General features: G+C 58.0%; 58 protein-coding genes, 2 tRNA genes and 1 riboswitch (2 of these 61 running past the window's edge). Of the genes, 19 read left to right on the top strand and 41 right to left on the bottom strand.

All coding sequences use genetic code 11. The annotated features are described in order from the left end of the window. Both carB and B5G37_RS02220 read right to left on the bottom strand, forming a co-directional pair. Positions 1-1,056: the start of a carbamoyl-phosphate synthase large subunit gene (carB, locus tag B5G37_RS02225; RefSeq protein WP_087253329.1), read on the bottom strand. The gene continues 2,154 nt to the left of window position 1, outside the view; the window shows 1,056 of its 3,210 coding nt (coding positions 1-1,056); it begins with the start codon at positions 1,054-1,056; the stop codon falls past the left edge of the window. Continuing rightward, on the bottom strand, positions 1,056-2,141 hold the full coding sequence (locus B5G37_RS02220; protein ID WP_087253328.1) for a carbamoyl phosphate synthase small subunit: 1,086 nt from the start codon (positions 2,139-2,141) through the stop codon (positions 1,056-1,058). Before B5G37_RS02220 ends, carB begins: the two co-directional genes overlap by 1 nt. Before the next feature lie 179 nt (positions 2,142-2,320). Here B5G37_RS02220 and B5G37_RS02215 point away from each other — a divergent pair, with 179 nt between their 5' ends. Next, positions 2,321-3,001, top strand: a complete 681-nt coding sequence (locus tag B5G37_RS02215; RefSeq protein ID WP_087253326.1) for a DUF421 domain-containing protein — start codon at positions 2,321-2,323, stop codon at positions 2,999-3,001. After that, a complete protein-coding gene (locus tag B5G37_RS02210; RefSeq protein WP_087253324.1) occupies positions 2,998-3,381 on the top strand; it encodes a DUF4363 family protein in 384 nt (127 codons plus the stop codon). The genes B5G37_RS02215 and B5G37_RS02210 overlap by 4 nt, the downstream gene beginning before the upstream one ends. Before the next feature lie 93 nt (positions 3,382-3,474). Here the strand turns inward: B5G37_RS02210 and B5G37_RS15150 are convergent, their stop codons facing one another. Next, positions 3,475-3,621, bottom strand: a complete 147-nt coding sequence (locus B5G37_RS15150) for a hypothetical protein (protein ID WP_158099328.1) — start codon at positions 3,619-3,621, stop codon at positions 3,475-3,477. A gap of 155 nt (positions 3,622-3,776) precedes the next feature. Here B5G37_RS15150 and nrdR point away from each other — a divergent pair, with 155 nt between their 5' ends. Continuing rightward, on the top strand, positions 3,777-4,232 hold the full coding sequence (nrdR, locus tag B5G37_RS02205; protein WP_087253322.1) for a transcriptional regulator NrdR: 456 nt from the start codon (positions 3,777-3,779) through the stop codon (positions 4,230-4,232). A 48-nt stretch (positions 4,233-4,280) separates the two neighbouring features. Here the strand turns inward: nrdR and upp are convergent, their stop codons facing one another. The 3 genes from upp to tsaE are packed head-to-tail and all read right to left on the bottom strand — an operon-like array spanning position 4,281 to position 6,070. Then, positions 4,281-4,910 (bottom strand): uracil phosphoribosyltransferase, encoded by a 630-nt coding sequence (upp, locus tag B5G37_RS02200; RefSeq protein WP_087253382.1) that lies wholly within the window; start codon positions 4,908-4,910, stop codon positions 4,281-4,283. A gap of 27 nt (positions 4,911-4,937) precedes the next feature. Further along, positions 4,938-5,648 carry a tRNA (adenosine(37)-N6)-threonylcarbamoyltransferase complex dimerization subunit type 1 TsaB gene (tsaB, locus tag B5G37_RS02195; RefSeq protein WP_087253321.1) on the bottom strand — a complete coding sequence of 237 codons (711 nt, stop codon included), beginning with the start codon at positions 5,646-5,648 and terminating at the stop codon, positions 4,938-4,940. Beyond that, positions 5,645-6,070: a tRNA (adenosine(37)-N6)-threonylcarbamoyltransferase complex ATPase subunit type 1 TsaE gene (gene tsaE, locus B5G37_RS02190; RefSeq protein WP_087253319.1), complete on the bottom strand. Its 426-nt coding sequence runs from the start codon at positions 6,068-6,070 to the stop codon at positions 5,645-5,647. The genes tsaB and tsaE overlap by 4 nt, the downstream gene beginning before the upstream one ends. Positions 6,071-6,186: 116 nt before the next feature. Here tsaE and B5G37_RS02185 point away from each other — a divergent pair, with 116 nt between their 5' ends. Both B5G37_RS02185 and B5G37_RS02180 read left to right on the top strand, forming a co-directional pair. After that, complete coding sequence (locus B5G37_RS02185) at positions 6,187-7,356, top strand: FtsW/RodA/SpoVE family cell cycle protein (protein ID WP_087253317.1); 1,170 nt, start codon at positions 6,187-6,189, stop codon at positions 7,354-7,356. A 66-nt stretch (positions 7,357-7,422) separates the two neighbouring features. Further along, positions 7,423-8,382, top strand: coding sequence for an Ig-like domain-containing protein (locus tag B5G37_RS02180; protein WP_087253315.1), 960 nt, complete (start codon positions 7,423-7,425; stop codon positions 8,380-8,382). A 46-nt stretch (positions 8,383-8,428) separates the two neighbouring features. Here B5G37_RS02180 and B5G37_RS02175 read toward each other — a convergent pair whose 3' ends face one another. Together B5G37_RS02175 and B5G37_RS02170 are read right to left on the bottom strand one after the other, a co-directional pair. After that, a complete protein-coding gene (locus tag B5G37_RS02175) occupies positions 8,429-11,080 on the bottom strand; it encodes a DNA translocase FtsK (RefSeq protein WP_087253313.1) in 2,652 nt (883 codons plus the stop codon). A gap of 15 nt (positions 11,081-11,095) precedes the next feature. Then, entirely contained in the window at positions 11,096-11,938 is an 843-nt protein-coding gene (locus tag B5G37_RS02170) for an undecaprenyl-diphosphate phosphatase (protein WP_204217834.1), read from the bottom strand. 225 nt (positions 11,939-12,163) lie between these two features. Between B5G37_RS02170 and B5G37_RS02165 the strand changes: the two genes are divergently transcribed. Further along, positions 12,164-12,670: a DUF3592 domain-containing protein gene (locus B5G37_RS02165; protein WP_087253312.1), complete on the top strand. Its 507-nt coding sequence runs from the start codon at positions 12,164-12,166 to the stop codon at positions 12,668-12,670. 35 nt (positions 12,671-12,705) lie between these two features. On the opposite strand, the gene B5G37_RS02160 is transcribed toward B5G37_RS02165, so the two are convergent. The 10 genes from B5G37_RS02160 to B5G37_RS02115 form a co-directional block, all read right to left on the bottom strand. Beyond that, on the bottom strand, positions 12,706-13,401 hold the full coding sequence (locus B5G37_RS02160; protein ID WP_242962735.1) for an ATP-dependent Clp protease proteolytic subunit: 696 nt from the start codon (positions 13,399-13,401) through the stop codon (positions 12,706-12,708). A gap of 239 nt (positions 13,402-13,640) precedes the next feature. Then, entirely contained in the window at positions 13,641-15,044 is a 1,404-nt protein-coding gene (locus B5G37_RS02155) for an aminopeptidase (RefSeq protein WP_087253308.1), read from the bottom strand. Between the two features lie 18 nt (positions 15,045-15,062). Beyond that, the gene (coaE, locus tag B5G37_RS02150; protein WP_087253306.1) at positions 15,063-15,668 is read right to left on the bottom strand and encodes a dephospho-CoA kinase; all 606 of its coding nucleotides are present in this window, start codon (positions 15,666-15,668) and stop codon (positions 15,063-15,065) included. Beyond that, positions 15,665-16,942 carry an L-threonylcarbamoyladenylate synthase gene (locus B5G37_RS15145; RefSeq protein WP_158099327.1) on the bottom strand — a complete coding sequence of 426 codons (1,278 nt, stop codon included), beginning with the start codon at positions 16,940-16,942 and terminating at the stop codon, positions 15,665-15,667. The genes coaE and B5G37_RS15145 overlap by 4 nt, the downstream gene beginning before the upstream one ends. A gap of 4 nt (positions 16,943-16,946) precedes the next feature. Further along, on the bottom strand, positions 16,947-18,008 hold the full coding sequence (gene prfA, locus B5G37_RS02140) for a peptide chain release factor 1 (protein WP_087253305.1): 1,062 nt from the start codon (positions 18,006-18,008) through the stop codon (positions 16,947-16,949). Between the two features lie 12 nt (positions 18,009-18,020). Further along, entirely contained in the window at positions 18,021-19,928 is a 1,908-nt protein-coding gene (gene abc-f, locus B5G37_RS02135) for a ribosomal protection-like ABC-F family protein (protein WP_087253303.1), read from the bottom strand. A 37-nt stretch (positions 19,929-19,965) separates the two neighbouring features. After that, on the bottom strand, positions 19,966-21,360 hold the full coding sequence (gene murF, locus B5G37_RS02130) for a UDP-N-acetylmuramoyl-tripeptide--D-alanyl-D-alanine ligase (protein ID WP_087253302.1): 1,395 nt from the start codon (positions 21,358-21,360) through the stop codon (positions 19,966-19,968). A 24-nt stretch (positions 21,361-21,384) separates the two neighbouring features. Then, on the bottom strand, positions 21,385-22,431 hold the full coding sequence (locus tag B5G37_RS02125) for a D-alanine--D-alanine ligase (RefSeq protein WP_087253300.1): 1,047 nt from the start codon (positions 22,429-22,431) through the stop codon (positions 21,385-21,387). Positions 22,432-22,643: 212 nt separating this feature from the next. Then, positions 22,644-22,717 (bottom strand) — tRNA-Gln (locus B5G37_RS02120). 133 nt (positions 22,718-22,850) lie between these two features. Beyond that, positions 22,851-23,789, bottom strand: a complete 939-nt coding sequence (locus B5G37_RS02115) for a cell wall hydrolase (RefSeq protein WP_087253298.1) — start codon at positions 23,787-23,789, stop codon at positions 22,851-22,853. Positions 23,790-23,878: 89 nt separating this feature from the next. Here B5G37_RS02115 and B5G37_RS14905 point away from each other — a divergent pair, with 89 nt between their 5' ends. Beyond that, on the top strand, positions 23,879-24,163 hold the full coding sequence (locus B5G37_RS14905) for a hypothetical protein (protein WP_143482855.1): 285 nt from the start codon (positions 23,879-23,881) through the stop codon (positions 24,161-24,163). Here the strand turns inward: B5G37_RS14905 and B5G37_RS02110 are convergent. From B5G37_RS02110 to hprK, 6 genes are all read right to left on the bottom strand, one after another. After that, positions 24,123-24,214: transfer RNA gene (locus B5G37_RS02110), tRNA-Ser, on the bottom strand. The genes B5G37_RS14905 and B5G37_RS02110 overlap by 41 nt on opposite strands. A 77-nt stretch (positions 24,215-24,291) precedes the next feature. After that, on the bottom strand, positions 24,292-25,662 hold the full coding sequence (locus B5G37_RS02105) for an alanine/glycine:cation symporter family protein (RefSeq protein WP_087253295.1): 1,371 nt from the start codon (positions 25,660-25,662) through the stop codon (positions 24,292-24,294). Between the two features lie 61 nt (positions 25,663-25,723). Next, the gene (locus B5G37_RS02100) at positions 25,724-26,248 is read right to left on the bottom strand and encodes a folate family ECF transporter S component (RefSeq protein ID WP_087253292.1); all 525 of its coding nucleotides are present in this window, start codon (positions 26,246-26,248) and stop codon (positions 25,724-25,726) included. Positions 26,249-26,250: 2 nt separating this feature from the next. After that, positions 26,251-27,543 (bottom strand): folylpolyglutamate synthase/dihydrofolate synthase family protein, encoded by a 1,293-nt coding sequence (locus B5G37_RS02095; protein ID WP_087253290.1) that lies wholly within the window; start codon positions 27,541-27,543, stop codon positions 26,251-26,253. Positions 27,544-27,617: 74 nt separating this feature from the next. Then, a riboswitch (THF riboswitch) is annotated at positions 27,618-27,752 on the bottom strand. 56 nt (positions 27,753-27,808) lie between these two features. Then, complete coding sequence (glmS, locus tag B5G37_RS02090) at positions 27,809-29,638, bottom strand: glutamine--fructose-6-phosphate transaminase (isomerizing) (protein ID WP_087253288.1); 1,830 nt, start codon at positions 29,636-29,638, stop codon at positions 27,809-27,811. Between the two features lie 76 nt (positions 29,639-29,714). Then, positions 29,715-30,659: an HPr(Ser) kinase/phosphatase gene (gene hprK / locus B5G37_RS02085; protein WP_087253286.1), complete on the bottom strand. Its 945-nt coding sequence runs from the start codon at positions 30,657-30,659 to the stop codon at positions 29,715-29,717. Between the two features lie 167 nt (positions 30,660-30,826). Between hprK and rpmB the strand changes: the two genes are divergently transcribed. After that, a complete protein-coding gene (gene rpmB / locus B5G37_RS02080; protein WP_087253283.1) occupies positions 30,827-31,015 on the top strand; it encodes a 50S ribosomal protein L28 in 189 nt (62 codons plus the stop codon). Positions 31,016-31,085: 70 nt separating this feature from the next. Here rpmB and B5G37_RS02075 read toward each other — a convergent pair whose 3' ends face one another. The 13 genes from B5G37_RS02075 to B5G37_RS02015 form a co-directional block, all read right to left on the bottom strand. Next, complete coding sequence (locus tag B5G37_RS02075) at positions 31,086-31,781, bottom strand: hypothetical protein (RefSeq protein WP_087253280.1); 696 nt, start codon at positions 31,779-31,781, stop codon at positions 31,086-31,088. Continuing rightward, positions 31,778-32,419 (bottom strand): ABC transporter ATP-binding protein, encoded by a 642-nt coding sequence (locus B5G37_RS02070; RefSeq protein ID WP_087253278.1) that lies wholly within the window; start codon positions 32,417-32,419, stop codon positions 31,778-31,780. The genes B5G37_RS02075 and B5G37_RS02070 overlap by 4 nt, the downstream gene beginning before the upstream one ends. A 1-nt stretch (position 32,420) precedes the next feature. Next, positions 32,421-33,248, bottom strand: a complete 828-nt coding sequence (locus tag B5G37_RS02065) for a hypothetical protein (RefSeq protein WP_087253275.1) — start codon at positions 33,246-33,248, stop codon at positions 32,421-32,423. After that, a complete protein-coding gene (locus B5G37_RS02060) occupies positions 33,245-33,952 on the bottom strand; it encodes a hypothetical protein (protein ID WP_143482854.1) in 708 nt (235 codons plus the stop codon). The genes B5G37_RS02065 and B5G37_RS02060 overlap by 4 nt, the downstream gene beginning before the upstream one ends. Before the next feature lie 28 nt (positions 33,953-33,980). After that, on the bottom strand, positions 33,981-34,127 hold the full coding sequence (locus tag B5G37_RS15140; RefSeq protein WP_158099326.1) for a hypothetical protein: 147 nt from the start codon (positions 34,125-34,127) through the stop codon (positions 33,981-33,983). 863 nt (positions 34,128-34,990) lie between these two features. Then, a complete protein-coding gene (locus tag B5G37_RS02050) occupies positions 34,991-35,419 on the bottom strand; it encodes a hypothetical protein (protein ID WP_087253268.1) in 429 nt (142 codons plus the stop codon). 1 nt (position 35,420) lies between these two features. Further along, positions 35,421-36,287 (bottom strand): DUF4367 domain-containing protein, encoded by an 867-nt coding sequence (locus B5G37_RS02045; RefSeq protein ID WP_087253266.1) that lies wholly within the window; start codon positions 36,285-36,287, stop codon positions 35,421-35,423. Between the two features lie 59 nt (positions 36,288-36,346). After that, the gene (locus B5G37_RS02040; RefSeq protein WP_158099325.1) at positions 36,347-36,874 is read right to left on the bottom strand and encodes a sigma-70 family RNA polymerase sigma factor; all 528 of its coding nucleotides are present in this window, start codon (positions 36,872-36,874) and stop codon (positions 36,347-36,349) included. Between the two features lie 141 nt (positions 36,875-37,015). Beyond that, positions 37,016-38,023: an NAD(P)H-dependent glycerol-3-phosphate dehydrogenase gene (locus B5G37_RS02035; RefSeq protein ID WP_087253263.1), complete on the bottom strand. Its 1,008-nt coding sequence runs from the start codon at positions 38,021-38,023 to the stop codon at positions 37,016-37,018. Beyond that, positions 38,020-38,958, bottom strand: coding sequence for a glycerol-3-phosphate acyltransferase (locus B5G37_RS02030; protein WP_087253261.1), 939 nt, complete (start codon positions 38,956-38,958; stop codon positions 38,020-38,022). Before B5G37_RS02030 ends, B5G37_RS02035 begins: the two co-directional genes overlap by 4 nt. 3 nt (positions 38,959-38,961) lie before the next feature. Beyond that, positions 38,962-40,290: a ribosome biogenesis GTPase Der gene (gene der, locus B5G37_RS02025; RefSeq protein ID WP_087253259.1), complete on the bottom strand. Its 1,329-nt coding sequence runs from the start codon at positions 40,288-40,290 to the stop codon at positions 38,962-38,964. Positions 40,291-40,454: 164 nt separating this feature from the next. Then, positions 40,455-40,634, bottom strand: a complete 180-nt coding sequence (gene rpmF / locus B5G37_RS02020; protein ID WP_087228973.1) for a 50S ribosomal protein L32 — start codon at positions 40,632-40,634, stop codon at positions 40,455-40,457. Positions 40,635-40,683: 49 nt separating this feature from the next. Next, positions 40,684-41,187 carry a DUF177 domain-containing protein gene (locus B5G37_RS02015; protein WP_087253257.1) on the bottom strand — a complete coding sequence of 168 codons (504 nt, stop codon included), beginning with the start codon at positions 41,185-41,187 and terminating at the stop codon, positions 40,684-40,686. A gap of 150 nt (positions 41,188-41,337) precedes the next feature. Between B5G37_RS02015 and B5G37_RS02010 the strand changes: the two genes are divergently transcribed. The 9 genes from B5G37_RS02010 (at position 41,338) to B5G37_RS01970 (ending at position 50,898) form a co-directional block, all read left to right on the top strand. Beyond that, positions 41,338-42,324: an RluA family pseudouridine synthase gene (locus B5G37_RS02010; protein WP_087253254.1), complete on the top strand. Its 987-nt coding sequence runs from the start codon at positions 41,338-41,340 to the stop codon at positions 42,322-42,324. Positions 42,325-42,554: 230 nt separating this feature from the next. Next, a complete protein-coding gene (locus tag B5G37_RS02005; protein ID WP_087253252.1) occupies positions 42,555-43,745 on the top strand; it encodes an ABC transporter ATP-binding protein in 1,191 nt (396 codons plus the stop codon). Further along, on the top strand, positions 43,735-44,589 hold the full coding sequence (locus B5G37_RS02000) for an ABC transporter permease (protein WP_087253251.1): 855 nt from the start codon (positions 43,735-43,737) through the stop codon (positions 44,587-44,589). The genes B5G37_RS02005 and B5G37_RS02000 overlap by 11 nt, the downstream gene beginning before the upstream one ends. After that, on the top strand, positions 44,586-45,473 hold the full coding sequence (locus B5G37_RS01995; protein ID WP_343229677.1) for an ABC transporter permease: 888 nt from the start codon (positions 44,586-44,588) through the stop codon (positions 45,471-45,473). The genes B5G37_RS02000 and B5G37_RS01995 overlap by 4 nt, the downstream gene beginning before the upstream one ends. Before the next feature lie 59 nt (positions 45,474-45,532). Beyond that, positions 45,533-46,654 (top strand): ABC transporter substrate-binding protein, encoded by a 1,122-nt coding sequence (locus B5G37_RS01990; protein ID WP_087253249.1) that lies wholly within the window; start codon positions 45,533-45,535, stop codon positions 46,652-46,654. A 105-nt stretch (positions 46,655-46,759) separates the two neighbouring features. Beyond that, positions 46,760-47,152: a thioesterase family protein gene (locus tag B5G37_RS01985; RefSeq protein ID WP_087253247.1), complete on the top strand. Its 393-nt coding sequence runs from the start codon at positions 46,760-46,762 to the stop codon at positions 47,150-47,152. Between the two features lie 128 nt (positions 47,153-47,280). Next, the gene (locus B5G37_RS01980; protein WP_087229000.1) at positions 47,281-47,541 is read left to right on the top strand and encodes a metal-sensing transcriptional repressor; all 261 of its coding nucleotides are present in this window, start codon (positions 47,281-47,283) and stop codon (positions 47,539-47,541) included. A gap of 13 nt (positions 47,542-47,554) precedes the next feature. Beyond that, positions 47,555-50,065 (top strand): heavy metal translocating P-type ATPase, encoded by a 2,511-nt coding sequence (locus B5G37_RS01975; protein WP_087253245.1) that lies wholly within the window; start codon positions 47,555-47,557, stop codon positions 50,063-50,065. 149 nt (positions 50,066-50,214) lie between these two features. Then, on the top strand, positions 50,215-50,898 hold the full coding sequence (locus B5G37_RS01970; protein ID WP_242962734.1) for a VTT domain-containing protein: 684 nt from the start codon (positions 50,215-50,217) through the stop codon (positions 50,896-50,898). Between the two features lie 38 nt (positions 50,899-50,936). Here B5G37_RS01970 and B5G37_RS01965 read toward each other — a convergent pair whose 3' ends face one another. The 4 genes from B5G37_RS01965 to B5G37_RS01950 form a co-directional block, all read right to left on the bottom strand. Further along, entirely contained in the window at positions 50,937-52,193 is a 1,257-nt protein-coding gene (locus tag B5G37_RS01965; protein WP_087253243.1) for a diaminopimelate decarboxylase, read from the bottom strand. A gap of 112 nt (positions 52,194-52,305) precedes the next feature. Then, complete coding sequence (locus tag B5G37_RS01960; protein ID WP_087253241.1) at positions 52,306-53,211, bottom strand: zf-HC2 domain-containing protein; 906 nt, start codon at positions 53,209-53,211, stop codon at positions 52,306-52,308. Beyond that, positions 53,208-53,705, bottom strand: coding sequence for a sigma-70 family RNA polymerase sigma factor (locus B5G37_RS01955; RefSeq protein ID WP_087253239.1), 498 nt, complete (start codon positions 53,703-53,705; stop codon positions 53,208-53,210). Before B5G37_RS01955 ends, B5G37_RS01960 begins: the two co-directional genes overlap by 4 nt. 140 nt (positions 53,706-53,845) lie before the next feature. Beyond that, on the bottom strand, positions 53,846-55,165 hold the full coding sequence (locus B5G37_RS01950; protein WP_087253374.1) for a uracil-xanthine permease family protein: 1,320 nt from the start codon (positions 55,163-55,165) through the stop codon (positions 53,846-53,848). A gap of 324 nt (positions 55,166-55,489) precedes the next feature. Between B5G37_RS01950 and B5G37_RS01945 the strand changes: the two genes are divergently transcribed. Next, positions 55,490-55,810 (top strand): PadR family transcriptional regulator, encoded by a 321-nt coding sequence (locus B5G37_RS01945; RefSeq protein ID WP_087253238.1) that lies wholly within the window; start codon positions 55,490-55,492, stop codon positions 55,808-55,810. After that, positions 55,803-56,170, top strand: the 5' portion of a protein-coding gene (locus B5G37_RS01940) for a DUF1700 domain-containing protein (protein ID WP_087253235.1). 235 nt of this gene lie beyond the right edge of the window; only the first 368 of its 603 coding nucleotides appear in the window; its start codon is at positions 55,803-55,805; its stop codon lies off the right edge, out of view. The genes B5G37_RS01945 and B5G37_RS01940 overlap by 8 nt, the downstream gene beginning before the upstream one ends.

Raw genomic sequence — 56,170 nt, 5'->3', positions numbered from 1 at the left:
GTAGTCCAGCGTGGGCTCGAAGCAAGCCGTGGTCTTGCCGGTGACGGCGTTGGGAATTTCGTCCAGAGTGTAGCCCAGAGCCACCTTGGCTGCCACCTTGGCGATGGGATAGCCAGTGGCCTTGGAGGCCAGAGCAGAGGAACGGGACACACGGGGGTTAACCTCGATGACGGCATACTCGAAGCTGTCGGGGTTCAGGGCGAACTGGCAGTTACAGCCGCCCTCAATCTTCAAAGCGGAGATGATATCCAGAGCGGCGGTACGCAGCATCTGGAACTCCTCATTGGCCAGAGTCTGGGTGGGAGCCACCACGATGGAGTCGCCAGTGTGCACGCCCACGGGGTCGATGTTCTCCATGGAACACACGGTGATGACGTTGCCGGCGGAGTCACGCAGCACCTCGAACTCCACTTCCTTCCAACCGGCAATGCAGCGCTCAATCAGAACCTGGTTGACGCGGCTGAGGTTGATGCCGCGGTCGGCGATCTCCCGCAGGGACATCTCGTCGTAGGCAATGCCGCCGCCGGTGCCGCCCAGGGTGTAAGCGGGACGGACGATGACAGGATAGCCAATGGTGTTGGCGAAGGACACGGCGTCCTCCACGCTCTCCACCACTTCGGAGGTGACGCAGGGCTGACCGATCTCCTCCATGCAGTCCTTAAAGCCCTGGCGATCCTCGGCCTTACGGATGGACTCGGGAGAGGTGCCCAGCAGCTTCACGCCGTACTTGGCCAGAGTACCATTCTCGTGCAGGGCCATAGCCAGGTTCAGGCCGGTCTGTCCGCCCAGGGTGGGCAGAATGGAGTCGGGCCGCTCCTTCTCAATGACCTGGGTCACGGTGGGGATGTTCAAAGGCTCGATGTAAACATGATCGGCAATGTCCTTGTCGGTCATAATGGTGGCGGGGTTGGAGTTGACCAGTACCACCTCCAGGCCCTCTTCCTTCAGGGCTCGGCAAGCCTGGGTACCGGCGTAGTCAAACTCAGCGGCCTGGCCGATGACGATGGGGCCAGAGCCCAGCACCAGTACCTTCTTGATTTCAGGATTCTTAGGCATTACTTGTCACCTCCCATGGATGCGATGAAGCGGTCGAACAGATACTCGGTATCCCGGGGACCGGCGTTGGCCTCGGGGTGGAACTGGGTGGTAAAGCAGTTGGGGCGCTTGTAGCGCAGGCCTTCCACCGTGTTGTCGTTGACGTTGATGTGGCTGATCTCGGCCACCTCGGGGTGGACGGAGTCGGCCAGCACCATGTAACCGTGGTTCTGGCTGGTGATGAACACCCGGCCCTCGGCAATATCCCGCACGGGGTGGTTGCCGCCACGGTGGCCGTAGTCCAGACGGCCCGTGGAAGCGCCGGTGGCCAGAGCCAGCATCTGATGGCCCAAACACACGCCGAACATGGGAATGTCGCTGTCATAAAGCTTCTTGAGCTGGGCAATGCACTCCACGTTCTCGGCGGGATCGCCAGGGCCGTTGGAGAGCATCACGCCGTCAAAGCCGCCCTCCAGCACCGTCTCAGCGGCGGTGGAAGCGGGGAACACGGTGACTTCGCAGCCACGGCGGCACAGACAGTCGATCATGTTCTGCTTCACGCCGTAGTCCATCATGGCCACCCGGTACTTCTGCTCACCCACAGCGGGAAACACTTCCTGCTCCTTGCGGGTGACGCGCTCCACGGTGCCCTCCACCTTGTAGGAACGCAGACGCTCCAGGATCTCCGCCACATTAAAATGCTCCGCACAGGTAATCATGCCATTCATGCTTCCCTGATTGCGGAGGATCTTAGTCAGGGCACGGGTGTCGACCCCTTCGATACCTGTAATATTGTGTTCTTTCAAAAAGTCGTTCAGCTCGCCCTCACAGCGGAAGTTGCTGCCCCGAGGGGACAGATGGCGAACCACAAATGCCTCCACCCAGGGGCGGGAGGACTCATTATCCCAATGATTCACTCCATAGTTGCCGATGAGGGGATAGGACATGACCACGCCCTGTCCGGCGTAGGAGGGGTCGGTCAAAATCTCCTGATACCCGGTCATGGAGGTGTTAAACACCATCTCACACACCCGATCTGCGGTGGCTCCGATGGACTTGCCTTGGAACATAGCACCATTGGCCAGAATCAAAGTTGCCTTCAACATATATCCCACCTTTACATATACTCGGTCTATTTTATCGCAAAAGCCACCAAAATACAAGAAATTCTCACAGGCTTTTTTACATGGTTTTGAAAATCGGAATTATGGCCAAAGGGCAGGCATATCCCTGGGAGTTCACGGGCAAAATGTTCAATAAGCCACATTTTACCGGAGGTGTTTTCATGTTTGTGGTACTGGTTCGCACGGTGGTGCTCTATGGGTTGTTGGTGGTGGGCATCCGCATGCTGGGCAAGCGACAACTGGGAGAGTTGGAGCCCTCGGAGTTGACCCTGGCACTCATCATCGCCGACCTGGCCAGCGTGCCCATGCAGGACAACGGCATCCCTTTACTGGCCGGAGTTATCCCTATTGTGGTATTGCTCTCCATCGCGTCCATCCTATCCGTACTCTCCACCAAGTCCATCCGCTTTCGCACCCTTTTGGGCGGTCGGCCCAGCGTGGTGGTGCGGCAAGGCCAGGTGGTGGAACAAGCCCTGCGGGAAAACCGCCTGACCTTGGACGAACTGATGGAGGAGTTGCGCATTTTAGGGTACCCCTATCTAGAGGATATCCATACTGCCGTGTTGGAGGCTAACGGCCAGTTGTCCGTCCTCCCCTTCGCCGCCCAGCAGCCCGCCACCGCCCAGCAGGTGGGGCAGACACCCCAGGATCGGGGCTTGCCTCTGGTGGTCATCAGCGACGGACGGCTGCTGTCCCAGGACCTCCGGGGACGGGGCTACTCGGACCAGTGGCTGGCCCAGCAGCTCCAGGCCCGGGGGCTACATTCCCACAAGCAGGTGTTTCTCCTCACCGTAGACAACCTGGGCAACACCTATTGCATTCCCAAGGAGGGAAAAACATGAGACGGTTGATTGCATCCATTCTGCTTGTGGCTGCTCTGGCCGGAGGGGCTACCGCCCACGTGTGGTATCTCTCCCAGCAAACCCAAGCCATTTCCCAGCAACTCCAGCAGGCCCACGAAAAGGTGGAACAGGGTGACTGGAACGGAGCCTATACCCTGACCCAACAGGCCTGGGAGCAGTGGGAGGGGCAAATGCTCTATCTCCACACCACCCTCCATCACGAGGACATCGACCAGGTCAGCACCGCCTTTCGCGAGACCTTGGCCATTTTGAAGCAGCAAGAGCAACCTGGGGAATATGTGGCGGCCAACGCCCGCATTCTCTACCAGTTGGAACTGCTGGTGGAGGCGGAATTGCCATCTTTGAAGAACATTTTATAAAGCTGCCACAAGGGCAGCTTTATAAAATGGAAAGGACGCGTGCACAAAGCCACCAGGCCTCATGCACACGCCCTTTTCCATCAGGTAGACGGCTTAGTAGCCCTTACCCATGGGGTTCTTGTTATCCATGCCAGACTTCTTGCAATTCTCGGGAGACTGCTTCTTGCGGTTCTCAGTGCCCTGGCGCTTGCAGTTTTCAGGGCTGGACTTGCTGGGGGTACGGCTGTAGTTCTTATCCATGATTATCACCTCACTAAACAGCAGTATGCCCCTTCTCTTTTTCTTTATACGAAACGAAAAAATTTTTATTTCAACGCTACACACCCGCTCACTTTTATGTTATAATTTCAACAATCTTATCATCACATTACCACACAGGAAAGGATGATCCACCCGTGAAATGCCCCTTTTGTGCGCACCCTGAGAGCAAGGTGGTAGACTCCCGCCCCGCTGACGAGGGCAGTAGCATCCGCCGCCGCCGGGAGTGTCTGGCCTGCCACAAGCGTTTTACCACCTACGAGACCATGGAGAGCCTTCCCCTGGTGGTCATCAAGCGGGATGGTCGTCGCCAGGCTTTTGACAAAAACAAGCTCATGGGCAGCATGCTCAAAGCCTGCGAAAAGCGTTCGGTGCCTACCAACACCCTGGAGCGCATCGCCGATGAGATCGAGCAGACCCTGCAAAACGAGCTGATGCGGGAGATTCCCTCCACCCAGATCGGCGAACTGGTGATGGAGAAGCTGCGGGACGTAGATGAGGTGTCCTATGTGCGCTTTGCCTCGGTGTACCGCCAGTTCAAGGACATCAACACCTTCATGGAAGAGCTGGACAAGCTGTTGAAAGACCGATAAAAAAACACCCTGGATTTTCTGAGAAAATCCAGGGTGTTTTTTGGTTTCTTATTTAGTGCCGAAGATACGGTCGCCGGCGTCGCCCAGACCGGGCACAATGTAGCCGTGCTCGTTGAGCTTCTCATCCAGGCCCGCCACGTAGATGTCCACGTCGGGGTGCTCTTTCTGGATGCAGGCAATGCCCTCGGGGGCGGCCAGCACGTTCATCAGCTTGATGTGCTTGCAGCCATAGCCCTTGAGGAAGGTGATGGCAGCAGCAGCGGAGCCGCCGGTGGCCAGCATGGGATCCAGCACGATGACATCCCGCTCGGCAATGTCGCTGGGCATCTTGCAGTAGTACTCCACGGGAGCCAGAGTCTCAGGGTCCCGGTACAGACCGATGTGGCCCACCTTGGCGGAGGGGATCAGGTTCAGAATGCCATCCACCATGCCCAGACCGGCGCGGAGAATGGGCACCACAGCCAGCTTCTTACCAGCCAGCATCTTGAAGGTGCCGGTAGATACAGGGGTCTCAATGGTCACGTCCTCCAGGGGCAGATCCCGGGTGGCTTCATAGCACATCAAACCGGCAATCTCGGAGACGATGTCGCGGAAGTCCTTCACACCGGTGTTCTTGTCCCGGAGAATGGACAGCTTGTGCTGCAGGAGAGGATGATCCAAAACGTGTACTTTTTCCATCATCAAAAACCTCTTTTCTTGTGTGGGTTATTGGGTCAAAGATTTGCCTTGGGCCAGGCGTTCCCGCTCGGCCTGGCTCAGGCGGTGATACTGGGGCGCCATGGCTGCCCCGGATACCAACTGATGGTTGCGGGCCATCTCCAGCCCAGCCCGTGCCACGCCCCAGGCGGTTTGATAGACCAGGTGGGGAGGCATCATGGCGGCGGATATTCCCCGCTCTCTCAGGAAATTATAACACAAAGCTGCGCCATCTCCAACGAGAAATTTCCGATTGGAGGATTTTTCAAGTTCTTGGGCCAGCTGGTCCATGCCAATGGCGGCATCCTCGCTCAGCCGGGTAAGGGTGCCATCCTGGGCCAGAAAGCGGGCGGCGTACACCTGGTTGCGCCGGGCGTCCATCACCGCGCAGATCTCCCCGTCCATATGGGCGCACTGCCAGGCCATGGACTCCAGGGTGGAACAGGGGGCGCAGGGCTTTCCATCGGGCCAAGCCAGACCCTTGGCCGCCGCCACGCCAATGCGAACCCCAGTAAAGGAGCCGGGACCAGCAGCCACTGCCACCACATCCACGTCCTGCATGGTCAATCCCACATTGTCCAGCAGCTGGGTGACCATGGGCATCAGGGTCACGGAATGGGTCAAACCGCTGTTTTGAAAGCTCTGTCCCAGCAGTTTCTCATCCTCGCAAATGGCCACCGAAGCAGTGACGGCAGAGGTCTCCAGAGCCAAAATTTTCATAGCTGCACCCCCTCCATGGTAATCACACGGGTGTTGTCGTCCTCGCCCCGGGAGATGTCCACCCGTATGGTGTCCCCGTCCAGGGCTTCTTCCACATTTTCGCTCCACTCCACGGCACACACACCGTCCCGGGCCAGGTAGTCCTCCCAGCCGATGTGGAACAGCTCGTCGGCGCTGCCCAGACGGTACATGTCAAAGTGGAACAGGGGCAGCCGTCCTCCCTCGTACTCATTGACGATGGTAAAGGTGGGGCTGGTCACCCGCTCCTCAACGCCCAATCCTTGGGCCATGCCGGAGACAAAAGCGGTCTTTCCCGCCCCCAGATCTCCGGTGAAAGCCACAACGGCGCCGCCCTTCAGGGCCTGTGCCAATTTGCAGCCCAACGCCCGGGTCTCCTCCGGGCTGTGGGTGATGTATTGCATCGCGGTTCACCTCAACTTGTAAACTCTTTCGAAATAGTATAGCACATACTAGCCAGGTATGCTATACTATTCTTTACCCTTTCCGTCATTTACCATTTCATGAAAGGAGGCTTCCCATGTCCCCCTCGGAAGGTCTTCGTGATTTTTTCAAAAAGGGCGATGTGCTGCTTCTGGCCCTGTGCGTGTGCGCCAACCTGTTTGGTTTGGTGCTGGTGTACAGCGCCACCCGCTACGACCCTGCTCTACACAGTTATCCCCTCAAGCAGGCCATTTTTCTCTGCTTGGGTATAGTCATTTATATGGTGGTCAGTTTTGTGGACCTGGAGTTTTTGCTGGAGAAGTGGTGGAAGGTCATTTTGGTGCTGGGCCTTGCCATCATCCTGTTGCTGATTCCCTTTGGTCGGGACGACGGCACCGGTAACCGCAGCTGGGTGTTTCTCCCCGGCTTGTCCACCGGTTTTCAGCCCGGTGAGATGGCCAAGCTGGCCTACATCTGCGTCATGGCCTGGCTCATTCAGCGCCAGCGCTCCTTTGGCGTGAGCCGCTTCACCTCTCTTTTAAAATACGCCGGCCTGACCATGCTCTTTGCAGGCGCGCTGGCGGTCCTCTCCGGCGACTACGGCATGGTGTTGGTGTACCTGTTCATCTTTGTCATTATGGCCTGGGTGGGCGGGGTACAAAAACGGTGGTTTTTGGGGGTTGGCATTCCTCTGGTGGCTGGAGTGGTGGCGTTGTGGAATTTTGTTCTACCCCACACCAAGTTCTGGACCGACTACCGGATTATGCGCTTCCGGGTGGTATTTGACCACGACCTGGATCCCCTGGGACGGGGCTGGCAGCAGAGCCGCTCCCTGTTGGCCATCGGCTCGGGGCAGATCACCGGTATGGGCTATCTCAATGGCAAACAGACCCAATCCGCCCTGTCCCAAAACCTGCCCGCCCGCCACACGGACTTCATTTTCGCCGTGTGCGGCGAGGAGTTGGGACTGCTGGGCTGCTGTGCGGTGCTCATTCTCCTCTTTGCCATCATTCTGCGCTGTGTGTGGGTGTCTCGGCAGGCCAAAAGCCACATGTCCGCCTACATCGCCATGGGCATTGCCGCCATGCTCATGATTCAAACCATTCTCAACGTGGGCATGTGCCTGTATGTGGCCCCGGTCATCGGCCTGACCCTGCCCTTTTTCAGCTACGGTGGCTCCTCCACCCTCACCCTCTTTGTGGCCATGGGCATGGTGTCCGGCATCAAAATGCGCCCCTTGCCCAGCTGGCTGAAGGATCGAGGTTAGGGGTATACTTTGTCTGCGTTCGGTGCATGCTAGGGGTATCAACTCAGAGCAAGGAGGCACCCTCTTGTGAAATATCGACTTTCCCTTCTCTCCCTGCTGCTGATGGGTGCTTTGACCATGCCGGTGTCCGCCGCTGTGGTCACCACCGTCAGCACCAGCGGGAACAACGCCGCCCCCGTGGCCCAAAACCTCACCCTTTCCACCTACCAGGGCATTGCCATCACCAGCACCTTCTCCGCCGTGGACCCGGAGGGGGACCTGCTCACCTTCCAGGTGGTGGACCCACCCGCCCGCGGCCAGGTGACCATGAGCGAGAACGACACCTCCACCTTCTGGTACACCCCCTATGAGAACAAAAAGGGCTCCGATGTCTTCTCCTATGTGGCAGTGGACAGCATGGGCAACACCTCCGAACCGGCCACCGTGGAGGTGACCATTTCCGTGCCCACCTGTGGGGTGAGCTATGCCGACCTGTCCGGCAATCCCGCCCACTATGCCGCCATGCGTCTGGCGGAAGAGGGGATTTACGTGGGCCGTCAAATGGCCGGGACCGCCTACTTTGACCCTGACCAGCCCTTTACCCGGGAGGAATTCTTGGTACTGGCCATGGACGTGACCCAGACTCAGCCCCTGGATGGGGTCTCCACCACCGGCTTTTATGACGACGGGTCCATTTCTACCTGGGCCAAAGGGTACGTCTCTGCGGCTGTGATGCAGGGGACCAGCCTGGGAGAGCAAAACGAGGACGGCCAAGTTGTGTTCTCCCCCACTGACTCCATCACTCAGCTGGAGGCAGCGGTAATGCTGGAGGGGCTGTTGTGCTCCACCGACATTCCCATTCACACCACCTCGGTGAGCCAGGAAATCCCCGCCTGGGCCAGCCAGTCGGTGGCCAACCTGGAGGCCCTGGACGTGGTGGCCCCCGGCGCCACCTTGTCAGACACCCTTACCCGAGGGGAAGCGGCTGAGATGCTTTCCGCCGCTCTGGACGTGATGGACAGCCGGGAATCCAGTTGGTTCCAATGATAAAAAGCAGGACAGAACGTGACGTTCTGTCCTGCTTTTTGATTGCTTAGAAGGGAGGCAAATCCCGGCTCTGCTCCACAGCGTCCCCTTCAAAGGGGAACTCCTCGGACACCGGTTCCGAAGGCTCAGGAACCGTATCCACCATGTTCTGGCGGTACTGCATCTCCTGCCACTGCTCCTTGGTGATGAGGAGCTGGCGGGGCTTGGAGCCCTCAAAGGGGCCCACCACGCCCTTCTCCTCCATCTGGTCCACCAGACGGGCGGCGCGGCCGTAGCCCAGTTTCAAGCGGCGTTGGAGCATGGACACGGAAGCCTGTCCCACCTCCAGCACCACGTCGATGGCGGCGGGGAGCAACTCGTCATAGTCTCCGCTCTGGTTGGGGTCTGACCCGCCCACACCCTTGGCGCCTTTTTCCTTCTCCTCGGCGTGCTTTTCAATCTCGTGCATCACCGATTCGTCATAGCGGGCGGTGCTGCCCTGCTTGATGAATTCCACCACCTGAGCCACCTCCTCCTCGGAGATGAAGCAGCCCTGGACACGCTGGGGCTTGCCCTGGCCCAAGGGCGCATAGAGCATGTCGCCCTTGCCCACCAGCTTTTCGGCGCCAGTGGTATCCAGAATGATGCGGGACTCCAAACTGGAGGCCACCGCAAAGGCAATGCGGCTGGGGATGTTGGCCTTCATAAGGCCCGTAATCACGTCCGCAGACGGACGCTGGGTAGCAATCACCAGGTGCATGCCCGAGGCACGGCCCATCTGGGCCACGCGGCAGATGGACTCTTCCACCTCTTTGGCGGCCACCAGCATCAAGTCTGCCAACTCGTCGATGACCACCACGATCTGGGGCATGGTGTCCCGTCCGCTCTTGCGGGCGTGGTTGTTGTAGGAGGCCAAGTCCTTGGCCCCCACTTCCGAAAAGGCCTTGTATCGCTTCATCATCTCGCACACCGCCCATTGCAGCGCGCCGGCGGCCTTCTTGGGGTCGGTGACCACAGGGATGAGCAGATGGGGAATGCCGTTGTACACCCCCAACTCCACCATCTTGGGGTCCACCATGATAAGGCGTACCTCATCGGGGGTAGCCTTGTACAGCAGGGAGATGATGAGCGAGTTGGTACACACCGACTTACCGGAACCGGTGGTCCCGGCAATGAGCATATGAGGCAACTTGGCGATGTTGCCCACCACGCAGTTGCCCCCGATGTCCTTACCCACAGCAAAGGACACCTTGGAGGGGCTGTCGGTAAAGGCCCGGTCGCTGATGACGTCCCGGATGGCCACGGGGCTCACCTGCCGGTTGGGCACCTCAATGCCCACGGTGGAAATCTTGTCCGGGATGGGAGCCACACGCACGGCGGAGGCACCCAGAGCCAGGGCAATGTCGTCGGACAGATTGGTGATCTTGTTCAGCTTCACTCCCTGCTCCAGCTCCAGCTCGTACCGGGTCACCGAGGGGCCTCGGGTGACGTTGACGATGTGGGCATCCACACCGAAGGACACCAGAGCGTCTTGCAGCCGCTGCTGGTTGGTCTGGAGCTCTCCGGCGGCAGCAGCGGCCATGCCGCTGCCCTCGGTCAACAGGGACACGGGAGGATAGCGGTACACACCTGTCTCCTGACCCATGCCCGCCTCGATCTCCTGGGCCACCTGGGCCTGGGCCTGTTGGGCCTCCTGGTGGGTGACCTTTTCCATGGTGGGCTGAGCCTTGGCCACCGCCGGAGGCTCCACCTCCGGGACGGCCACCGGCTTCTCCTCCACCGGCTCCGCCATGGGGAAGATCTCGGGCATATCCTCGTATTCCGGCTTTTCCTCCTCCAAAATGGGGGTCACGGTATCCGTGAGCACCTGGTCAGGGGTAGGCACCTTGGAGACTTTGTCAAAGAGCTTCTTTTTCCGCACGGTGGTCACCGGGCTGGTGGGCTCCTTCTCGGTCAATGGATCATCCACCGGAATGTCAATGGCAGTTTTCTTTCTCTTTCTCTGGGGGGCGGGAGGCTCCGGCTCCACATACGCCTCCTCCTGGTACTCCTCTTCCTCCTGCCACCGCTCCTCTCGGGCCTCTTCCCGTTCCTCCATCCAACCCCGGATATCCAGGTACAGCTCCATGGGAGTGCGGTTGAAGGCATAGAGCAAGATGGGAATCAGGGCCACGATGAGCACCATCATGGCTCCCACCTGGCTGAAGGCATAGCGGAAGGACACGGCTAAAAGACCGCCCAGCACACCGCCCGAGGCGTTGCGCAGTCCGGACATCCACAACTGCTCCACCAGAGACATCCCAAAGGTAAAACGGTTTCCGCTGAGAATCAGGTGGAAGATGCCTCCCACCAGCACCGGCACCAGCAACGCGCAGGTCAGGCGCAGCCGCACGGGGCGACGGCGATGAAAAATCAGGATGTAGGCGCACAGCACCAGCACCGGGGGTACCAGATAGTATCCGTATCCGCACAGCCCCCGCAGCAGGTCACAAAACAGATCAATGAAGGCGGCCCGGACACCAAAGTAGCCAAACGATCCAAAAAAGGCCAGCACCAGGCACACCAATCCCCCGATTTCCCGATGATAGGACGGGGTCTTGGGGGCAGGCTTCTTTCCACGCCCCCGGGCGGAGGCAGTGGATTTGCTCTGGGTTCGTTTTCCGCTGCTCTTTCCGCCACTTTTGGTGGTTTTGGTAGTTTTCTTTTGTGTCGAAGCCATAGCTTCCTCCTAATCTTAGAGTACGATAAAGCCAGCGATCAGAGACACCACGCCCATAATCCAGCAGTAGTAGGCGAAGTTACCGAACTTCCCCTTGTTGGCCAGCAGACGCACCAGCTGGATGGAGAAGTAACCCACCACACCGGCCACGATCATACCAGCGATGTACTTGGGCAGCAAGCTGGCGTCAATGCCCTGATCTCCAAAGGCCTTGACCACCTTGAGCAGGGTAGCGCCCAGCACGGCAGGCAGGGAGAGCAGGAAGGAGTAGTGCACAGCAAACTCCCGGTTAAAGCCAAGCATCAGGCCGGCAGAAATGGTGCTGCCGGAACGGGAAATGCCGGGGATGGTGGCAACGCCCTGGGCAATGCCCACCAACAGAGCATCCTTGACGGTGGCGGTGCGAGCAGTCTTGCGTCCGCCGCCCAGACGGTCAGAGAAGAACAAAATGCAGCCGGTCACCAGCAGCATCACAGACACAACGGCGGGATAATTGCCCAGACCCTCCACCACGCCCTCCAAGGGTAGGACCACAAAGAGGGGCAGGGTACCCACAATAATCATCATCACCAGGCGGCGAGCCTCCGGGGGCCGGGACTCACGGCTGCCGTGGCCACCCACCAGGGAACCGATCCCCTTGAAGAACTCCACGATCATTTCCACAATGTCCTTCCAATACACCACGCACACCGCAATCAAGGTGGCAAAGTGCAGCAGGATGTTAAACAGGTTATCCACCTCTTCCATGTGGAAGAAATGCTGGAGCAGGGTCAGGTGTCCCGAACTGGAGATGGGGAGGAACTCTGCCACACCCTGGACAAAGCCCATAAAAATCGCCTCTAAAAAGGACAAGGTCATCACCTCATTTTTATTTTTGCCCAGAACAAGAATCCGGTGCATTATAGTATATTACCACACTCCCAGATCAAATGCCAGTTTTTCTTTTCCCTCCGGCGAGTTTCTACCCCCTTCCGGGCCTGTCATGATCTCCCATATACAAGAAGATTGACACAAAACCTCCTGTCAGGTATGATATTGAAAAAGACAGGGCTACCCCCTGTCATCTTTTTGGGGTGAATCAACATGAGCAAGCACAAGAACAAACAGCAATATGTACAGACTGAGCCGAAAAAAGCGGGCCGGGGTTTCCTCTCCAAGGTGATCATTTTTGTGGGCTTTATCTCCGCCATCAACGCCATCATTTCCCTGGTGGCCGGATACGGCACCTTCCAGACCCAGTGGGCGCAGACCGAGTGGCCCGCCACCACCGCCCAGGTAGTGGAAGTATCTCAGGGCCATGACGTAAACCAGAACCCCACCCCCGCGGAGATCCGCTATGAGTACCAGGTGGACGGCACCACCTACCAAGGCACTTACCAGGAGGATTCCACCAACGTTGCAGTGGGCCTGAGTATGCCGGTCCGGTACGACCCGGATCACCCGGAAGTCTCCACCACCAACATGCAGATGGATCTGGGTTTTCTCATTCAGACCTCTCTGTTTGGCGTGCTGGCCATCGTCTGTCTCTACGGCCCTGCCGTGTACAGCAAGCGGAAGGATCGCATGCAGCACCGCCTCCCTGTCCGTTAAAAAAAGCGCTCTGGAATTTCATCCAGAGCGCTTTTTCACTTCTTTTTGTACTTCTTCATTCGTTTGCGCAGGCAGGCCATGGCATCGGACAGGCCACCCAGGTGGTCAATGAGGCCCAGTTCCACCGCCTCCTGACCGTAGACGATGCTGCCCATGTCAGCAGCCATCTCCTGGGTGTTGAGCATCAGCTGCTCCAACTTCTCCCGGGAAATGGAGCTGTTGTGGGTGACAAAGTCCAAAATTCGCTCCTGTACCCGCTGGAAGTAGTGGAAGGTCTGGCTGACCCCAATGACCATGCCGTTGAGACGCACCGGATGGATGGTCATGGCCCCGGAAGGCACAATGAAAGACTCCTTGGCGGAGACCGCCAACGGCACCCCGATGGAATGCCCGCCCCCCAGCACCAGGGACACGGTTGGCTTGGACATGCCCGCGATCATCTCCGCAATGGCCAGCCCCGCCTCGATGTCGCCCCCCATGGTGTTGAGCAAAATGAGCAGCCCATCCACCTCGTCGCTCTCCTCCACCGCCGTGAGCAGGGGCAACACGTGCTCATACTTGGTGGTTTTGGCCCCCTCCGGGGCCTCCTGGTGGCCCTCAATTTGCCCGATGATGGTGAGGGTCTGAATGGTGCCCACCCCAGTCTTGACCGTGGAGCTTCCCAGCTCGGTGAGTTGCTGCTGCTGTTCTTCCACAGGCTGAGTCTGGCCAGCCCCGTCCTCTTTTTTCACGCAAATACCCCCTTCCCGGCTAGTATCTCCGGGAAGGGGGTACTTTATTCTTCAAAAAAGCCTCGCAGAGTTCGCACCCGCAGGTGCGAAACATCATAATCCGTTTTTCCCGGGGACATGCGCATCGGGAAAAACACCGCTCTGCCTGCAAGTGTGAGTTTTGCCCGCCCCTGGTGGGCAAAATCTTGCGCGCAGCAGGCTGCAATCTTTCTCCAAAAAGGCCCGCCTTTTTGGAGGCTTTAGCCTTCATAGACCGCGCGGCAGGCTGCGTAGGTCATGTAGCAGTCCAGCTTGGACACAGTCTCGAAGGGAGAGTGCATGGACAGCACGGGCACACCGGCATCCAGGGTGTCGATGTTGCGGTTGGCCATGTAGCAGGCCACAGTGCCGCCGCCGCCCTGGTCGGTCTTACCCAGCTCGGCCATCTGCCACAGCACGTTGCGGTCGTCCAGCAGGCGGCGGATATAGCCCACAGCCTCGGCGCCAGCATCGGAGCAGCCGCCCTTACCACGTGCACCGGTGTACTTGCTCAGACCCACGCCGTAGTTGATGAAGGCGGAGTTGTTGCGCTCATAGACCTCAGCAAAGTTGGGGTCGAAGGCGGCGGTGACGTCAGAGGACAGGCAGAAGGACTTCTCATAGCAGGCCCGCAGAGGCACGTTCTGGCTCTCGCACAGGTCCTCCACGAAGGTGTCAAAGAAGGCGGACTGCATGCCGGACACGCCCTCGGAGCCGATCTCCTCCTTGTCGGCCAGTACGCACACGGCGGTACGGCAGGGGGTGCCCTCCAGGTCCAGCATAGCCTTCAGACCAGCGTAAGCGCACACACGGTCGTCGTGGCCGTAAGCGCCCAACAGGGTGCGGTCAAAGCCGATGTCAGTGGCATTGAAGGCGGGGACAGCCTCGATCTCGGCGGAGATGAAGTCGGCCTCGGTGATGCCGTACTTCTCGTTGAGAATCTGCATGACGGCCAACTTCACACGGCCGTCGCCCTCGTCGTCCTTCAGGGGGCGGCTACCCACCACCAGGTTCAGGCTCTCGGCGGGAATGGCCTCGCCCAGGGGCTTCTTGGACTGGTCTGCGCCCAGGTGGGGCAGCAAGTCATTGATGGTGAACTGGGGATCGCCGGGGTTGCCGCCCACGGACACATTCACCACAGAACCGTCCTTAAGCACCACCACGCCCCGCAGCTCCAGGGGGATGGTCACCCACTGATACTTACGGATGCCGCCGTAGTAGTGGGTCTTGAGGAAGGCGATCTCGCTGTCCTCATAGAGAGGGGTGGGCTTCAGGTCCAGACGGGGAGCGTCGATGTGAGCGGCCACGATGGACACACCCTGATCCAGGGGGGCAGAGCCGATGACGGCCAGGTTGATGCCACGGCCCCGGTTGACCCGGTACACCTTCATGCCGGGACGCAGCTCCATGCCACGCTCCAGGGGCACAAATCCGGCAGCCTCAATGAGCTCCAAGGTGTAGTCCACACAGGTGCGCTCGGTCTTGCCTCGATCCAGGTACACCTTGTAGCCCTCGCAGTAGTCAAAAATAGCCCGCTCGGTGGCCTCGTCCACCTTGTCCCAGCCGTTCTTCTTCTGGTTGAGCAGCTGCTCGCGCAGCAGCTTTCCCTTGGTCTTTTCTTCCATGGGTATTACCTCCTTATGTTATCTGTGCAATATGTGGTCAAACAACGCCGTGGCCTGCTCTCTGAGCTGGTCCGGGTCATCTCCATCGTTATGTAAGGTATATTGGCACCGCTCCTCAAAAAAGGACACCGGCTTTTGGGCCTCCACCCGCTTGCGGGCATAGGCCTCGTCGATGCCGTCCCGGGCCATGATGCGGCCAATCCGGGTCTCCGGCTGGGCCACCACCGCCACGGTGATCTGGCACATCGCCGCCAAGCCGCTCTCGATGAGGGCAATGGCATCCACCACCGCCATCTCTTTCCCCTCTTGCCGGGCCTGGTCCAGGCGGTGCTGAATCTCCAGGTGGATGTAGCGGTGGGTGATGGTGTTCAGGTCCTCCAACGCCTGGGGGTCGCCAAAGACCTTCTCCCCCAGCTTCTTGCGCAGAAGCCCCCCCTGGGCATCGTAGATATCCGAACCGAACCGCCCTTGCAGCTCTTCCCGCATGGGCTGGCTGGACACGGTCAAGTCATGGTAAATGGCGTCGCAGTCCAGTACCGCCGCCCCCATCCCCTCCAGGACGTGGAGTACGGTGGTCTTGCCCGCCCCCGTGGGACCGGTGAGGCCAATGATGGTAAAGCTCATCCCTCCACCTCGCACCCCAGGGCCTGCTCAATGGCCTCTCGGCTCAGGCCGCCCTGGCGGAGGATGCGGAAGGGTTTCACGGTGAGGTTCATAATGGTGGACTCCACCCCCACCGAGCAAGGCCCGCCGTCCAGCACTGCCCCAATGCGGCCGTCCAACTGCTCCAGCACCTGCCCTGCGTTTTTGGGGCTGGGGTGGCCGGAGATGTTGGCGGAAGGACAGGCCAGAGGATGACCCAGGGCACGAATGACCCCCAGAGTGTCCGGATGGTCAGGGCAGCGCACCCCCTGGGTGGCGCCTCCAGCGGGGACAATGGCGGGCAAGGTGCCCTTGCCCCACAAAATCATGGTCAGAGGTCCCGGCCAGAAAGCTTTAGCCAGGGTGTAGGCCTCTTCCGGGATGTCCCGGCACACCCCCTCCACCATCTCCATGCCGTCCACCAGCACGTTCAGAGGCTTCTCCTCCGGGCGGCCCTTGGCCTCGTAGTTGGCCCGCACCGATTCCTCGATGTAAGCGTCCGAGGCCAGGCCGTACACCGTCTCAGTGGGTACCGCCACCAGCTGGCCCTCCCGGAGCAACTGTGCAGCCTTGTCCACCTCATGGGGGGGCAAGGTCTGGGTCTCAGGACGGCCCAGCACCAGGGACAGCAGCTGTCCGGGCCGCTCCACCAGGTGATGGGCTCCCTCCTGCTCCAGCTCTTCCCGGCTGCGGAAGCCCCACAGCACCCCGCAGGTGTCCAGCTTGCCGTTCTTTCCGGTGCGGATGTCCACATTGCTGTCCCCCACAAAGAGGGTGGTCTCGGGTACAGCTCCCATCTGCTCCATAAGGGCATAGAGCAAGGTGGGGTCGGGCTTGGTGGGCTTGTCCGGCAGGGCCCCCTGGACGTGGGTGAACACCCCAGGGTAGTACCGCTCCATCACCGCGCCAGCCAGAGCGTGGGCCTTGTTGGTGAGCACACCAACGCCCACCCCAGCCTGCTTCAAGGCGTCCAGCACCTGGGCCATTCCCCAGTAAGGGGCGGTCAAGTCCTCTTTGTGCTGGCCGTAGTACTCCATAAACTGGGCCAGAGCTTCCTCCAGCTCCTGGTGGGACGTACCCTGGGGAGCAAACCGCTCCACCAGCTTGGGGATGCCGTTGCCCACCTTGATTTTATACGCCTCCACCGGGTGGGTGGGCCACCCCCGCTGGGTGCACACCCAGTTGCCGGCGTTGGCCAGGTCGTCAATGGTGTTGAGGAGGGTTCCGTCTAAGTCAAAAATCACATGGGTATACATCTCTCTAGCCCTCTCCTTCTTTCAGCCGCTGGGCCCGGTCGGCAGTGATGAGCCCGTCGATGATCTCGTCCAGGTCTCCGTCCATCACGGCGTCCAGCTTGTAAATGGTCAACCCGATGCGGTGCTCGGTGAGCCGCCCCTGGGGGAAGTTGTAGGTACGGATGCGCTCGTTGCGCATGCCCGAGCCCACCTGGCTGCGCCGCTGGTCCCCGTACTCCTCCGAAATGCGCTGCTGCTCCTGGTCGTAGAGCATGGAGGCCAGAATCCGCATGGCCTTCTCCCGGTTTTGGAACTGGCTGCGCTCCTGCTGGCACTCCACCACAATTCCCGTGGGCTTGTGGATAAGGCGCACCGCCGAAGACGTTTTATTGACGTGCTGGCCACCGGCCCCCGAGGCCCGGTAGACCTGCATTTCCACATCGGCGGGGTTTAACTGCACGTCCACCTGCTCCATCTCGGGCAGTACCGCCACCGTGGCCGTGGAGGTGTGCACCCGTCCGCCGGATTCCGTCTCCGGAACCCGCTGCACCCGGTGTACGCCGCTTTCAAATTTCAGCCGGGAGTAGGCCCCATCTCCGGAGATGGTCAGGGAGATGTCTTTCACGCCCCCCAACTCCGTCTCGCTGACGCTGTTGACCTCCACGCGCCACCCCCGCTTTTCCGCATACATGGTGTACATACGGGTGAGGGAGTGGGCAAACAGGGCGGATTCCTCCCCGCCCACACCGGCTCGAATCTCCACAATGACATTTTTGTCGTCGTTGGGGTCCCGGGGCAGCAGCAGTTCTCGGATGAGCTGTTCCAAACGCTCCAGCTCCTCTTTGGCCGCTGCCATCTCCTCCTGAGCCAGGTCCTTGAACTCCGGGTCGGAGAGCAGTTCCTCTGCTCCCGCCAGGTCGTCCTTGGCCTTGCACCAGCTGCGGTAGGCGGTGACCAGGGGCTCCAGCTCCCGCTGCTCTTTGTTCAGCCGGGACACCAGATCCGGGTCGTTATAGGTCTCATTGGCCGCCAGACGGGCTTCGATCTCCCCGTAACGCAGCTCAATGCCTTTGAGTTTGTCGGTCATAGTGCCTCCTTGTCAGCCCTTGGCCTCTTCCAACTGGGCGGCCAGAGTTTCCCACTGGGTATACAGGTGGGCCAGCTCGTCCTCCAGGCGGCTGCGTTCCTCGTACAGCTCCTGGGCCTTGAGGTAGTCGCTGGCGGCAGCCTCCAGCTCGCCGGTAAGCTCGTCTAAGCGGATTTCCGCCTTTTCCACCGCCCGTTCGGCGGCTCGCACCTGCTTTTCCAGCTCCTTGGTGCCGCCGGAACGCTTGGGTTTCTCCTCCGCCTTGGGCTTCTCCGGGGGAACTTGGGCCTTGGCCGCGTTTTTCAGCTGAGCCTGTCGCTCCCGGAAGGCCCGGAATTCCCCGTAGGTGCCCCGGAAGTCCAAAATGCCCCCGTCCTCCAGCATCCAGATGCGGGTGGCAAATTTCTCGATAAAATAGCGGTCGTGGGAGACAAAGAGCAGGTTGCCCCCGTACTCCGACACCGCTTCCTCCATCCACTCTCTGGAGTCGATGTCCAGGTGGTTGGTGGGCTCGTCCAGCACCAGTAAGTTGATTTTGCTGTCCATGAGCATACACAGCCGCAGCCGGGACTGCTCACCGCCGGACAGGGCGGATACCGGCTTGAACACGTCATCCCCTCGGAACCGGAAGGAGGCCAGACGGTCCCGGGCTTCCTGGGTGGTACAGTTCTGAGCGTAGAGCATGGTATCCACCAGGTTTCGCTCGGGGTGGTCAAAGCGGACGATCTGGGGCAGGTATCCCACCCGGATGGAGGGGCCCAAGTAAATACTGCCCTGGTCGGGGTGCTCCTCTTCCATGAGGATTTTCAGAAAGGTGGATTTTCCCGTGCCGTTGTCTCCCAGCAGGGCGATGCGCTCGCCCCCTGCCACCTCCAAATTCAGGTTGGAAAAGAGGGTACGGTCCCCGAAGCTTTTGGTCAGCCCCGTAACCACCATGGCCTCGTCTCCGTGGAACTCCCGCTCCCCAAACCGGGTGGTCATCTTCTTCTCCCGGGTGGGTTTGGCGGTGGTGTTCATGCGCTCGATGCGCCGCTCCATGTTGATGGCCCGCTTGTATTGCTTATCATTGCCCTGGAAGGCCCACAGGCGCATCTGCTGGGCAGCCTGCTCCAGCTGGGCGATCTTGGCCTGTTCTTTCTCATACTGGCGCAGCCGCTCCTGGTACCGCCGCTCCTTCTCCTCCACGTAGAAGGAGTAGTTGCCGGAGTACAGCTCCGCCTTGCCCTCCTGCACCTCCGCCACCCGGCGCACCACCTTGTCCAAAAACCAACGGTCGTGGGAAATGGCCAGCACGGTGCCGGAAAAGTGCTCCAGGTACTCCTCCAGCCACTCGGTGGCGTTGAGATCCAAGTGGTTGGTGGGCTCGTCCAACAGGAGGATGTCGGTATCCTCCAAAATGAGACGGGCCAGGTTGATGCGGGTCTTTTCACCACCGGACAGAGCGGAAAAGAGCCGTGCTCGCATGTCCTGGTCGATGGACAGGCCGTTGCACACCTTGTTGAGCTGGGTTTTGGTGTGGTAGCCGCCCCCCGCCTCAAAGGCGGCGGTGAGCTTGTCGTAGCGCTCCATCACCGCCTGGGTGGGGTGGTCCCCCATCTGCATGCTCAGCTCGCCCAGCTCCCGCTCGATGTTGTGCAGCCGCTCAAAGGCGGTGTCCAACACGTCCTCCACCGTATACCCTTCCGGGTAGACGGGAATCTGGGAGATGAGGCCCACCCGCTTGCCGGGGGCGATGGTGACCGTGCCCTCATCCGCCTCCACCTCACCGGTGATGATGCGGAAGATGGTGGTCTTTCCGGCGCCGTTGCGGCCCAGAAGGCCCACCCGCTCCCCGGTATCCACCTGGAGGGAAAACCCGTCCAGGATTTTCTTGCCCACTTCAAATTCCTTGACCAGGCCGCTTAACTGTATGTCAATCATGCCGTTCTCCTCATGCTCCGGCCAAGACCTCTGAAGCTCACTTCTGGGTCTGGGCCGTCAGGTAGTCTACAATCTTTTCAAAGGCCATGGAACGGGAGGCCTTGACCAGAATGGTCACACCCGCCCGAATTTCCCGGCTCAGCGCCTCCTTGGCCTCCTCCAGGTCGTGGAAGTAGGAGACATGCTCCTGGCTCATGCCAGCTTGCACCGCGCCCTGGGCCATATGCTTGGCCAGATCGCCAATGGCGATAAGCCGCTCCACGCCCGCCTGGGCAAAGTAACCGCCCACCGCCTGGTGGAACATGGCGCTGCTGGGCCCCAATTCCTTCATATCTCCCACCACGGCCACACGGCGGCGGTCCTTGGCATCACCCAGCACCGCGGCAGCGGCCCGCATGGACTGGGGATTGGCGTTGTAGGCGTCATTCAAAATCACCACGTCCCCGGGACAGGTGACCACATTCATGCGCATCTTGGTGGGGAGGAAGGCCCGGATGCCCCGGGTGATCTCGTCGGCCTCCATGCCATAGAGTTCGCCCACCGCCGCAGCCATGAGGGTGGGGTAGATCATGTGGGTGCCCAGGGCGGGAATGTCCGCCTGGAACTTGCTGTGGGGGGTCTTCACCTGGCAGGAGATGTGGCTGGCCCCGTCGCTGTCGATGTCAAAGGCGGTATAATCCAGCCCTTCCCCGCTGCCCACCATGTAGGTGGTCTGGGCCAACTTGCCCTTCAGGGTGGCCAGCATGGGGTCGTCCCCGTTGAGGATGGCGGTACCTGTGGCCTTCAAGTGGTTGAAAATCTCGCACTTGGCGGCAAAAATGGCCTCCCGGCTGCCCAGGTTCTCAATGTGGGAGTCTCCCACGTTGGTGATGAGGGCCACGTCCGGCTCCACCAGCTCACTGAGGTAGTCGATCTCCCCAGCGTGGTCCATGCCCATCTCCAGCACGCAAATCTGGTGGGTGTGGTCCAGGCGCAGCAGGGTCAGGGGCAGACCAATGTCATTATTAAAGTTGCCCTCGGTTTTCAGCACCTTGTACTTGGCACTGAGCACCGCCGCCACCATGTCCTTGGTGGTGGTCTTGCCCACCGAGCCGGTCACGGCCACATAGGGGATGGGGAACATCTCCTTATAGTACCGGGCCAGATCCCGCAGGGCCCGCTGGGTGGAGCGTACCTTGATATAAAACTTCCCCGGCAGGTAGCTCTCTCGCTCTCGGGCGGTGATGCACCCGGCAGCTCCCTGCTCCAGGGCGCTGTTGATGAAGGAATGGCCGTCAAACCGCTCCCCCTCCAGGGGAAGGAACAGACAGCCCTGGGGTACACTGCGGCTGTCGGTACACACCTCACATACCGTCTGATTCCGATCTGCCTCGGGGCCGATGAGGGTGCCGCCCACCGCTTCCATTACCTGGGCCAATGTCAAAGCTTCCATCTCGCTGCCTCCTTCGCTCTCCCGTCAATGTCCCGCCTTGCGGACTTCCAGGGATGCTGCAATGATGCGCTCACACAAACTGCCGTAGTCAATGCCCACCACAGCTGCCTCCTGAGGCAGCAGGCTGGTGGGGGTCATACCGGGCAGGGTGTTGATTTCCAAGAACCAGGGGGTGCCGTCAGGGGTGACAATGAAGTCCGCCCGGGAGTACACCGCCAGGCCCACGCCGCGGAACACCTTCAAAGCGGCCTCAGCCAGCCGCTGCTCCCACTCCTGGGGAATCTGGGCGGGGCAAATCTCATCCGCTGCCCCGGGCTGGTACTTGTTTTCATAGTCATAGAAGCCCTCTTTGGGGATGATCTCAATGGAGGGCAGGGCCTTCCCCTCCAAAATGCCCACCTGGATCTCCCGGCCGGAGACAAACTGCTCGATGACACAGCGGCCACCCAGCTCCAGGCCTTCCTGCAAAGCCGCTTCCAACTCCGCCTTGGTGCGGGGGATGGAAACGCCGATGGAGGAACCGTAGTCCACGGGCTTGACCACGCAGGGCACTTCCAGACGCTCCACCAGACCGGGGATGTCAGTGGCGGTGTACTCCACCAGCTCCCACTGGGGGGTCTTCACACCCAAGGGGGCCACAATGCGTTTGGTCAGGTCCTTATCCATGGCGATGGCAGAACCCAGGTAATTGGAACCGGTGTAGGGAATGCCCATCAAATCCAGAGCTGCCTGCACCCGGCCGTCCTCGCCACAGGCCCCATGGAGGGCCAGGAATACCACATCTGCCTGGGCGCACAGCTCCAGCACGCCGGGGCCAAACTGGCTGGCACCCCCATCCTTGCGGGAGGCCTTCACCTGCTCCAGGTCGGGAGCTACCCGGCCCACCCGGGTCAGCTCCTCATCCAGAGGGGCGTCAAACAGAGTTTCCACCGGGGCGTGGGTGCCCAGAAACATATCCACAAAGGCCACCTGGTGTCCCCGCTGGCGCAAAGCGGTGCACACCTTGCAGCCGCTGGACAGGGAAACATTCCGTTCCGGGCTCAATCCGCCCGCCAATACTACAATCTTCATGAACATTCTCCTTTATCGGTGGAATCATCCACAGCATACAAATGCCTGAAGCACATCCACACACTTCTCTCCATTGCTATGTCCTGGGGTCGGATTTTATCCCGAGAACACACATGTTAGCAAATTATTATATCACTTCACCTTTCTCCAGGCAAGAGGCGGCTTTCCACCTTCCGGAAAAAGAAAAAGGACATGACTTTCGTCATGTCCTTTGGCAGCGGATGAAGGATTCGAACCCTCACAAACAGAGTCAGAGTCTGGTGTGCTACCGTTACACTAATCCGCTATATTTCGTTTTGTTTTGCGTTGCTCGCTTGAGCCTTTGTTAGTATAACAGGTTTCCCGAAAAAGTCAACCCCCTTTTTTCAGATTTTGAAAAAAATTTGTGCCCCCCAATTTTGGGGGGCACGCAACACTCATTAGGCATAAAAGGCGTGGGCACCAATGGTGGCCACATAGGCACGATTTCGGGAGGCGTAGCTGTTCAAGCCAGCCACGTTAAAGAACAGAGCGTTATCCAGCACAACCGCTCCGTCCAGAACCAACTTGGCTGCCACCTGGCTGTCCCAGTTGGGGTCCCGGTAGATGGAACCGCTGGCAGCGGGGCTGAACTGGTTGGTCTGGAAGATGACACCCTTCACCGTGTTGGGGAACTTGTAGCTGGCCACACGGTTCATCACCACGTTGCCCACTGCAATCTTTCCCGCCATAGGCTGGTTGCCGCTCTCTGCATAGATGATGCGGGAGAGCCAATAAAAATCATTGCTGTTGTAGTACGCGCTACCCCAGGTCAGGTAAGCCTGCCCCTCCTGGGTGTACAGACGGATGTATCCGGTCTGGTCATCCCGAACCAACTCCAGGTTCAGGATCTTGGCCATGGTGTTTACGGGAATGGCCAGTTCGCCATCCAGGTTCACCACGCCGTTGGGCACGTAGAGATAGCGGTCATTGGCCACCACATAGCTGGCGCCATCGTACACGCTCATCTCCAAAGTCTCGGTGCCGGTGGAAGCGGAGATGGAGATGCCACCCTCCACCTGGCTCACCACAGCCTGGGGCTGGGCCTGGGCCAGGAAGTCCTCCACGCTGACATAGCACTGTCCCTGGTACATTTCGCGCTCCACATCCAACAGCGCAGTGCTGTCCAGATACAGGCCGATGCCCTGGGGGTGCTGAATATTCTCTGCGGCCTCACGGGCTGCGGTGGCCTCGGCAGAGATGACTTGCTTGAGTTCTTCCGCGCTGCCAACCTGTTCCACGACAGTCTGGGTAGCCACGGGTTGAACCGCTTGTGTGGGCTGGATTAATGTGCATGCCATGAGTGTTGCCAGCATCAGGCTGGTCACTTTCACGTTCATTCAATCGCTCCTTGTTTCAATTTGTTTTCAAATTGTAACCGTATTGTAACTCATTTTATACTGTTTTGCAACCCTTTGGCTCCGTCATTTTGACCAAACATCCCGATACTTTTCAACCCAATACAAGCGAGCTACCTAAATTTTGCCTGAATTCCCCCGTATTTGTGCGTTTTGCACACAAAAAAACAGAGAACGATTTTCCCGGTCAAAAGCCGCTCTGGGGGGCAACCAAAAAGGCAGCAGCAACGAAGAAATTGTTGCTGCTGCCGGGAACCTCAAAGGTATCATGGAAGAGAAAAAAGAAAACCCCGAACGCTATTGCATTCGGGGTTTTGGCGGAGTGGGAGGGATTCGAACCCTCGGACGGCTTTTGACCGTCACACGATTTCCAATCGTGCTCGTTATGACCTCTTCGATACCACTCCGTGTGGCCTCTTGTCGGGTCAACGAAGGTCATTATACCAGATTCTCCGCCAATGTCAACACCTTTTTTACATTTCTTTTATTTTCTTTTTTTCGACACCCATTCCCGCCAAGCTCGCAGGGCCACCGGCGAGAGCAGCAGCAGAGCAAGCAGGTTGGGAATGGCCAGCAGCCCGTTGCACACGTCCACCAGTTCCCACACCGCCGCCAGGTCTCCCACCGCCCCCAGCACCACGCACGCGGGAAAGGCCAGGCGATACACAGCCAAAACCAAGCGGGATTGGGTAAGGGTCTCCACCCCCCGCTGTCCATAATACCCCGCCCCCACCAGAGAGGTAAAGGCGAAGAGCGTCAGGCACACCGTCACCATCCACTCCCCCGCTTTCCCCCACAGGGTGGCAAAGCCGGCGGCGGCCAGGTTGCTGCCCAGCATTTCCCGGGGAATCTCCCCCGCAGCCAGCATCTCCTGGGCGGACATAGGATCGTACACCCCGGAAGTGAGAATGACCAGGGAGGTGACGGTGCAGATGACCAGGGTGGCAAAGAACACCTCGAAGATGCCCCACATCCCCTGCCGGCCCGGATGATCCACCTGGGCACAGGCGTGGGCCATGGCGGACATGCCCACCCCCGCCTCGTTGCTGAATACCCCTCGGGCCACCCCGTAGCGCAGAGCCAGCCCCATGGAGTATCCCCCAACCGCCGCCTTGGGGGAAAAGGCATAGGTGATGATCTGTTCCAGAACCACCGGGATGCGGGGGGCATTGGCTCCAATCACCGCCAGACCGCCCACCAGGAAAATCCCCGCCATCACCGGCACCAGCCGTTCACTGAGCCGGGACACTCGGCGGATGCCTCCCAGCAAGATCACCGACACCACCACCGCCAGCACCACCCCCACCACCTTAGGAGGAATGCCCGCGGACTGCTCCAAGGCGGTGGCAATGGAGTTGGCTTGGGCCAGGTTGCCCCCCACCAACGTCTCCGCCACACAGAGCATGGCGTACACGAATCCCAACCAGCGCAGCTTCAACCCCTTTTCCATATAGGTCATGGGTCCGCCCCGCCACTGTCCCTTTCCATCCTTCTCCCGGTACAATACCGCCAGGATCTTCTCTCCACATCCGGTCATCATCCCCAGCAGCGCAGACACCCACATCCAAAACACGGTACCCGGCCCACCAAAGAAGATAGCCGCGGCCACCCCTGCCACCGAACCAGTGCCAATGGTGGCTGCCAGAGCGGTGGACAGGGCCTGCAACTGGGTGATCCCCCCTTGCTCCTCCTTCTGACGGCGCAAGAGGGAGCCCACCGTAGTTTTCCACCACAGGGGCAGGCCAAAAAACTGAAAGAATCCGGTACGCAGGGAGTAGTACAGTCCCACCACCAAAAAACCTGCCAGCAGCGGGCCACCCCAGAGCAGACCGCCCAACTGCGCCAAAAACGTCATGTCCGCACACCTCCTCGTAGGAGAAGGTATGCGGACATGGTATACATTATGAAATAGAGCCTTACACCAGGCGGTACCGATGGGCAAACACGGAGTATTTCTCCACCGGGTGCATCATCAGTCGAATGATGATAAACTGCACCGGAGCCATCACCACAGCCTGAACAACACGGGCCACCACCACAGCCCAATAGGGGTTTCCGGTCAAAATATGACCCCACAGGGCTGCCAGGAAGATGCCCACCACCACATGGTTGAAGATCAAGGCCAAAGCCAGCTGCCACCAGGCTCTCCGTCCCTCCTTCAGGGCCACACCCAACGCCACGCCGTGAAGGGCATTATTCAAGGTGTAGCCGGGGAAGTAGGGCCCAATGGGAAAGAGGATTGCACCCAGCAGATCCGCCAACGCTCCCATGATGCCGCCGTACACCGGGCCAAACAGAGCGCCGCACACGGCCAGCGGCACAAAAGCAAAGCTAAACTTGGTCACCGGCGTGGCGATGGAGAAAAACCGGGACAACACCACCTCCATGGCCAGCAATACGGCCACTTGGGCCAAAATCAAAACAGAAATTTTTTGTTTCATGGTTACTCTCCCTTTTTCGACAAAATGTGAGCACGAATCTCGCCCACCGAATACAGGGAGCCCAGGGCGCACACCACCCCGTCCTCTCCTGCCAGCTCCACGGCCCGCTCCACCCCTTGGGGAATGGAAGAGGCTGCAAAGGTGGGCTTTCCGTACTGGGCCAGCTCATGGGCCAGGGTTTGTGCGTCCAGCGCCCGGGGACTGGGGGGCGTGATGGTGACAAAGGCACAGCCCAGAGGGGCCACCGCCTGGCACAGACCCGCCCGATCCTTGTCCTCCAGTACCCCCATCAGGAGCACCGGAGTTTTTCCCGGGAAATAGCGTTTTAAATTATCTGCCACCGTGGCGGCGCACTGGGGGTTGTGGCCCCCGTCCACCACAAACCAGGGGCGGCGGAGGAGCACCTCAAAACGGCCCGGCCAGCGCACCCGGGCCAAGCCCTCCCGGAGCGCCTGGGGAGACACGGGGTACTTGTGGGCAATGGCCTCCAAGGTGTGGAGTACCACCGCGCCGTTGTGGCGTTGGTTGCCTCCCAGCAGCGGGACAAAGAGGCTCTCCCCCTTCCAGTTCCACCGCTGCCCCTCCGGACACTCCTCCTCCAGCACCACCCGGTCTGCCCGGGCGATGGTGAGGGTGGCATGGTGGGCCTGACAAACCTGCTCCACTATCTGGGTGACGCTGTGGCTCTGCTCATAGAGAATGACGGAACAGCCGTCTTTGATGACGGCGGCCTTTTCCGCGGCGATAGCCTCCACGGTGTTGCCCAACTGGGCGGTGTGGTCCAGGCCGATGTTGGTGATGACCACCGCTTCGGGGGCGGGGATGACGTTGGTGGAGTCCAGCCGCCCTCCCATGCCCGCCTCCAGCACCACAAGGTCGCAGTTCCGGCGGCGGAAGAACTCCAGAGCTACGCAAGTCACCAGCTCAAACTCGGTGGGGTGCTCCTCCATCTGGTCGGCCAGTTCTCCCACCCACTTGGTGATAGCAGCCAGTTCGTCTCCTGGGATCTCCTCCCCATTCACCTGCATCCGCTCCTCAAAGTGGTGGATGTAGGGAGAGGTGTACAATCCCGTGGTGTAGCCAGCGCAGGTAAGCACGCTGGCCAGCATGGCGGCCGTGGAGCCTTTGCCGTTGGTACCCACCAGGTGGATAAACTTCAGCTTCTGCTCCGGATTGCCCATGGCAGCCAGCAATGCCTGGGTACGCTCCAACCCTGGGCGGCTGCCCAGCCAGGAAAACGAGTGAATGTAGGCCACGGCCTGTGCCCCATCTTGCAGGGGCGGGTGTTTGTCCATAAAAATACCTCCTTTGCACGGGCAGCCCGTAAACGGGAACGCCGCACAAAGGAGGGACAAGAACTCCGCTATGCGGCAGCGGGATGCGGTGGGCACACTGCAAGCCTCGAGGTTTCCCTCTGGCTATTCGTCCGGCGGACAACTCCCCGTCCCGCCGGCACTGTCTCCCCCAAAAAGGGAGAGAACCACACGTGCGCACCTACTCTGCCTGTTTGTCTGTCAGTGTACTCCTTTGGTCTAAAAATTGCAAGACAAATTTTCAACCTTATTCTACGGTGACGGATTTGGCCAGATTCCTCGGCTTGTCGATGTCACACCCCCGGTGCAGGGCCACATAGTAGGCAAACAGCTGCAAGGGCACCACGCCCAGGGAGGGCAACAGCAGCGGATGAGTGTCGGGGATGGTGACCAAGTCGTTGGCCACTTCTGCCATCCGCTCTCCCTGGCTCTGGGTGGTCAGAGCCAGCACCGACGCGCCCCGGCTTTTCACCTCCACCACATTGCTCAAAGCCTTGTCAAACAGCGGCCCATAGGTGCCCACCGCCACCACCAGGGTGCCGTCTTCAATGAGGGAGATGGTGCCGTGTTTCAGCTCCCCGGCGGCGTAGGCCTCGGAGTGGATGTAGGAGATCTCCTTAAGCTTCAGCGACCCCTCCAGCCCCAGGGTGTAGTCCACGTTACGTCCCATGAAGAAAATAGACTCGTGGTTGAAGTACTGAGAGGCCAAATACTGAATCTGGCTCTGTTTTTCCAGCACCTCCTCCATCTGGGCGGGCAGCAGCAGCATCTGCTCCAACACCTGGGTATACTCCTCGTCCGCCACCGTGCCCAGCCGTCGGGCCATGTACAGCCCCAGCAGGTTCAATACCGCCAGCTGGGTGGTGTAGGCCTTGGTGGTAGCCACGGCGATTTCTGGCCCTGCCCAGGTGTAGAGCACCTCGTCTGCCTCCCGGGCGATGGAGGAGCCCACCACATTGACAATGGCCAGCACTTTGGCCCCCAGTCGCTTGGCCTCCCGCAGAGCAGCCATGGTATCCAAGGTCTCCCCCGACTGGCTGATGACAATCACCAGGGTATGTTCATCCACAATGGGCTCCATATACCGAAACTCCGAGGCCAGGGCCACCTCCACCGGTTTGCGCAGCAGCCGTTCCAGGTGGTACTTGCCCACCATGCCCACATGGTAGGAAGAACCGCAGGCCACGACGTACACCTTGCTCAGCCCTCGGATGTCCTCATCGGTAAGTGCAAAGTCCTCCAGATACACCTCTCCGTCTTGGATGCGGGGGAACACCGCCCGGCGCAAGGCCTGGGGCTGCTCCATGATCTCCTTGAACATAAAGTGCTCGTAGCCGCCCTTTTCCGCCGCGTCCACCTCCCAGTCCACCTGGGAGACCTCTTTGGTAATGGGCTGGAGCAGGCTGTTGTAACACTGCACCCCCTGGCTGGTGAGCACCGCCACTTCTCCATCCTCCATATAGATGACGTCCCGGGTGTGGCGCAAAATGGCGGTGACATCCGAGGCCAGGAAGTTGGCCCCCTCGGCCAGACCCAAAATCAATGGGCTGTCCTTGCGCACGGCAATGAGCTGGTCGGGCTGGTCACAGCACAAAATGCCCAGCGCATAGGCTCCCTGAATCCGGTGGAGCACCCGCCCCACCGCCTCCAACAAGTCCCCCTGGTAGAAGTACTCCACCAGCTGGGCCACCACTTCGCTGTCCGTCTCGGAGACAAAAGGTACTCCTTTGCTCTGGAGGAAGCTTTTCAGCTCGGCATAGTTTTCAATGATGCCGTTGTGCACCACGGCGATGTTCCCGCTGTGGCTGACATGGGGATGGGAGTTGACATCCGAGGGTGCGCCGTGGGTGGCCCAGCGCGTGTGGCCGATGCCGATGGTGCCCTGGATCGCCCGTCCCCCCTGGATCATATCGGAGAGCACCTGCAAACGCCCCTTGGCTTTGGCCACCCGCACCTTTCCCTGGCTGTAGATGGCCACACCGGCGGAGTCATAGCCCCGATACTCCAGACGGGACAGACCATCCAGCAAGATGGGTGCGGCCTGTTCCGCTCCCACATACCCTACAATTCCACACATAAAACTTCCTCCTTACTTTCCTAGTCCTAAAAAATGCGACAACGCCCCCTGGGGGGCGTTGTCTTCCTTGACATCCTTATCGATCTGAAACTTGACTGTCGATGTGAGCATCAATCTGGCGGGTAAACTCCAGCGCTGCATTGTGTCCCATCTTCTTGTTACGGTTGTTCATGGCTGCCACTTCGATGATCACCGCCAAATTACGGCCCGGCTTGACGGGGATGGTCAAAGTGGGAATCTGCACCCCCATGAGCTCGGTGTAGAACTCATCCGCCCCCAAGCGATCATACATGGTGTTGTCGTTCCAATTCTCTAACTTCACCAGCATATCGATGTTGGTCTCAAACTTAACGGCCGACATACCAAACAGCCGGCGCACATCCACCACGCCAATGCCTCTGAGCTCAATGTAGTGGCGAATCAGTTCGGGGGCGGTACCCACCAGACGGTTGTTAAAGCCCTGGCGAATTTCCACCGCGTCGTCGGCAATGAGCCGGTGGCCACGCTTGACCAGCTCAATGGCGGTCTCACTCTTGCCCACGCCGGATTCGCCCATGAGCATCACGCCCTCGCCGTAGACCTCCACCAGCACGCCGTGGCGGGTGATGGTGGGAGACAGAGCCACACGCAGGAAGGCGATCATGTTGCTCATGATGTCGGCGGTGTTCTCCTTGGTGCGCAGCAGCACCTGGTCGTACTTCTTAGCCGACTCCAAGCACTCAGGGTACGGCTCCAACCCACGGGCGATGATCACCGCCGGGGTGTGGTAGGAAAACAGCTGGTCGAAACGCTCGGTGCGCTCCTCAGCCGTGCGCTCCTGCAAGTAAGACCACTCCACCAGGCCCAGCAGCTGCATGCGCTCCCGGTCAAAGTAGTCAAAATAGCCTGTCATCTGAAGGCCGGGACGATTCACATCCTGAATGCCAATCTGCCGATCCCGATAGCCCTCGGGCCCGTACAACACTTCAAGGTGAAACTGGTCGATGATGGTGCCCAGCCGAATGGTAGGCCCTTTTCCCATAGTTACACGCCCTTTCCTGGAGTTATGTGCCTTTTATTTTACCACAAAGCCCCAACGAAAAAAATACTTCTTTTTCAAAATTGCCCCTTGATTTTCTCCATCCTTTCTGGTAAGATATCGTAGTTATCGTATGAATGAAATTCCAACCAGCGAGGAGGTTTGTAGATATGGCCAAATGTGAGTTCTGTGGTAAGGGCGTGACCTTCGGTATCCAGGTCTCCCACTCCCACCGCCGCTCCAACCGTCCCTGGAAGCCCAACGTCAAGCGCGTCAAGGCTGTGGTGGACGGCACCCCCAAGCACGTCTATGTGTGCACCCGCTGCCTCCGTTCCGGCAAGGTCACCCGTGCTGTGTAATTCCATACACCCATGACTCAAAGCCCTGTACCGCATGGTACAGGGCTTTCGTCTCTGTATGGGCATTTTGTCAGCGGGGATATTTCTGGATCATTTCCGCTTTCAGCTGCTCCCAGGCTTCTACCATCTCGGAAGTCATTCCAAAAAACTCATTGTCCTTCGCCTCCGAATAGGGCACATAGGTGCCATAGTTCCCTGTAGCCTGAAGCGGCACATTGTCCGTATGGTCATAACAAAACACAGGCGCCACCAAAAACGATACCGTCTCTCCCGTCTCCTTCTCAAATCCTTTGCAGCAAGAATACACGGGAAGATCAGAATCCAATGCGTCAATTTCACCATTGGCAAACACTAAGTACTCTCTACCGACGTCCATGATATTGACATACTGGCGCTCGATGGAGTATGGCTCCACAAATACAACAGACCATCCTCTGCGGCTTAAGTAAATTTCCCGACCTACCTCCAATCCATCCCCCGCATAAACCTGTTTCACTTTTACCTTTTGCTGTGCTTGTCCAAAGAGAACCTCCAGATCTCCCAGTACCTCCACCCGAAGAATATAAGGGCTCTGGGGCAGATACTCTTTCATAACCCCACAATTATCCACTCCAAAGCTACCATCCACTCCCGCTACCATAAAATGCTCTTTCCAGTTCTCTTGGGAGGTATAGTCTGTAAAAGTTGGACGAATCACCGCGCCTCCATACACCGCTGCAGCAATGGTCAAGGCTGTCACAGACAGCAATACCCACCGCATCTTCATCCTACGCCCTCCTCTCTCAGTTTGCCACTGTCCAGCCGGTACACCTGATCCGAGAGCAGGCGGATGTCCTCATAGTTGTGGCTGGCCAGGAGCACCAAAGCACCCCGCGCTTTCTCCTGGGCAATGATCCCCCTCACCTGTTCCACCGCCTCGCTGTCCAGGGCGTTGGTAGGCTCGTCCAGCATCAGCACGTCGGGCTGCTCCATAATGGCCTGGGCAATGGCCAGCCTCTGCTTCATGCCCAGAGAGTATTTGCCGTAGGTGCGCTTGTCATCCGGGTCCAGCCCTACCCGCTCCAGCACCACCCGCAGATCCGCTTGGGTGCACTTCTTTTGGACATTCGCCAGATAGCGGAGATTGTCCAACCCCGTGAGATTGGGATACAAACCCACGTTCTCCAACACGATACCCAGGTTGGGGAGCACCGCAAAATCCCGTTTCAGCACTTGATCCCCCCAACACACCGTCCCAGTGGTCAACCCCATGAGACCAGACAGGGCCCGAAACAACATAGTCTTGCCCGATCCGTTGCGGCCCACAAAGCCGTATACCTTGCCACTGTGCAGCTCCAGGCTCACGTCACAGAGAATCTCTCGCCCTCGAATGGTCTTGGAAATGTGTTCTGCGGTCAAAATCATGTCATGCCCCTCCCGTCTCAAGATTGGATACCAAAATATCTTTTTTCTCAATCACTACCAGCCCTACTGCCACCACAGCTGCCATCATCAACGCTATCAGCAATAGGGAATCAGACAGTGCCAGCACATGACTGTACTTGGCGGGCAGCACCTCCTCTAAACCGATTGTTTCTCCGTTCTGCCACCCCAGCACCAGCCGGGAGATGGGGTCAAGAAACAACAGCCTGGCCAGAGCGGGGTCGGCGAGCTCCAGCTTCGACCCAGTGCACAGCGCTGCCAGCATGCCCGCCTGGATGGCAAACACCACCAGAAACCCGGTGCTGCTCCCCCAAATGAGGGCCAACAAATTCACTCCCAAGGCCATGGTGAGCGTCCACAGGGTGAACAAGAGCACATGAACGCCCAGTAAGAGCCACCCGTCTCCCGTCCACACCACCTCCCATCGCAGGAGCGCCACCAAGATCGTGGTACCTTGGAGAAACACCTGGAGAACGAAAAGCCCCTTGCACAACCCCCACAGTTCGGTAAAGTACCACTTTATCCGATTGGTGGTGCGGGAGAATACATACACGCTGGCCACGCAGAACTGCCGGTACAGCTGAATACCTCCGTAAAATTGGTAGAGAAAGAAGGGGAGCATCAAAAAGCCGAAATCCACCATGGCCCCATAATAGAGCCCCATGGTAAACTCTCCCTGGGATCCAGAGAGCTGGAGCACAAGCTCTTGAAGCGAAATCTGCCCGGTGTAGGGGTTGATTCTGGAAAAACTCAGCAGCACTCCACACACCACAGCGATGACCACATACCCTCCATATTTTCCCCCCTTCATAGGCAATCCCTCCGGCTGGCCCAGCCTATGGCACCCATGCTGCCCACGGCAATCACCACGAGAAACACGAGAAACACTGACATGTTCTTTGCCGCTTCCTCATGGAGCATTACAAAATTATACCAAGCAACGGACTTCTCCATCTCCCCCCAAATCACTTTGGCATACACACTGAGATTCAAAAGGATAAAGGTGGGCAAAAACACGGTAATGCGGAACTTCACCCGGTACAGAGCAGACACCGCCACACCGAACGCTCCCATCAACCCAGAAAAAAAACCAAAGAGCAGCACCTTCACCACAGCATATCCATAGGGGGAGCGGATAAACAAATCCGAAAACATATAGCTACGTACCATATCAATATAACCGGAATCATAAGCGCTCCAGTTGGACAAATCACCCATAGGTTTGGCGGAAAAGGTAATGACATAGAGAACCATTTCCGCCAAGAACGGAATCACGAAGACCACCGCTGTCACCACAAAGGCGGAGAGAAGCTTACTGAAATAATATGTCCCGCTGCCCATACGGGTGATCATAAGCACATGTTCCTGGGTCCCCCGCTCTTTGGCCAAGACAAAGCCCGCCGGACATACCACCAACAGCGGATATAGTTGGATCAACATCATGGACAGATCTGCCTTATATCCAACTAGGTTCCAACTCAGCAGACCCATTTTCGTGGTATGAGCCAGAGCCATGATATCGTATCCCCGAAACTCCTGGCAATTATCCAAAAAGTTTGCCAGCACCAACAACATTAACACACAGAATGTCAGCACCGCCTCTTTCTGCCGCATCAAAAATACGATCTGTGATCGCGTAATACGCAACAACATGTAACTCCCCCGTTTTTTCATGGCCTAACACTCCCATATCTCAGCAATCCAGTCCTATCTCTCGCTCTTTCATGGACTTAGGCTGCCTGCCTCTTACTGTCAGTTACGAGGCTCCCAGTCTCCCTTCAGCGAGACGACAGCATACGCCGATTTCTCAGAATTTCCTCGGAATTGAAAATACAATGCCCCTATGTGCGTATATCCATCCCTAAGTTCCATATCCTGGTACCCGCTTCCTTCTCGTATTCTCTTATCGGTCTCTACAGAAATGATAATACCACTGTAGTCTAGGATCCTGCAACGGATGTACTCATACGTATCAAAACCAATTTTGTCTGGATATACGCTATGGCACTAGACCCTAGCCCCCCTTATTCCCGGGGTGTGCCAGACAGATTTCCATATACTTGTCCACACTTGATTTGCCGGAATATGGACCAACACATTATCCACGGAGGTAGACGCAGCCGCCGGCAAAATCATCACCGCAGCTATAGCCAGTCCCAAAAGCCCTGTTATCAATCTTCCGGATTTTTTCATGATTGTTTTCCTCCTTTGTATGATGTGTTTCATATTGCCTTGTGACCGCCGTAGGATAGACCTTCCGCTCTGCCCTCCTCTCATGTTGAACTCACGGCATATCACAGGGTCACTAATTCCTGCGAATGAGGCAGTCAGGAACGGGGCTAATCTTCATTGACTTCCCTTCGTTTATATAGTGTCACATGGTAAGCAATCCTGACATAAATCTTTCGATATTTTTTGAATTTTTATAGAAATTGATTGTCCTTCCGTAATACACTATCCATATTATGGGTTCATCTGTAAGAAAAAGCAGCTAGAATAGCGTTTTACGCCATTCTAGCTGCTTTTTATCCTCAGTTTTGACTTCAACCAAATTTAGTACGGCGCTGTTACCTTCTGGGTCTGCACGTACCTAACATCATAATCACTGTTGGTACCCGCACACAGGGTGACTTTTGCGTAATAGGTGATACCAGGCACGCCTTTGTATGTATAGGTCACAATGTGAGCAAAACTACTTTCAGGAGATAGCAATCCGTTGGATGTGGTTCCCTGTATGGTGGTTACACGACTGCCATTGGACTGATAGATTTCAATTTTCAACACTCCTATTTTAACAACACTCCTCTTAGCTGTAATATCACACCTGATACTAACCTGACCTGTCCTTTCTCCTTGACTTGCAGAAACAGCATACCGTGTAATATAATCACTGGCACGAGTCTGGGCATGAGTATGGGTTCCCGCAGCGCAAAGCAACGCCAAGGACACAAAAAATGCCAGTAATGCTCTCCATCTTTTCATTCTATTCTCCCTCTCCTATCGATTCGTAAATTTTCACTGCAGTCTCCTCCGATATATCGCCAGACACAAAGCAAATCACATTCTGATATCGGAATACCGACTGCTCATCTCCACCATTTGTATAAAAGTAGGCCACTCCTCCATTAGACAACTGTTGCTCCTGTACGGGGGTATCATCCTTCTCAAACGTTGCATATTGCATCTGTTCCATGTCCCCATAGACATCCGCACGCAGATAGAAGGTAGACAAATTCTCTCCGCTAAATGTAACAATAGCAGTAGACTGTTCCTGAGTTTCATAGGTCTGAACGTTCTCTGCCATATACCCATCAGGAATCCAGGCGGGCAGGTAGTCTTTCAGTTCCATGCCCTCCAGCTCCTGGCTCCCCTCCATCCACGAGGAGGAGGGGTTGTCGCCCTGATAAGTGAAGCGGAAGGTCTCCTCCGACCACTGGACGATCACACCCCAAAGGTCGATCCCAGCGGCTTGGGCCGCAAGCATGGTGGCAAACAGAGTGCAGATGACGGCTGCTACCACCGCCACCTTTCGGGGAAGCCGCCTCAGATAATAACGTTTGCGGGGAAGGGCCTCTTCGGACTGCTCCAGCTGTGGCGTGCTGTCATACAGGGACTGCCCCTCCCCCTCCGGTGTACAGTACTTCTCTTGGAATCGTCTCCAAGCATCGTCCACCCCTTGCGTCCGATCTGACTGCGGGCGTTCTCTGCTGGAAATGATGCGTAAGGCGTAACGCACGCATTCCTCATCCAAATCTTCGGTGAAACAATCGGTGCGGATCAGTTCTTTCAGCGTCTCTGTGTCCAACTGCTCCAATTCCCGGAATTTTGATGGAATGGATCGTTCCTCCAAATCAGGCACCTCCTTTCACTTCTATGATGTACGCAACTGCTCCATCTTGACATACTTTTTCACCTGTTTTTTCTTTGCCTATGCTCCGGGAACCCCACCAGCAATTTTCCCCGAATACGGGACAAACGCTTAGCACTGGCCCATACCGTCAGGCCGTATTTCTCCGCCAACTGGGAATGAGAGTAGTTCTTAAACGTGGCATCCACAAGGAAAGAGATTTCTTCTTCTTCCAACACCTTACGCAACCTCTGAAAGAGGGGTTGTTCCTCCTTCATCAGCACCAGCTGCTCCACAGATTCCTCCGAAGGAAATACCGTTAAATCCAGACACTCCACCAAGTACTTGCGGTGGCGTTTCTGGATCCTGGTATAATTACAGATTTTGAACTTCAGCGTCTTCATCAGCCACCGGCTTGGATATGGGTGTTCCAGAAGGCGATCCACTTGGTTGGTAGCCTCATGGAACGTATCTTGCACCATATCTTCCGCCAAATCAGAGCTGCCCAGACACACCCGTGCATAAGACAGCAAATCGTAATAGTACCCACCAAAAAGTGCTTCCAAAAATCTGTCCTGTTCCGGTTCCATCCCGCCACCTCGCTTCCTTTTACGCTTACTTTTTTGCATTGTAGCACAAGGCGTAAGGCTTGTAAATTTACTCAGAACAAAAAAGCACAGAGAGATGTCTTTATCCCTCTGCGCTTTCCTGCGATATTCGATATTTGTCGGTCACAGCCAGATCTCTTCCAACTCCAGCTCGGAGCGGCGTTCCCGCACCATGAGCTGGGCCAGAATCACGTGGGGGTCTTTACCCTCGTAGAGCACCTGATAGGCACCCTCGGCAATGGGCATCTCCACCCCCATCTTGTGGGCCAGCTGGCGGGCAGAGTCGGCGGCATAATAGCCCTCCACCACCGTGCCGTCCTTGCCGCCCACAGCCTCCTCCACCGGCATTCCCTTGCCAATGGCAATGCCTGCCCGGCAGTTGCGGGAGTGGACGGAGGTACAGGTGACAATGAGGTCGCCCAGGCCGGACAGACCGGCAAAGGTCTCCTTGTGGGCTCCCATGGCCACGCCCAGACGAGCCATTTCGGTGAGGGCCCGGGTCATAATGAGGGCCTTGGTGTTGTCCCCATAGCCCATACCCATGCAGCAGCCGGTACACAGGGCCACCACGTTTTTCAAGGCAGCTCCAATCTCCACCCCCAGGATATCCGGGGAGGTGTACAGGCGCATGCGCTGGTTCATAAACAGATCCTGGGCCAGCATGGCCGCCTCCTTGGATTCGGAGGCCACCACCACGCCGGTGGGCACCCCACGGGCCACCTCTTCGGCGTGAGAGGGGCCGGAGAGCACCACCACCGGGCAGTTCGGGATCTCCTCATGGATCACCTCATGGAGAAGCAGACAGCTGTCCTTCTCAATGCCCTTGGACACACTCACCAGCACGGTGCCCTCTTGCAAATAGGGAGCGATCTGCAGGGAGGTGGATCGCACGGCAAAGGAGGGGGTGGCCAGCACCACCACCTGGCTGTCCGACAACACGGACAGATCACAGGTCAGCTCCAGTGCCTGGGGCAGTTCCACGCCCCGCAGAACCGGGTTTTCCCGGCTCTCCTGCATCTGGCGGCACTTATCTTCCCGACGGCACCACATGGACACCCGGTGTCCGTTTTCCAGCAGCACCAGAGCCAGAGCAGTACCCCAGCCACCGCTGCCTACCACGGTGATGTTCATGCCTGCGCCTCCTGCTCTTTCTTTTCTTTCGGAGCCTCGGCCTCTTCCACCGTCTCTTCCTCCGGGGCTGCTGTTTCTTCCACAGCCTCCCCCTCTTGTGTGGAAGTCACCTCGCCCTGAGCAGGAGTTTCTTCCTCCTCTTGGGCGAGTTCCTCCTGGGTTTCGGCGACAACTTCCTCAGAACTCTCTTCCTCTGCGGAAGTCTCCTCACCGCTTCTCTCCGGCGTTTCCGCCGGGGGCGCTGCTTCTTCCGCGGCCTCCGCCTCCGGATTCTTCTTTTTGTGCAGAGTGAACTTGGACTCGGTGCCCTTGACCAGGCGCACCATATTGCCCCGGTGCTTGAACAAGATCAGACCGCCAATGATGATGGCCAGCACGGTGATGAGCACATCCTGATAGACAAAGGCGCTGACAAAGGGGAAAGACAGGCCAGCCCAGCAGGAGCCCAGGGACACGTACCGGGTGAGGATGGCCAGAATGAGGAAGCCGCCCCACACCACCAGGGCCACCCGCCAGTCCATCATCAGGGCGATGGTGCCACCGGACAGGATACCCTTACCGCCCCGGAACTGGAAGGTAATGGGGAACATGTGGCCCAACAGGCAAAAAAGGCCCGCCCAGTACTTGCTCAGGGTGATGAGCTCGGGAGACATGGCCCCAGCGATCCACACGGCAAAAAGCACGGCGATCACTGCCTTGACAGCATCGGAGAGAATGACCACCAGGGTTAAGGGTCCGCCGAAGGTGCGGTAGAAGTTGGTCAGACCTGCGTTTCCGCTGCCGTGGTTGCGCACGTCATCCCGGAGAATGTACCGGGACACCACCACAGCGCCGTTGAAGCAGCCCAGGAAGTAGGCCAGCACCGCAATGCCCACCGCTGCCAGCGCCAACCAGCCCACTGACACATGGGCGGTTTCCATCACATGGTTCAGCATGGTTTAGTCCTCCTTGTCGCCCTTCTGCCGGATGGTGATACGCACGGGCGTGCCCACCAGACCGAAGGTGGCGCGAATTTGGTTTTCCAGATACCGCTGATAGGAAAAATGGAACAGCTTTGCATCGTTGCAGAAGATAACAAAGTGGGGGGGCTTCACCCCGATCTGGGTCATATAGTAGATTTTCAGGCGGCGTCCCTTGTCCGTGGGAGGCTGCACCCGGGTCTGAGCGTCGGCCAACACCGAGTTGAGCACGCCGGTGGGAATGCGCATAGCCGCCTGGTTGACCACGTTCTGAATGAGCTGGAACAGCTTATCCACACGCTGGCCGGTTTTGGCGGAAATGAAGTGGATGGGGGCGTAGGTCATATAGGACAGGTCCCGGCGCACCTCTTCCTCCATGCGCTTCATGGTCTTGTCGTCCTTTTCCACGGCGTCCCACTTGTTGACCACGATGATGCAGGCCTTGCCCGCCTCGTGAGCCAGACCGGCCACCTTGGTGTCCTGCTCGGTGACACCTTCCTGGGCGTCGATCATAATGAGGCACACATCGCTGCGCTCAATGGCCATGGTGGCCCGGAGCACGGAGAACTTCTCGATACGGTCGTCCACCTTGGACTTCTTGCGCATACCGGCGGTGTCAATGATGAGGTACTTGCCCGTCTCATTTTCAAAGTAGCTGTCCACCGCATCCCGGGTGGTACCTGCCACATTGGAGACGATGACCCGCTCCTGTCCCAGAATGCGGTTGGTCAGAGAGGACTTGCCCACGTTGGGCTTGCCGATGATGGCCACCTTCACCACATCGTCCTCCACCTCTTCCTCCTCCTCGGGGGGGAAATAGGACAGGCAGGCGTCCAACAGGTCGCCGGTACCGTGGCCATGGACGGCGGAAATGGGATAGGGGTCGCCCAGGCCCAAGTTGTAAAACTCGTAGATGTCCGGGTTGGTGGGACCGGTGGAGTCCATCTTGTTCACCGCCAGGATCACTGGCTTCTTGGAACGCTGGAGCATACCGGCCACTTCCTGGTCGGCGGCGGTCATACCGGTGCGGATATCGCAGACGAAGATAATCACGGTAGCGGCCTCAATGGCGATCTCCGCCTGAAGGCGCATAAAGGCCAGAATTTCGTTGTCGGTTCCCGGCTCAATGCCGCCGGTGTCCACCAGATCAAAGGTGCGGCCCAGCCACTCGGCCTGGGCATAGAGACGGTCACGGGTGACGCCAGGGGTGTCCTCCACAATGGACAGGCGCTTTCCCGTCAGCTTATTAAACAGCATGGACTTTCCCACGTTGGGGCGGCCCACAATGGCCACCAAAGGTCTTGCCATGATAATCCCTCCTTACACTCAAACTTCAGTATATCAAATTTCACGGAGCATGAAAAGCAAATCTTGACCAAATCAGGCGTTTCCGCCATTCTCACCAGAAAAGTGCGTAAAAGAGGCTGTCGCAAAGGAGAACTTTGCAACAGCCTCTTTTTCATCACAGGCGATCACTCGCTGACAGTAACCTCACGACCATTGTAGGTCATGCAGTTCTTGCAGACGCGGTGAGGCAGGCGGACAGCACCGCACTTGGGGCAGGTGTTGACACCGGGAGTCTCCAGCTTCCACACGGAGCTGCGACGCTTGTTTCTGCGCTGCTTGGATACTTTACTCTTAGGGACGGCCATTTTGACACCTCCTTATCGGTCAATGTCCGCAGACATATGTTTAACAACATCATCCATCCTGACCCAACAGCTGGGCCAGCTTGGACAGACGGGGATCGATCTCTTTCTTGCAACGGCAGGGCTCATGGTTCAGGTCTGCACCGCAGCCCGGGCACAGCCCCTTGCAGTCTTGAGAGCAGAGATTCTTTGTGTCCATATTCAAGAGGAACACATCACCCAGCAACTCCTCCACGTCCAACTGCATATCCCCATCCAGCAAAATGATGTCATCATTCTCCTCATTTTCCAACTCGGCAGCCAGCATGGACTCAAAGTCCACCGTCTTCTCCTTGGAAAAAGGTTGGGCACAGCGGTCGCAAGTCAGCGACAGGGTGGTGGCCATACTGGCCTGGAGCAACAGCACCCCCGCCATATTCCGCACCCTGCCTTCCACAGTGACAGGTTGGGACACAGGGTGTTCCCCATTCCACTCCAGCTGGCTCAGGTCCATCTGGAAGGCAAAGGGCAGGGTGGTACCCGGCTCGCGGGCAATTCGCTTCAAATCCAGTTTCATCAGCACACCTCGCATAACGACACAAATGGTATTATACTCAATACCCTCTCACTTGTCAAATGGTTTCTGCAATTTTTTCGCTCTTTTTTTTCACAAGAAATCATGGTACACTGGAGGCAATCATTTTGAAGCATCCAGGAGTGATTGTGGTTGAAGGAATTTACCATAGGAAAGAACGACGCCGGACAACGGCTGGACCGCTGGCTGGCAAAAACCGTCCCCCTGCTCCCCGCTCCCCTGGCCCAGAAATACATCCGTCTCAAGCGGGTAAAGGTCAATGGCAAGGGTTCCAAGCGGGATGTGCGCTTGGCAGTGGGAGATACGCTACAATTATACATCAACGACGAATTTTTTCAAACCCCCAATCGAGAAAACGCCTTCCTCTCGGTGTTCAAGCCGCAGCTGGACATTGTCTACGAGGACGAGCACATTCTCCTTTTAAATAAGCGCCCGGGTATGGTGGTGCATCCGGATGAACAGGAGCGGGTGAACACCCTGCTCACCCACATCCAGGCCTACCTCTATCAAAAGAAGGAGTGGTCCCCCTACTGGGAGAACTCCTTTGCCCCCGCCCTGTGCAACCGCATTGACCGCAACACCGGGGGTATCGTCATTGCCGCCAAGACTGCCGAGGCCCTGCGCATTATGAACCAGAAGATCAAGGACCGAGAGCTGACCAAGCTGTACCTGTGTGTCATCCGGGGAGAAATGCGCCCCCGTCAAGGGGAGTTGAAGGGCTTTATCCTCAAAGATGAGAACAAGGCCCAGGTGAAAGTCTTTGACCGCCCGGTGCCCGGAGGTAAGACCGCCCTTACCTTATATAATACATTGGCCTGCGAAGGAGGGCTGTCCCTGGTGGAGTGCGACCTCATCACCGGGCGCACCCACCAGATCCGCGCCCAGTTTGCCGCCGCCGGTCATCCCCTTCTGGGGGACGGCAAGTATGGCCGGGAGCGGGACAACCGCCAATTTGGCCGCAGCTACCAGGCTCTGTACTCCTATAAATTGCGCTTTGAATTTACCACCGACGCCGGGTGTCTGGCCCACTTAAACGGCATGGAGTGGACGGTCACCGACATTGATTTTGTCCCCCAGTATTTCCCCAAGTTTGCCGCCCAGTGGCACCCCCAGAATTGAGCCATATTTTTTCACTCAGGCCGCCCATTGGGCGGCCTTTTCCCTTTCCCTGAGCCTGTCAAAAATTTTTCAAAAAAATGATTGACATTTCCCCATCGACATAATATAGTTTTACTCGCTATCCGTGAAACCCCGGGCCTTTTTGGGCTGTCCGCTGGAGGGCACTAGCCGGGACAAAAATCGAGGGAGCTGACATTTTAGAAAACAACCATAGAAATGAGGGAGGACAAATGTCCAAGGAATTGATCCGCCTGAAAGACTGCGTCATGGCCTACGACGATGGCGTGGTGCTGGACCACATCAATCTGTATATCAATGATAAAGAGTTCCTCACGCTGCTGGGTCCCAGTGGGTGCGGCAAGACAACCACGCTTCGAATCATCGGCGGGTTTCTTTCGCCTACCTCTGGGGACGTTTTATTTGACGACGTGAGGATTAATCATGTCCCGCCCCACAAGCGGGAGGTGAACACCGTATTCCAGAAATACGCCCTGTTCCCCCACCTGAATGTGTATGAAAATGTGGCTTTTGGCCTTCGTTTGGGCAAAACCGTCACCAATGTGGTGAACGGCAAGTCCACCGCCAAGAAGGTGAAGATCCCCGAGCAGGAGATCCATGAGCGCGTGATGGAAATGCTGGAGATCGTCAACCTCAAGGGCTTTGAAAAGCGGTCTATCTCCGCTCTGTCCGGTGGTCAGCAGCAGCGTGTGGCCATTGCCCGCGCCCTGGTCAACCGGCCCAAGGTGCTGCTGTTGGACGAGCCTTTGGGCGCTTTGGACATGCGCCTGCGCAAGGACATGCAGAACGAACTCAAGCGCATCCAGCAGGAAATGGGCATCACCTTTATCTACGTCACCCACGACCAGGAAGAAGCCCTGGCCATGAGTGACACCGTGGTGGTCATGGACGGCGGCCGCATCCAGCAGATCGGCACTCCTGAGGACATTTACAACGAGCCCAAAAACGCCTTCGTGGCCGACTTCATCGGCGAGTCCAACATCATTGACGGCATCATGCGTGCCGACGAGGTGGTGGAGATTTTCAACCGGAAGTTCCCCTGCCTGGACAAGGGTTTTGCCAAGGACGAGCCAGTGGACGTGGTTATTCGCCCCGAGGACGTGGACATCGTGGCGGAAAATCAGGGCCAGCTCAAAGGCACCGTCACTTCCGTCACCTTCAAGGGCGTGCACTATGACACCATCGTGGATTTCTATGGTTTTAAGTGGCTGATTCAGACCACGGAGTTCCACGCCGTGGGTACCGTCATCGGTATCCACCTGGACCCCGACGCCATCCACGTGATGAAAAAGAGCGAGTACTCCGGCATGTTCGGTGACTACTCCTCCTACTCCGAGGAATACGAAGAAATCGGCGATGCGGACTATGAGCCCGAGGAGGAGGAGAACGGGCATGAAGAATAAGCGTTCCCTCCTGGCCATCCCCTATGTGGGCTGGATGGCCCTGTTTGTGGTGGCCCCCATCATCATGGTGGTGATTTACGCCTTTACCACCGCTGATTTCTCCGTCACTGGGGAAAACTTCACCCGCATGAGTACCTTTACGGTGATTTTCACCCGTTCCTTCAAGTTGGCCATCATTGCCACCTTGGTATGCCTGCTCATTGGCTATCCTCTGTCCTACGCCATGGCCAAAGAGGGAAAGGGCTTCCAGCGGGTGGCTATGCTTCTCATCATGCTGCCCATGTGGGTCAACTTCCTGCTGCGCACCTACTCCATGATGTCCATCATGGAGAACAATGGCCTTATCAACCAATTTTTTGCCGCCATAGGCCTGTTTGATCTCATCAATCACGTCTTTGGCACCAACATTCAATACTTCAAGATGATCGGCACCCAGGGGGCCGTGGTGGTGGGTATGGTGTACAACTACCTGCCCTTCATGGTGCTGCCCATCTATTCCACCCTCATCAAAATGGACAACACCCTGTTGGAGGCCGCCCAGGACTTGGGCGCCGACACCGCTACCGTGTTCCGCAAGGTGATCCTGCCTCTGTCTCTGCCCGGTATTCTCTCCGGCGTGACCATGGTGTTTGTCCCCTCCGTGTCCACCTTTGCCATTTCCCGCCTGTTGGGCGGCGGCATTCAGATGCTGCTGGGCGACCTCATCGAGCAGCAATTCCTGGGGGGAGCCTACAACCCCCACCTGGGTTCTGCCATTGCTCTGGTGATGATGGTCATTGTGGTGGCCTGTATGTGGGTCATGAATCGCTTCGGTGAGGGCGAAGAACAGGCGGTGATGTTATGAGCATGAATAAGAAAAACCGCCTGGGCAACCGGATCTTCATCGGTCTGATTTTCTTCTTCCTCTATGCCCCCATTTTGCTGCTCATTTTCTACTCCTTCAATGCCGCTGACTCCAGCGTCATCTGGAAGGGCTTCTCCCTGCGCTGGTACGCCAAGCTGTTCCAAAACCAGCTGATTATCAAGAGCGTGTACAACACTCTGTTGGTGTCCGCCTTGGCCACCATCATTGCCACCATTGTGGGTACGCTCAGCGCCATTGGCCTGTACTCCATGCGCCGGAAGTTCCGGGAGCCTCTGCTCACCATCAACAACATTCCCATGATGAACGCCGACATCGTCACCGGTGTGGCCATGTGTCTGTTCTTTGTGGCGGTGCTGGGTGGTTGGAACTACTTTGCTTCCAACTACCGCTTCCTGGTGAACTTCTTTGGCTCCACCTACCGCATCACCTTCCCCCAGCTCTCTCTGGGCTTTGGCACCCTGCTCATCGCCCACATTACCTTCGACATTCCCTACGTGATCCTCTCCGTGGCTCCCAAACTGCGGCAGATGGATAAAAATCTGGTGGATGCCGCTCAGGACTTGGGCTGCACCTGGAGACAGGCCTTCTTCAAGGTCATCCTGCCGGAAATCATGCCCGGTATTGTCTCCGGCGCCCTCATCGCCTTTACCATGAGTGTGGATGACTTCGTCATCTCCTACTTCACCGCTGGCTCCGCCACCTCCACCCTGGCCATGCAGATCTACTCCATGACCAAGAAGGGTGTCACCCCCGAGATCAACGCCGTATCCACCATCCTCTTTGTGGTGGTGCTGGCCCTGCTGATCATCGTCAACGTCCGGGAAGCCCGGGCGGAAAAAGCCGCTGCCAAGCGGGTCTATTGAGGCGCTCACTGCCCCCAAAGGGCATGGGTAAATATATTTTTGTTTGGAGGAATGATCAATTGAAAAAACTCACTGCTTTGACCCTGGCCTGCACTCTGGCAGCCAGCCTGTCCCTCACCGCCTGCTCGGTGGAGCGCGTAGACGACAGCGGCAACTCCGGTAACAACACCTCGACCGACGGCAATCGGGTGCTCAATGTGTGCAACTGGGGCGAGTATATCGACGAGAGCCTGATTACCAAATTCGAGGAGCAGACCGGCATCAAGGTCAACTACCAGACCGCCGAGAGCAACGAGTCTTTGTACTCCCTGCTGAAAACCGGCGGCGCCAACTACGATGTCATCTGCCCCTCCGACTATATGATCTCCCAGCTCATTGAGGAGGACATGCTCCAGCCCCTGAACTACGACAACATCCCCAACTACGAGAAGATTGGCGACGAGTTCAAGGGTCTGGCCTTTGACCCCGAGAACAAGTACACCGTACCCTACACCTGGGGTACCCTGGGCATCATCTACAACAAGACCATGGTGGACGGCGAGATCACCAGCTGGTCCTCCCTGTACGACGATGCCAACAAGGGTAACGTCCTGCTCATCAACAACTCCCGGGACGCCTTCGGCAATGCCCTCATTTACCTGGGCTACTCCGTGAATACCACCAACGAGACCGAGATCCGCGAGGCTTACGAGCTCATCGCCGACGCTGCCAAGCGTGGCATCTTCCAGGGCAAGGTCATGGACGAGGTGTTCAACAAGATGGAGCAGGGCAACGCTGCCATCGCCACCTACTACGCTGGTGACTACCTGACCATGTATGAAAACAACCCCGATCTGGCTTATGTGCTCCCCGAGGAGGGCGCCAACTGGTTTGTGGATGCCTGGTGCATTCTGAAGAACGCCCAGCATACCTCTGAGGCCGAAGAGTGGATCAACTTCCTGGCTTCCACCGACTCCTCTCTGGCCAACATGGACTACATCTGGTACGCCTCTCCCAACACCGAGGCTCTGGAGAAATACCCCGAGTACTACAAGGAGACCTACGGCGAGGAGCTGGACATGGAGCTGTACAACATCATGGCTCCCTCCACCGACGTGCTCAAGAAGTGCGAGAACTACGTGGTGCTCCCCGAGGAGACCCGCACTCTGTACAACGATCTGTGGATTCAGCTTGGCCTTTAATTTGACCTGATTGGAGCGGCGCCGAAAGGCGCCGCTCATTTTTCTTGCCAAGAGGGCAAAAATCGAGTACACTGGGTCCAGACACTACACAAGGAGGAATCCCTCATGTCCATTGAAATCGGCTTGAAAGGCCGCGCCGAAACCATTGTCACCACCGAGAACACCGCCACGGCCATCGGCTCTGGTTTGGTACCCGTGTTTGCCACTCCCCATATGGTGGCCCTGATGGAAAACGCCGCCTATACCTCCCTGACACCCCACTTGAATGAGGGCGAGGGCTCTGTGGGCACCCACCTGGATGTGGCTCACTCCGCTGCCACCCCTGTGGGCATGAAGGTATGGGCCGAGAGCGTGGTCACCTGTGTGGAAGGCCGAAAAGTGACCTTCCAGGTCCGCGCCTTTGACGAGCGCGGGGAGATCGGTTCCGGCTCCCATGAGCGTTTTATCATCAACGGGGAGAAATTCCTGGCTAAGGCCCAGAGCAAGCTGGAGGGCTAACCTTCCACGGTGTCGCAAAAGGAGTACCTTTTGCGACACCGTTTTTTTCTTGACTTTCTCCTACTTTTGTGCTAGGATAACCCTACCCCCCAGGGGGGTATTATTCAAAGTGTAAGGAGGAATGTGTCATGATGGCCGATGCCAAAACCGTGACTCGCCTGTTGAAAACCGCCCGTGGACAACTGGACGGAATTTTGACCATGATTGAAGAGGACCGCTACTGCATGGATATCTCCCAGCAGCTTTTAGCCGTGGACGCCCTGGTGCGCCGGGCCAACAAAGAGGTGCTCACCGCCCACTTAAAGCACTGCGTGGAGCAGGCAGACACCCCCCAGGAGCGCGCTCAGAAGGTGGACGAGCTGGTGGCCGCCCTGGGCAAGCTACTCTAAAGGAGGCCTTGCCATGAAACAGCGCTTTTCCGTTACCGGCATGACCTGCGCCGCCTGTTCTGCCCATGTGGAAAAGGCGGTGAAGGGGTTGGAAGGGGTCCTGGACGTGCAGGTAAACCTGCTGGGCAACTCCATGTCGGTGACCTATGCAGAGCCCCTCACCGCCCAGCAAATTTGTGAGGCAGTGGCCAAGGCTGGATACGGGGCCACGGTGATGGGCGAGAAATCCGCTCCCACACCCGCTCCCGCCTCGGATGCCCAGAAGTCCATGAAGGTGCGTTTCCTCTCCTCCCTGGTCTTTCTGCTCCCCCTGTTCTATCTGTCCATGGGGCACATGATGGGCTGGCCCATCCCCCACTTTTTCCACGGCACGCATAATGCCATGGTATATGCCCTCACCCTGTTTTTGCTCACCCTGCCCTCTCTCATCATCAATCGGACCTATTTCATCAACGGCTTCCGCTCCCTGTGGCATCGCAGCCCCAATATGGATTCCCTCATTGCCGTGGGCTCCTCCGCCGCTGTCCTCTACGGCATCGCCGCCCTGTACGCCATCGGCTGGGGGCTGGGCCACGGAGACACCGCCCTGGTGGAGCGGTACGCCATGGATCTGTACTTTGAGTCGGCGGCTATGATCGTCACCCTCATTACCCTGGGCAAGTTCCTGGAGGCCCGCTCCAAGGGCAAGACCGGCCAGGCCATTGCCCGGCTCATGGATCTGAGCCCCAAGACCGCCACGGTGCTGCGGGACGGCCAAGAGGTGACCATCCCCACTCAGGAGGTACAGGTGGGAGACCTGTTTCTCATTCGCCCCGGCTCTGCCCTTCCGGTGGACGGCGTGGTGGTGTCTGGGGTGTCCAGCGTGGACGAATCCCCCCTCACCGGCGAGTCCATTCCTGTGGACAAGGGGGAGGGAGACCGGGTCATGTCCGGCTGTCTCAACGGGGCCGGTATGCTCACCGTCCGAGCCACCCAGGTGGGCCAGGACACCACCCTGTCCCAGATGATCGCCCTGGTAGAGGAGGCCGCCTCCTCCAAAGCCCCCATCTCCCGGCTGGCAGATCGGGTGGCTGGTATCTTCGTCCCCGTGGTCATGGGTATTGCCCTGGTGACCGCCGTGGCATGGCTGGTCACCGGCCACACCGTGGCCCAGGCCCTCACCTCTGCCGTGGCGGTGCTGGTGATTTCCTGCCCTTGCGCTCTGGGGCTTGCCACCCCCGTGGCCATTATGGTAGGCACCGGCGTGGGCGCCCAAAACGGCATTCTTATCAAGTCTGCCCAGGCCCTGGAGCAGCTGGGCAAGGTGACCTGCATGGTGCTGGATAAGACGGGTACCATCACCCAGGGCAAGCCTCAGGTCACCGGCGTATACCCGGTGGGCCAGCTGTCAGAGAATCAGCTGCTCACCATTGCCGCCAGCCTGGAGCACCCCTCCCAACACCCCCTGGGTCAGGCCATTGTGGCTCACGCACAGGCCCAAAATCTGCCCCTTCAAGAGGTGGCAGACTTCCAGGCCGTCCACGGTAAGGGGGTTACCGGAACCCTCCAGAGTCTCCCCTTCCTGGCGGGCAACGGGGCCATGATGGCAGAGGCGGGGGTGGACCTGTCCCCTGTGGCCCAGCGCACCAATGAGCTGACCGGAAAGGGCCACACCCCCCTGTACTTCGCCCAGGGTACCACCCTGGTGGGTGTCATCGGAGTGGCGGACACCGTAAAACCCACCAGCGCCCAGGCGGTGTCTGAATTGCGTAAGCTGGGGCTGGAGGTGGTGATGCTCACCGGCGACCACCCCGCCACCGCCCAGGCCATTGCCCAGGAGGTGGGGGTCTCTCAGGTCATCGCCCAGGTGCTCCCCACCCAGAAAGAGGGCCACATTTCACAACTCCAAGCCCAGGGACACCAAGTGGCCATGGTGGGCGACGGCATCAACGATGCCCCCGCTCTGGCCCGGGCCGAGGTGGGCATTGCCATTGGGGCAGGCTCGGACATTGCCCTGGACTCCGCCGACCTGGTACTGATGAAGAGCGACTTGCTGGACGCGGTCACCGCCGTGCGCCTGTCCCGAGCCACCCTGCACAACATCAAGGAAAACCTGTTCTGGGCCTTTTGCTACAACGCCATCTGTATTCCCGTGGCTGCAGGGGTGTTCTTCCCCCTGTTCCACCTCCAGCTCTCCCCCATGCTGGCCTCAGCTGCCATGAGTTTGAGCTCGGTGTGCGTGGTCACCAACGCCCTGCGGCTGCGCCGCTTTCGCCCCACCCAATCGAATACCCCAGCGGTATGTAACAACACCTGCTGTACATTGAAAGGAGAAGAACCTACTATGACTCAAACCATCCACATCCAGGGCATGATGTGCCCCCACTGCGTGAGCCACGTCACCCAGGCCCTCAACGCCATCCCCGGTGTCTCCGCCCAGGTGGATCTGGCCAGCGGCACCGCCACCGTCACCGGCGACGTGTCTGCCGACACTCTGAAAGCCGCCGTGGAGGGGGCCGGATACCAGGTCACCGCCATCGACTAATCTCACACGGCAAAGAAGAGCCGCCCCTGCAGGGGCGGCTCTTCTCACATCTTAACCATTTCTTGATAAAATCCTAACGGTTTGTCGTCTTTTTATTTTCGACGCCATCTGCTACAATATTCCTATCTTCTCCCAGGAGGTAGAATGTTGTGAACCCACGTTTGAAACAGGCCCTGTTGTGGCTTTTTACCCTGGCCTTGCTGGGCGGCTCGGTGTACGCCCTGTATGCCACCGGCTTTTTCCAGACTCTCCACTCCAAGGAGGCCATGGAGGCCTATATTGCCAGCTACTCCCCCTGGTCCCACCTAATGTACTTTGCCATTCAGCTCATTTCTGTCATCGTCGCCCCCATCCCCAGCAACATTACCGCCCTGGTGGGGGCTGTGATGTTTGGGTTCTGGCCCGCCTTTCTCCTCACCTGGGGCGCGGTGGTGCTGGGCTCGGTGGTTGTCTTTCTCTTGGCCCGGATGCTGGGCCAAAAATTCGTCCACCAGTTTGTGGGTGAAAAGGTGTCGGACAAGTATCTGGACCTTATAGAGCGTAAGCGGGATGTGTTCCTGTTTCTGGCCTTCCTCTTCCCCTTCTTCCCCGACGACCTGCTGTGCATCCTGGCGGGGCTCACCGATTTGAGTTGGAAGCGCTTCCTCTTCCTCTGCCTGGTGGCCCGGCCCTGGGGCCTGCTGGTGGCCTGCGCCGTGGGCGGCTCCACCCTGTCTGTGCCCCCTTGGGGTATGGCCCTCATGGGACTGGTGGGGCTGGCGATATTCCTGGTGGCCATGCGGTATGGAGACCAGGTGGAGCAAGCCATCCTGCGCCGCTTGAAAAAAGACTAAAAGAATCCCGCTGGGTTTTGTCCCAGCGGGATTTTCTCTTACCATACCAAAGTTGCGAAGTAGTCGTCGGGGGTCTCCGCCCGGCGCATCAGCTCCACCGAGCCGTCGGGGCGGAGCAGCAGTTCTGCCGAGCGCAGCTTGCCGTTGTACTGGTACCCCATGGCGAAGCCGTGGGCGCCGGTGTCGTGGATGACCAGGATATCTCCCCTGTCGATCTGGGGCAGAGCACGGTCAATGGCAAACTTATCGCTGTTTTCACACAGGGAGCCCACCACGTCGTAGACGTGGTCACAGGGAGCATCTTCCTTGCCCAGCACCGTGATGTGGTGATAGGCCCCGTAGATGGCGGGACGCATCAGGTTGGCCGCGCAGGCGTCCACCCCGATGTACTCCTTGTAGATGTGCTTTTCATGCACCGCAGTGGTCACCAGGTGGCCATAGGGAGCCAGCATGAAGCGGCCCAGCTCGGTGCACAGGGAGATGTCTCCCATACCAGCAGGCACCAGAATCTCCTCGTAGGCTTTCCGTACCCCCTCGCCGATGACGGCGATGTCGTTGGCGGGCTGCTCGGGGCGGTAGGGCACGCCCACGCCGCCGGATAGGTTGAGGAAGGTGATGTGGCAACCGGTGTCCCGCTGCAGCTCCACCGCCAGCTCAAAGAGCACCCGGGCCAGGGCGGGATAGTAGTCGTTGGACAGGGTGTTGGAGGCCAGGAAGGCGTGGATGCCGAAGTTCTTGGCCCCTAACTCCTTCAAGCGAGTAAACGCCTGCTTCATCTGCTCCTTGGTCATGCCATACTTGGCATCCCCCGGCTTGTCCATGACCTGGAAGCCCTCTTTGCTCTCCCCCAGGGTGAAGGTGCCGCCGGGATTGTAGCGGCAGGAGATGGTCTCGGGGACACCGCCCAGGGTGTCATAAAGGAAGTCCACGTGGGTCAGATCGTCCAGGTTGATGATGGCCCCCAACTTATGGGCATAGCGGAACTCCTCGGCAGGGGTCTCGTTGGAGGAGAACATAATCTCATGGCCGGTAAAGCCGCACCGCTCGGCCATCATCAGTTCGGTAAGGGATGAGCAGTCCACGCCACACCCTTGTGCGTGGAGCAGCTTCAGAATGCCGGGGGTGGGGGTGGCCTTGACGGCGAAATATTCCTTGAAGCCGGGATTCCAGGAGAAGGCCTGGTACAGCTTCTGGGCATTGGCTTCAATCCCCGCCTGATCGTAGATGTGGAACGGGGTGGGATAGGTCTCACGGATTTCCTTGGCCTGGGCCAGGGTGAGGAACGGCTTCTTCATGGTGTTTCTCTCCTTTGGTGCGGCGCACGCTCCCCTTTGAACGAGACCGCAGATTTCTCTGCGCTTTATCATACTAAAATATCAGAGTTTTGTCAACCACGATCTCCTGGCTCTAGGTGGCCGTGTGCCACTCTCTCCACAGGCGGTACACACCTTCCACCAGCAACGCCCCGCAGTACAGCAGCGTTCCAATGGCCACAATCAGGATGAAGTCCCGGGTCGCTGTATAAGAGAGGGTGGCAGGCCCCATGACAATCAGGTGCCCCGCCACATAGCACACCGGCAGCAGCAACCCCCGCACCACCCATCGGCGGGCCCGGGGCTGTTTCCACACCACCAGCAGCACCACCAGCAACACCAGAAATACCCCGACGGCCAGTATCAGATAATATCCCAACACCAGTCTGGGCAGGGTCACAGTGCCCCCATCCGTTCCCTCACCGTAGATGAGGACATCCTCCTGACCATTGTTCTGGACGTAGTAAATGGATAGCTGGGAGGTGTCCATATCGGAGATCACACAGAACTGTGCCTCCCGCTGGACCTCTTGCCCTTCCCATGGATACGCCCACGCCTGAATGCGGTATACCACCTCGCCCTGCTCTCCGGGCGTGGCAAACACCTCGATATGTGGCACCCTTGGGTCGAAGATAACGGAAATGCTGCCGTCATCCAGCTCTGTCACCTCCAGTAGATCCTGGGTATAGGGGATATACTGGTGGGTAGAGCAGATGGCAAAGGTGGAGAGCAAAACCACCGCCATCAAAACCCCCGCCAACAAGGCCGTCTGCACCCGTTTGGCCACCAGTTTCCGTTTCATCCGCCGCAGAGGCGCGTCGTTGTATGCTTCAGCAGTAGTCATTTCCAGAACTGCGGGCTCTTTGAGCTTCTCATACTCTTTTTGACAACCAGGACACCCCGCCAGATGTTCTTTGACAAAGGCCCCGGTCTCCTCCCGGACCATACCCTCCACATACAGGGGGAGCAGGTCACGGACTACGCTGCAATCCTGTTTCATGATGTGGTATCCTCCAATCTGTTTTGAATCATGGCTTTTGCCCGATGATAGGTGACACAGGCCCAGTTCTCCGACTTGCCGAAGATCTGTCCAATTTCCTTGAAGGTCAATTCCGCAAAGACCCGCCACAAAAACACCTCTTTGTAGGGCTCCGGCACCTGGTGGAGCACGCTCCGGATGCGCATGGCCTGGTCCTTCCGCTCCCAGCGCTCTTCCAGAGATTCCTCCTGAGTGGACAACTTGGCCCATGCCGCATCATCCATGCCCCGGGTGCGGCTATTCTTTTTCTGATAAGAGTAATAGCTGTTTTTAGCGATCTGACACAGCCACACCCGCACCTCACAGTCGCCCCGGAAGCGTTTCAGCCCATCCATGGCCTTGAAAAAGGTCTCACTGGTGATCTCCTCGGCCACGTGCTCATCCTGGGACAGACGCATGATGTAGCGGTATACATCCTGAAAATACCTGCGGTAAATTTCCTCAAACTCTGTCACACCATCACCTCCTTCCAACCATAAGACTGGGGAACCCGAAAAATCTTACAGCCTCTTTGAAAAATTTTTTCTCCAGCAAAATAGGCGGTGTCCGGCCTGCTTGGCCGGACACCGCCCGAACTGTTTGGAGATGCGTTTGCTTAGTAACGGCCAAAGTCGCCGGCGCGGCCCTCGGTGACGTCGGCACCGAAGGTGTAATCCTTGCCGGGGAGAATGGCGTTGAGGGCAATGCCCGCAATGGCGGCCACAGCCAGGTTGGTGAGGGTGATGTGGATCTCGCCGATGGCAAAGGAGATGCCACCGGTGAAGCCCAGGCCGCACACCAGAATGACAGCGGCAATGATGAGGTTGCGGGAGTTGGTGAAATCCACCCGGTTCTCCACCACGTTACGCACGCCAATGGCGGAGATCATACCGTAAAGGATGAAGGACACGCCGCCGATGATGGCGGTGGGGATGGAGTTGACCACAGCGGCAAAGGCGGGGCTGAAGGACAGTACCACAGCGTAGATGGCAGCCAGACGCACCACACGAGGATCGTGGACCCGGGACAGCACCAGCACGCCGGTGTTCTCACCATAGGTGGTGTTGGCGGGGCCGCCAAACAGGCCGGACAGAGAGGTGGCAATACCGTCACCAATAAGGGTGCGGTGCAGGCCGGGGTCGGATAGGAAGTTCTTGCCCACAGTGGCGGAGATGGCGGACATATCGCCGATGTGCTCCATCATGGCGGCAATGGCGATGGGGGCCATGACGAAGATGGAGGTCAAGTCAAACTTGGCGATGACAAAGGGCTGGATGCCCACCAGCTGGGAGCCCACCACGCCGGAATAGTCGATGAGGGGCACCACGTTGCCAGCGGCGTCCACCGCGGTGGCGCCAAAGGCGTTGGCAATCACAGCCACCACATAGGAGCCCACCACACCCAGCAGGATGGGGATGATCTTAATCATGCCCTTGCCCCAGATGTTGGCCACCACAATGATGGCCATGGCCACAATGGCCAGCCACCAGCAGGTGGAGGCGTTGGACACGGCGGAGGGGGCCAGGTTCAGGCCGATGAGGATGATGATGGGGCCGGTGACCACGGGGGGCAGGAAGCGCATCACCTTCTGCACACCCACCAGCTTGATGATGCCAGCCAGGATTACGTACAGCAGGCCAGCCACCACAATGCCACCCAAGGCATACTGGAGCTTCTCAGCAGCGGCCATGTCGGCATACTTGCCGGCGGACAGCTCACTGACAGCCTGGAAACCGCCAAGGAAGGCGAAGGAGGAGCCCAGGAAGGCAGGCACCTTCAGCTTGGTGCACAGGTGGAAGAACAGGGTGCCGATACCGGCAAAAAACAGGGTGGTCTGGATGGACAGAGGCAGACCGTAGGAATTGCTCACCAGCATGGGCACCAGCACAGTGGCGCCGAACATGGCGAACATGTGCTGCAAGCCCAGAATGAGCATCTTGGGCCAGCCCAAAGTGCGGGCGTCCTGAATGGGCGCTTGATGGTTGTTCACGTCGTTCTCTCCTTTTCTCTTTGAATACACAGAAAAAAAGACAATCACCCAACCCAGGTAATTGTCTCATATGGAAAAGAAACGAAAGGGGCCAAATGAGAAAATTTCATCATCTGTGCCAGCATATTCGTTCCCTCCCTTCTGTCTCGACTTCATATCATAGCAGATTGCAGGGAAAATGACAAGCTTCAATAATTCCCAATTTTCATGGCTTTTCTCTTGACAGTATATACTATGTGTGGCATAGTATTGTGTGAAGGGAGGTATTCCATGGATATTCAGTTGAAACGTGGGTTGCTGGACGTGTGTGTTCTGGCGGCCATTAAAAATGAAGATTCCTATGGCTATCAGATCATCAAAGACATGAAGCCCTATGTGGAGATCTCCGAGTCCACCCTGTACCCTATCCTTCGCCGCCTGGAAAGTTCCCAACTGCTCACCGTGCGCACGGCGGAACACAACGGCAGATTGCGCAAGTACTACCACATCACCCCCGCAGGGCTTCAGCGCATCGAAGATTTTAAGGCCGAGTGGGAGGAAATTGTATCCATCTATCACTTTATAGCAAGAGAGGGAGAGGAGCATGAATAAAAAGGAATTTCTGGCCGCCCTTCACGCGGGTTTAGCTGGGTTGCCCGAGGCAGATGTACAGCATTGGCTGGACTTTTACTCTGAAATCATCGAAGACCGGATGGAAGAGGGGATGACAGAGTTTGAGGCCGTGGCGGATGTGGGCTCTGTGCATGACATCGTGGCCCAAATTCTCTCCGAAACACCGCTGCCCAAGTTGGTCCATGCCAAAGTTAAGCCCAAGCGTCCACTGAAAGCATGGGAAATCGTGCTGTTGGTGCTGGGGTCTCCGGTGTGGGTTCCCCTTTTGTTTGCCGGAGTACTGGTGGTGTTGGCCTGTTATGCCGCACTCTGGACGGTCATCGTATCCCTGTATGCCTT

Origin of the sequence: Pseudoflavonifractor sp. An85, from assembly GCF_002161235.1 — a bacterium.
GTDB lineage: Bacteria > Bacillota > Clostridia > Oscillospirales > Oscillospiraceae > Enterenecus.
This window is presented reverse-complemented; position numbering and strand designations above follow the sequence as displayed.

Bases quoted from the DNA above. Each gene is read 5' to 3' on its own strand.
- B5G37_RS02165 (WP_087253312.1), top strand. From the start codon at position 12,164: ATGAGCAAGCACAAGAACAAACAGCAATATGTACAGACTGAGCCGAAA.
- tsaE (WP_087253319.1), bottom strand. From the start codon at position 6,070: ATGCAATACATCACCCACAGCCCGGAGGAGACCCGGGCGTTGGGCTGC.
- B5G37_RS02000 (WP_087253251.1), top strand. From the start codon at position 43,735: ATGAAGAATAAGCGTTCCCTCCTGGCCATCCCCTATGTGGGCTGGATG.
- prfA (WP_087253305.1), bottom strand. From the start codon at position 18,008: ATGACCGACAAACTCAAAGGCATTGAGCTGCGTTACGGGGAGATCGAA.
- B5G37_RS02065 (WP_087253275.1), bottom strand. From the start codon at position 33,248: ATGAAGGGGGGAAAATATGGAGGGTATGTGGTCATCGCTGTGGTGTGT.
- rpmF (WP_087228973.1), bottom strand. From the start codon at position 40,634: ATGGCCGTCCCTAAGAGTAAAGTATCCAAGCAGCGCAGAAACAAGCGT.
- hprK (WP_087253286.1), bottom strand. From the start codon at position 30,659: ATGGGAAAAGGGCCTACCATTCGGCTGGGCACCATCATCGACCAGTTT.
- B5G37_RS01995 (WP_343229677.1), top strand. From the start codon at position 44,586: ATGAGCATGAATAAGAAAAACCGCCTGGGCAACCGGATCTTCATCGGT.
- B5G37_RS02095 (WP_087253290.1), bottom strand. From the start codon at position 27,543: ATGGACAAACACCCGCCCCTGCAAGATGGGGCACAGGCCGTGGCCTAC.
- B5G37_RS02005 (WP_087253252.1), top strand. From the start codon at position 42,555: ATGTCCAAGGAATTGATCCGCCTGAAAGACTGCGTCATGGCCTACGAC.
- B5G37_RS02125 (WP_087253300.1), bottom strand. From the start codon at position 22,431: ATGAAGATTGTAGTATTGGCGGGCGGATTGAGCCCGGAACGGAATGTT.
- B5G37_RS02060 (WP_143482854.1), bottom strand. From the start codon at position 33,952: ATGGCTCTGGCTCATACCACGAAAATGGGTCTGCTGAGTTGGAACCTA.
- B5G37_RS02075 (WP_087253280.1), bottom strand. From the start codon at position 31,781: ATGAAGATGCGGTGGGTATTGCTGTCTGTGACAGCCTTGACCATTGCT.
- B5G37_RS01980 (WP_087229000.1), top strand. From the start codon at position 47,281: ATGATGGCCGATGCCAAAACCGTGACTCGCCTGTTGAAAACCGCCCGT.
- B5G37_RS02035 (WP_087253263.1), bottom strand. From the start codon at position 38,023: ATGAACATCACCGTGGTAGGCAGCGGTGGCTGGGGTACTGCTCTGGCT.
- B5G37_RS02155 (WP_087253308.1), bottom strand. From the start codon at position 15,044: ATGGAAGAAAAGACCAAGGGAAAGCTGCTGCGCGAGCAGCTGCTCAAC.
- murF (WP_087253302.1), bottom strand. From the start codon at position 21,360: ATGGAAGCTTTGACATTGGCCCAGGTAATGGAAGCGGTGGGCGGCACC.
- B5G37_RS02170 (WP_204217834.1), bottom strand. From the start codon at position 11,938: ATGACCTTGTCCTTTTTAGAGGCGATTTTTATGGGCTTTGTCCAGGGT.
- glmS (WP_087253288.1), bottom strand. From the start codon at position 29,638: ATGTGTGGAATTGTAGGGTATGTGGGAGCGGAACAGGCCGCACCCATC.
- B5G37_RS02015 (WP_087253257.1), bottom strand. From the start codon at position 41,187: ATGAAACTGGATTTGAAGCGAATTGCCCGCGAGCCGGGTACCACCCTG.
- B5G37_RS02050 (WP_087253268.1), bottom strand. From the start codon at position 35,419: ATGAAAAGATGGAGAGCATTACTGGCATTTTTTGTGTCCTTGGCGTTG.
- B5G37_RS15150 (WP_158099328.1), bottom strand. From the start codon at position 3,621: ATGGATAAGAACTACAGCCGTACCCCCAGCAAGTCCAGCCCTGAAAAC.
- abc-f (WP_087253303.1), bottom strand. From the start codon at position 19,928: ATGATTGACATACAGTTAAGCGGCCTGGTCAAGGAATTTGAAGTGGGC.
- B5G37_RS02210 (WP_087253324.1), top strand. From the start codon at position 2,998: ATGAGACGGTTGATTGCATCCATTCTGCTTGTGGCTGCTCTGGCCGGA.
- B5G37_RS02220 (WP_087253328.1), bottom strand. From the start codon at position 2,141: ATGTTGAAGGCAACTTTGATTCTGGCCAATGGTGCTATGTTCCAAGGC.
- B5G37_RS02105 (WP_087253295.1), bottom strand. From the start codon at position 25,662: ATGACGTTTTTGGCGCAGTTGGGCGGTCTGCTCTGGGGTGGCCCGCTG.
- B5G37_RS02175 (WP_087253313.1), bottom strand. From the start codon at position 11,080: ATGGCTTCGACACAAAAGAAAACTACCAAAACCACCAAAAGTGGCGGA.
- coaE (WP_087253306.1), bottom strand. From the start codon at position 15,668: ATGAGCTTTACCATCATTGGCCTCACCGGTCCCACGGGGGCGGGCAAG.
- B5G37_RS01965 (WP_087253243.1), bottom strand. From the start codon at position 52,193: ATGAAGAAGCCGTTCCTCACCCTGGCCCAGGCCAAGGAAATCCGTGAG.
- B5G37_RS15140 (WP_158099326.1), bottom strand. From the start codon at position 34,127: ATGGGAGTGTTAGGCCATGAAAAAACGGGGGAGTTACATGTTGTTGCG.
- B5G37_RS01950 (WP_087253374.1), bottom strand. From the start codon at position 55,165: ATGCTCATTCTGGGCTTGCAGCACATGTTCGCCATGTTCGGCGCCACT.
- B5G37_RS01985 (WP_087253247.1), top strand. From the start codon at position 46,760: ATGTCCATTGAAATCGGCTTGAAAGGCCGCGCCGAAACCATTGTCACC.
- B5G37_RS01975 (WP_087253245.1), top strand. From the start codon at position 47,555: ATGAAACAGCGCTTTTCCGTTACCGGCATGACCTGCGCCGCCTGTTCT.
- B5G37_RS02185 (WP_087253317.1), top strand. From the start codon at position 6,187: ATGTCCCCCTCGGAAGGTCTTCGTGATTTTTTCAAAAAGGGCGATGTG.
- B5G37_RS02115 (WP_087253298.1), bottom strand. From the start codon at position 23,789: ATGAACGTGAAAGTGACCAGCCTGATGCTGGCAACACTCATGGCATGC.
- B5G37_RS02030 (WP_087253261.1), bottom strand. From the start codon at position 38,958: ATGCTGAACCATGTGATGGAAACCGCCCATGTGTCAGTGGGCTGGTTG.
- B5G37_RS02100 (WP_087253292.1), bottom strand. From the start codon at position 26,248: ATGAAACAAAAAATTTCTGTTTTGATTTTGGCCCAAGTGGCCGTATTG.
- B5G37_RS02040 (WP_158099325.1), bottom strand. From the start codon at position 36,874: ATGGAACCGGAACAGGACAGATTTTTGGAAGCACTTTTTGGTGGGTAC.
- B5G37_RS15145 (WP_158099327.1), bottom strand. From the start codon at position 16,942: ATGTATACCCATGTGATTTTTGACTTAGACGGAACCCTCCTCAACACC.
- B5G37_RS01945 (WP_087253238.1), top strand. From the start codon at position 55,490: ATGGATATTCAGTTGAAACGTGGGTTGCTGGACGTGTGTGTTCTGGCG.
- tsaB (WP_087253321.1), bottom strand. From the start codon at position 5,648: ATGAAAATTTTGGCTCTGGAGACCTCTGCCGTCACTGCTTCGGTGGCC.
- upp (WP_087253382.1), bottom strand. From the start codon at position 4,910: ATGGAAAAAGTACACGTTTTGGATCATCCTCTCCTGCAGCACAAGCTG.
- B5G37_RS02070 (WP_087253278.1), bottom strand. From the start codon at position 32,419: ATGATTTTGACCGCAGAACACATTTCCAAGACCATTCGAGGGCGAGAG.
- B5G37_RS02215 (WP_087253326.1), top strand. From the start codon at position 2,321: ATGTTTGTGGTACTGGTTCGCACGGTGGTGCTCTATGGGTTGTTGGTG.
- B5G37_RS01960 (WP_087253241.1), bottom strand. From the start codon at position 53,211: ATGAAACAGGATTGCAGCGTAGTCCGTGACCTGCTCCCCCTGTATGTG.
- der (WP_087253259.1), bottom strand. From the start codon at position 40,290: ATGGCAAGACCTTTGGTGGCCATTGTGGGCCGCCCCAACGTGGGAAAG.
- rpmB (WP_087253283.1), top strand. From the start codon at position 30,827: ATGGCCAAATGTGAGTTCTGTGGTAAGGGCGTGACCTTCGGTATCCAG.